This is a genomic window from Stenotrophomonas sp. TEPEL (assembly GCF_004348785.1).
In the GTDB taxonomy this organism is placed as follows: domain Bacteria; phylum Pseudomonadota; class Gammaproteobacteria; order Xanthomonadales; family Xanthomonadaceae; genus Stenotrophomonas; species Stenotrophomonas indicatrix.
Genome location: NZ_QQXJ01000001.1, coordinates 1,238,221 through 1,286,565 on the forward strand (window position 1 = coordinate 1,238,221; position 48,345 = coordinate 1,286,565).

Below are 48,345 nucleotides of genomic sequence, written 5' to 3' on the forward strand. Positions count from 1 at the left end.
AATGAATATGGAGTAAATGTTCGGATACTTAACAATCGAGATGTTCCAACGGTGATCGCCGCACATGCCTCGCCAAAAAAAAGGCCCCGCCGAAGCGGGGCCTGGTCCGGAATCAAACCCGGAAATCGACGGGATTACTTGCCGAAGTCGTACTTGGCCTGCACGTACACGGTGCGGCCGTAGACGTTGTACAGGTAGTTGTTGAACGGCGTGCCGGAGGTGCCCTGGTAGCTGTGAGCCTGCTGCTCGGGCATCTTGTTGAACACGTTGTTGACCATCAGCGACAGGGTCAGGTCATCCTGCACGCGATAGTTCACGCTCAGGTTGTAAGTGGTGTACGAAGCCCACTTGCCTGCCTTGTAACCCGACGCAGCATGGGTGTACTCGTAGCCGTTCAGGCCCGCCAGGTAGTTCGGGGTGTGGCCGATGTAGTTCGCGTACAGCGTGGTGGTCCACTTGTCCAGCGACCAGGCCACCGACGCGTCGGAACGGACCTTGGCGTAGCTGTCGTAGTTCCACATTGACTTCGGGTTGCCCAGCAGGTCCTGGAAGTCCTCGCCCGGCTGCGCCTGCACTTCACGCTTGAGCATGTTGGTGTAGTTGCCCGAGAACTGCAGCGAACCGAAGCGGCCGATGTCCTGCAGGTACTTGAAGCCGACGGTCACGGCCTGCAGGTTCTGACGGGCCACGTTCATCTTCGGGGTGTACAGCGAGCTCAGGTTGCCGGCCGAATCGCGCACGACCCAGTCAGCCACGTTCTGGCAGGTGGCCGAGGAGCCGTTCGGCAGGCCGTTGCGGCAGTAGTACTCGGCCAGCAGCAGCTGGTCGGTGCTGGCCGTATCGACCTCGTTCTCGATCTTCCAGTTGTAGTAGTCGGCCGAGATCGACAGGTTCGCCATCGGCGCCCAGACGATGCCCGCGTTCCAGACGTCGGCGGTGATCGGCTCCAGGTCCGGGTTGCCGGCACGCTCGGAGTAGACCGAGACGCTGTCCGCGTAGCGGCAGGCGTCGGTGTTGCCCGGCACGTAGCCCAGCTCGCCGCAACGGTAGTAGTCGGTGGAGTTGGCAGCGTAATAGCCGCTACGGCCCTGGAACGCGTCGGGCAGGGTCGGCGCGCGGAAGGCGGTGCCGTACTTGCCGCGGAACAGCAGGCTTTCGATCGGACGGAACTCGACACCCACGCTGTAGGTGGCCTTGTCGACGGTGTTGTCGGCGATCTTGAAGGCGTCATAGCGACCGGAAGCGGTCACCGTCAGCGACTCCAGCAGCGGCATGCGCAGCTCGCTGGTCACCGCGTAGTTGCTGCGATGACCGTTGCCGGCAACAGCCGACGAGCCCCACACGTCGCCGTCCAGCAGGCGCTGGTCGGGGCTGTAGTCCCAACCTTCGCTGCCGCCTTCGACGACCACGGCCAGGCCGGCATCACCGCCCGGCAGCGAGAACAGCGAGCCGTTGGTGACCTGCGCGCGTGCCAGGTTCTGCCAGGTGCGGCTGTGGTTGGTGGTGTAACCGGTGAAGCCAGCGAAGTCTTCCGGCGAGATCGGCGAGTAGAACGCGCCCCAGTTGGTGTTGTAGATGCCGAAACCATCCCGGGTGCCCAGCTGCGGGCCCAGCACCTTGTCGGCGAAGTAGCTGTTGATGGCATTGCCGAAGCGCTGGAACTTGCTCTCATCCAGGCGGTATTCGCCACGGGTGAAGCTCAGGCTGTAGTCCCAGTTGCCGACTGCCCCCTTGCCGCCCAGGGTGACCTGGTAGGCACGGCTCTTGTCGTTGTTCAGGATGCCCTTGTAGCCCTCGCCGCCGATGTCTTCCGGAGCGAACGCGCGCTGCAGGTTGACCAGCTTGCCGGACGCCTGGTCATAGAAGCCACCCATGGTGCTCTTGGTGCCCCACCAGAGGTAGTTCGAGCCCGAGGTGTATTCGGTCTTTTCCTTGCTGTACAGCACGTCGGCGAACAGCTGGAAGTTGTCGTTCACGTCGAAGGTCATCGACGAGTAGAACTGTCCGCTGTCCTTGCCGTTCTTCAGGGTCTTGTAGCCGGCGCCGAAGACCGAGCCGCAGGACTGGCCCGTCGGGCGGTTCGCCAGCACGGTGGTGCCGTCGAACTGGCCGGCAACGTTGGCGCAGTTGCTCGGGTCCATCATGTACAGCGCATTGGTCTTGGCGTCGATGACGGCGAAGTCGTTCGACGGCAGCTGCGCGGTGTAGCCGTTCGTGTTGTTCTGCTTGGTCAGGTCGCGCTGGTAGCCCCAGATCGGGTTGCTGCTTTCGATCTGCACGTTGACCAGTGCATTGAAGCGGTCGTCCAGCGCCGAGAAACCGTGTGCACCGCTGACGCGGAAGCTGCTGCCACCGCCTTCAGTGGAGGTGCCGCCACGCACGGACAGGCTGCCGCCTTCCATGTGGTCCTTCAGGATGATGTTGACCACGCCGGCGATCGCATCCGAACCGTACAGGGAGGACTGGCCACCCGGCAGGACTTCGATGCGCTCGACGATGTCGATCGGAATGCCGCTGATGTTGTTGAACGCGTCGCCGCCGTTGTACAGCGCCGGGTAGGACATCATCGGGCGGCCGTTGATCAGGTACTTGGTGTAACCCGGATTCAGGCCGAACATGCCAGCGGCTTCAGCGCCCTGGGTGAACGAAGCGGAGGTCTGGCCGCCCTGGATGCCGCCGGTGGTCAGCGAGGACTGCTGCAGCACCTCGGCAACGCTGTTGAAGCCGCGCGACTGGATGGCTTCAGCGCTGATGGTCATGACCGGGGTCTGGGTCTCGACCTGGGTCTGCGGGATCAGCGAGCCGGTGACGGTGATCTTGTCCAGATTGGTGGCCTTGTCCTGGGCCATTGCCGGCGAGGCGGCAACCAGGGCGGAGATCAAGGCGACAGCGAGGGTGTTGCGACGTGCGGAATTGCGAAGGTCTTTCATGTAGTTCCGTTCAGAGAGCAAATACGAGTACGGCACTGCGCATGCGCCATCGTGCGTGCCGTAGATCCAGCAACGCAGCCCAAAACCAGTGCTCAGCGAACGTAACATGAACTTAACAATCTGTGCACGAATCTGTAGCAATCCTGAATTTCAGTCAGCGTACGTCCAGCTTGTATGATGTTGGGTTATTCTTGTCGATTCACCCGGAGCCCGCAGTGAACAGTTCTTCCCGTCGTCCGCATGCCAGCCAGGTGCAGAAGGGACTGGCGCCGCATGCGCGCATCCGCAACGTGATCGCGGTGGGCTCGGGAAAGGGTGGAGTGGGCAAGTCGACCACGGCGGTCAACCTGGCCGTCGCACTGCGGCAGCTGGGGGCGCGCGTCGGCGTGCTTGATGCCGATATCTACGGCCCCAGCGTGCCGGCGATGCTTGGCTTGTCCGGTCGCCCGGAAAGCCCGGACAACAAGAGCATCGAGCCGATGCGGGCCTTCGGCGTGGACACCATGTCGATCGGTTATCTGGTCGAGGACGAAACGCCGCTGATCATGCGCGCGCCACGCGCGACGGCGGCGCTGACCCAGTTGTTCGAAGACACGTTGTGGGACGATCTGGACTATCTGCTGATCGATCTGCCGCCGGGCACCGGCGACATCCAGCTGACCCTGGTGCAGAAGATCCCGCTGGCCGGCGCGGTGATCGTCACCACGCCGCAGGACATCGCTACGCTGGATGCGAAGAAGGCGCTGAAGATGTTCGAGAAGGTCGAGGTGCCGGTGCTGGGCGTGATCGAGAACATGGCTGTGCATACCTGCAGCAACTGCGGGCATGTGGAGCACCTGTTCGGCGAGGGGGGGGGCGAGCGCATGGCGGCGCAGTACGGCGTGCCGCTGCTGGGGTCGCTGCCGCTGCAGATCGGCATCCGCGAGCAGGGCGATGCCGGTACCCCGATCACCGCCGCGCAGCCGGAATCGGCGGCGGCCCAGGCCTACCACCGTGCCGCCCAGCGTCTGGTCGAGGAGGTGGGCAAGCGCCCGCGCGCCTCGATCCCGATCCTGTCCTCGCTGCTGTAGGGCCCGCTGGCGGCTGCGGCGGCGACGCCCGGCCCCCTGCTAGAATCCTCGCGCCCCCTCGCACCCAGGACAGAGCATGAGCATCAAGAGTGACCGTTGGATCCGCCGGATGTCCGAACAGCACGGCATGATCGAGCCGTACGAGGCCGGGCAGGTCAAGCAGGCCAACGGTGAGCGCATCGTCAGCTACGGCACTTCCAGCTACGGCTACGACGTGCGCTGCTCGCGCGAGTTCAAGGTGTTCACCAACATCAACTCGACGATCGTGGACCCCAAGCATTTCGATCCGGGCAGCTTCGTCGATATCGTCGGTGACGAGTGCATCATTCCGCCGAACAGCTTCGCGCTGGCGCGCACGGTCGAGTACTTCCGCATTCCGCGCGACACCCTGGTGGTGTGCCTGGGCAAGAGCACCTATGCGCGCTGCGGCATCATTGTCAACGTGACCCCGCTGGAGCCGGAGTGGGAAGGCCACGTGACCCTGGAATTCAGCAACACCACGCCGCTGCCGGCGCGCATCTATGCCAACGAAGGCGTGGCGCAGATGCTGTTCTTCCAGTCCGATGAAGTGTGCGAGACCTCGTACAAGGATCGCGGCGGCAAGTACCAGGGCCAGACGGGTGTGACCCTGCCGCGCACCTGACAGCCTGCGTCAGCGCGTTTCGGTAGCGCCGGGCCATGCCGGTCACACCCGTCTGGCCCTGGTACTTGCCGCCGCGACCGAACAGGATCGCAATGCCTACGGCGACCAGGCCGAGCGGCCACCAGGTCAGCAGCAGGCGCGACAGGTTCAGGTTGGTCCAGCCAAGGTTGCTGGCCAGCATGAACAGGCCGATCAGGATCAGCAGGATGGCGGCAACGATATTGAATCGCATCGGATCGGCACTGGCTCAGGAATGGGCCGGATATCCTAGCCGTTCCTTCCAGTAGGCGACATGCTGGTCCAGTGCGGCCGGCTCATAGCGGTGCGCCGGGCCGCTGCCCCAGACCGGGCCGGGCCACGCCGGATCGCCGTCGTGGCGGCCGATGACGTGGAAATGCAGCTGGCGCACGATGTTGCCCAGCGCGCCGATGTTGATCTTCTCCACCCCGTCGGAGCCCTTCAATGCCTTGCAGGCGCGGTTGAGCTCGGTGCGCAGCTTGTCCTGCTGTTCACCGTCCAGCTCGATCCATTCGGTGACCCCGGCCAAGCGCGGGACCAGCACCAGCCAGGGGAATCGTTCGTCGTTCATCAGTCGCACTTGCGACAACGGGCCTTCGGCCACCAGCACGCTATCGGTGGCCAGACGTGAATCGAGTTCGAAATCGCTCATCCAAGATGCTCCGAGAAGAAGTCCAGGGTGCGTTGCAGCGCCAGGGCGGCGCTGTCTGGATCATACGCATGTCCGACCTCGCGGTTGAAGGCATGGTCGGCCGGATACACGTAGGTCGCCATCTGCGGCAGCTTCTCACGGTGCGCCTGGACAGCCTCCGGCGGGATGCTCTTGTCCTGCGCGCCGAAGTGGAACATCACCGGGGCCTTCGGCGCTTCATCCAGGAACTGCACGTTGCGCGCGCCGTAGTAGCTCACCGAGGGCAGGCCCAGGCGCAGCGCGGACAGCAGGGCGACGCTGCCGCCCCAGCAGTAGCCGACCGTGCCGACCTTGCCATGCGGTGCCAGCCGGGTTGCCGCAGCGCGGACCACTTCCAGTGCCTTTTCCATGCCCAGCGCGGTGACCCGTTCCAGTCCATCCTTCACGCCCTCGGGGCTGTAGGGCAGGGCATCGGGGTCTGCCTCGGGGCCGTCGACCAGGTCGAAGAACGACGGCGCCAACACGGCGTAGCCCTCGGCAGCAAACCGTTCGGCGACGCCGCGGATATGCGGGTTGGCGCCGAAGATCTCCTGCACCACCACCAGCGCGCCGCGGGGTTTGCCCTCGGGCAGTGCCTGCCAGGCACGGACCGGGCCGTAATGCGTATCCAGGGTGATCCATTCGGACATCGGGGTGTACCTCGTTGCAGGGGGGGCAGGCCCGCATTGTCGGTGCTGGGCGGGTTAGCGCGATGTCAGCGGTTGTGCGGGATCGGGCGGCTCGCGATTCAGAGGCCGCTACCCAACCCGGTATACTGGCGCCCTTTCAGGCCCCGGCCCCCAGGTCCCCCTGCCATGCCGGCAGGGGCCCAGGCCCCCAGAGTCCCGCGATTCCATGTCCCAGCTGAACCCCAAAGTCGGCTTCGTCAGCCTTGGCTGCCCGAAGGCCCTCGTCGATTCCGAGCGCATCCTCACCCAGCTGCGCTCGGAAGGCTACGACATCGTCCCGTCCTATGATTCGGCCGACGTGGTGGTGGTCAACACCTGTGGCTTCATCGATTCGGCGGTGACCGAATCGCTGGATGCCATCGGCGAGGCGATGAACCAGAACGGCAAGGTCATCGTCACCGGCTGCCTGGGCAAGCGCCCGGAGCAGATCCGCGAGGCGTACCCGAACGTGCTGGCGGTGTCCGGACCGCAGGATTACCAGAGCGTGATGGAAGCAGTGCATGCAGCGCTGCCGCCCAAGCACGACCCGTTCGTGGATCTGGTGCCGGACTACGGCATCAAGCTGACCCCGCGCCACTACGCATACCTCAAGATTTCCGAAGGCTGCAACCACCACTGCAGCTTCTGCATCATTCCGTCGATGCGCGGCAAGCTGGTCTCGCGTCCCGTGGACGAGGTGCTGCGCGAAGCCGAGCGCCTGGTGCGCGGCGGTGTGCGCGAACTGCTGGTGGTTTCGCAGGACACCTCTGCCTACGGCGTGGATGTGAAGTACGCCGAGAAGATGTGGCGCGACAAGGCCTACCAAACCCGCCTGAAGGCACTGTGCGAAGGCCTGTCCGAACTGGATGCGTGGGTGCGCATGCACTACGTCTATCCGTATCCGCACGTCGATGACGTGGTGCCGCTGATGGCCGAGAACCGGATCCTGCCGTACCTGGACATCCCGTTCCAGCACGCCAGCCCGCGCATCCTGCGCCTGATGAAGCGTCCCGGCGCCGTCGAGAAGACCCTGGAGCGGGTGCAGAACTGGCGCCGCATCGCGCCGGACATCACCGTGCGTTCGACCTTCATCGTCGGTTTCCCGGGCGAGACCGAGGCCGAGTTCGAAGAGCTGCTGTCCTTCCTGGACGAAGCGCAGCTGGACCGCGTCGGTGCGTTCGCCTACTCGCCGGTGGAGGGCGCTACGGCCAACACCCTGCCGGACCCGGTGCCGGAAGAAGTGAAGCAGGATCGACTGGCGCGTTTCATGGAGAAGCAGGCGCAGATTTCGGCTTCGCGTCTGGAAGCCAAGATCGGCACGGTGCAGCAATGCCTGGTCGATGCCATCGAAGGCGATATCGCGGTGGCCCGTTCCAAGGCCGATGCGCCGGAGATCGACGGCCTGGTGCATATCCAGAACGCAGACCAGGTGGCGTTGCGCGTGGGTGAGTTCGTCGACGTGGAAATCACCGAGAGCGACGAGCACGATCTCTACGGCGACGCACTGCCGCCGACCACGCGCCCGGCATTCGACCTCAAGGTGCTGTGACCGGGGCGGAAGCTGCTGATGGCGGCCCCCGCCGCTTCGTGCCACCGCTGCGTGCGGCGGTGGACAGGGCTGCGTTCGATCATCCGCTGTTTGCCGGTATCGCCGGGTTCGCTGATCTGCTGACGGCAGCTGACTGGCCACGCGTGATCGATCTGGACGCGCGCCTGGCGCTGCCGGACAAGCGCTTTGTTGAACAGGATGCGGCGTTGCTGGCCGACGGCCTGCACTACGAAACGCGCATTGCCGAAGGGCGCATCGCAACCCGCGCGGGCAACTGGCACGACTTGTTCAACGCCCTGGTCTGGGCACGCTACCTGCCGATCAAGTGCGCACTCAACGCGCAGCAATGCCGGCACATCGAGGGTAGGGCCGCAGGACAGCGCAACCGCGCGCAGGCCGCGCTTACCCAGTTCGATGAAACCGGCGTGGTGGGGCGTGTGCGTGACCCGGCATTGCTTGCAGCCTGGGATGCTCACCAGTGGCGCGTGCTGTTCGAGCCGATCCATTGGCAGTCAGGACGGATCGCCATCGCCGCGGTGTTCGGTCATGCCTTGATGGAACAGGCGCTGCTGCCGGGCCGGCTGCTGGTCGGTAAATGCGTGGTGCTGCAGGGCGATGAGGATGCGGGCTGCATCGACACGGTCGCGCGCGCCATCGAGGAGGGCAGGGTGCTGCTCGATCCATTGGAGCTGCGTCCGCTGCCATTGGCGGGTATTCCCGGCTGGCACACCGACCAGGCGCCAGCCTTTTACGCGAACGACGATTATTTCCGTCCGCTGCGCGAAGGGCGCCGCTATCCGCCGCCGCTACTCTAGAAGCTAGCCCATGGCCGGCTGAGCGCCGCTGCCCGCCACAGGCTCAGCCGTTGGCCGCAGCCTCGTACTCCACACCGATCACCGCAAAGGTGTGGTTGCCACTGGGCAGTTCTACTGAAAACTCATCATCCAGGCGTTTCTTCAACAAGGCCCGCGCCAAGGGCGAATCGATGCTGATCCAGCCCAGCCCCGCATCGGTCTCATCCGGCCCGACGATGCGGTAGCGGCTGGTCTGCCCGCTGTCCACGTTCTCCAGCTCAACCCACGCACCGAAGAACACCGCTTGCGGATCGGTTGGCGTGGTGTCGACCACGCGCAGTGATTCCAGGCGCTTGGTCAGGTAGCGCACGCGACGATCGATCTCGCCCAGCTGCTTCTTGCGGTAGGTGTATTCGGCATTCTCCGAGCGATCGCCTTCGGCCGCGGCGGCTGCCAGCGCCTTGACCACCTCGGGTCGACGCACCCGCCACAACTCATCCAGCTCGGCCTTCAAGCGTGCATGGCCGGCGGCGGTGATCAGCGCGGTGCTCTTTTCTGCGGGGGGACGCCAACGCGACATGTAATGCGGATTCTCGTGCGGAATGAAACAACCACGGCGCGCCGTCGCCGGCGCGCCGCAAATGAACTGCGGGGCTCTCAGCGCTTGCCGCCGAAAATGCCACCGAGGATGCCGCGCACGATCTGGTTGCCCAGCTTGGTGCCGACCGTACGCGTGGTCTGCTTGGCCATCGTTTCGATCATGCCCTGGCGGCGCTTGGTACCGAAAATGGCGTCCTTGATCGACTGCCCGAAGCCGCCTTCCTGTGCCTCGTCCTGTTCACGGCTGCGCGCGGCCGGCGCATCGGCCTTCTCGACGGCCTTCTGCGCGCGCTGGGCCAGCAGTTCGGCTGCCGATTCGCGGTTGACGGCAGTGTCGTAGCGCGTGCCGACCGGGCTGCCGGCACGCACCTGCACGCGCTCGGCCTCGGTGATCGGCCCCATGCGGCAGCGCGGCGGGGCGATCATCGTCTGCTGCACCGGCATCGGCACGCCCTTGTCCTGCAGTGTGGAGACCAGCGCTTCGCCGGTACCGAGCTGGCTCAGCACCTTCACCACTTCCAGCTTGGGGTTCGGCACGAAGGTCTCGGCGGCGGTCTTCACCGCCTTCTGGTCGCGCGGGGTGAATGCGCGCAGCGCGTGCTGTACACGGTTGCCGAGCTGGCCAAGGATGTTGGCCGGCACGTCGTCCGGGAACTGCGAGCAGAAGTACACGCCCACGCCCTTGGAACGGATCAGCCGCACCACTTGTTCGATGCGCTGTACCAGAGCGGGCGGCGCATCGTCGAACAGCAGATGCGCTTCGTCGAAAATGAAGACCAGCTTCGGCTTGTCGAGGTCGCCCACTTCCGGCAGCTGCTCGAACAGCTCCGACAACAGCCACAGCAGGAACGTGGAGTACAGCTTGGGCTTGAGCACCAGCTGGTCGGCGGCAAGGATGCCGATGACACCGCGGCCGTCATGGTTGACCCGCATGATGTCGGCCAGTTCCAGCGCCGGTTCGCCGAAGAAATGCTCGCCGCCGTCCTGCGCCAGCCGCAGCAGGGCGCGCTGGATGGCGGCCACCGACTGCGCGCTGACCAGGCCGTATTCGGTGGAGATGTCCTTGCGCTCCTCGGCGACCAGGCCGAGCAGGGCGCGCAGGTCGTCCATGTCCAGCAGCAGCAGGCCGCGGTCGTCGGCCAGCTTGAACACGATGTCGAGCACGCCGGCCTGGGTGTCGTTCAATTCCAGGATGCGGGCCAGCAGGGTCGGGCCCATCTCGCTCACGGTGGTGCGCACCGGGTGGCCGAGCTTGCCGTACAGGTCCCAGAACACGGTGGGGCTGGCGGCCGGGGCATAGTCGCTCACGCCGATCTCGGCCGCGCGCTTGAGCAGGTTCTCGGCGCCGGTACCCGGCACGGCCAGGCCGGAGACATCGCCCTTCACATCGGCCAGGAACACCGGTACCCCGATCCGCGAGAAGCCCTCGGCCAGGGTCATCAGGGTCACGGTCTTGCCCGTGCCGGTGGCGCCGGCGACCAGCCCATGGCGGTTGCCGAGTTTCGGCAGCAGGGTGACAGCCACATCGTCGGTGATGCCTTTGCCGAGCAGAATCGGATCCATGGTCCAGCCCTTGTGATGAATGTGCCAATGTTAACCGCCGACGGTGACGGGCCGAAGGTCGGCTTGCCCCGACGTTGGCAGCGCCGCTACTCTGCCTGCCTGTTTCATACACAGTGCCACCAATGCCCGTTCCTGTCCTGATTTCCCGCACCTGGCCGCTGCTGGCCCTGGCTGGCCTGGTTTCCCTGGCACCGGAGGCCCACGCACAGCGGGTTTCGGCCCGGGACAAGGTGAAGGTGGATGCCCTGCAGCAGCGCATGACTGCAGCCGAGAAGCGCTACAGCGATGCCGTTCTGCTGGTGGCCAACGCCGATCCGAAGGGGCGCAACGAGGCCGATGCCGCGCTGGAGGACATGGAAGATGTCATCAGCGAATGCGTGAAGCAGAAGGGCTGCCAGATGAGCAACATGCTGGCGACCTACAAGCGCCTGCTCAAGCACGATGCCGATGCCGCCGCCGATGATGACGTGGCCGATGAAGCCGGCGACCGCCTGGAAGCCGACCCGGACCATGTCGGCCCGCTGGCTGCCGACGTGCCCGAGGCGGCCCGCGCAGCCGCGCTGCTGAACGACAAGCGCCATGCCTTCGACAACATGGTCGAGTACAACCCCGCCGTGCAGGCCGGCATCCGCCGCTGGCTGACCGACATGCGCCCGGCGCTGATGACCACCTACGAGAACTACCAGAACCTGCGTGCGGTGATGTGGCCGGAATGGGAGAAGCGCGGCCTGCCCGAGGCGCTGCTGTTCGGCATCATGGCCAAGGAGTCCAATGGCCGCGTGCACGCATCCTCACGCGCCGGCGCCGCGGGCCTGATGCAGTTCATGCCGGCCACCGGCCGCCGCTTCGGCCTGGGCCCGGACGGTACCGGTTTCGATACCCGCTTTGATGCGCGCAGCGCCGCTGAAGCCAGCGCGACGTACCTCAACGAGCGGATGCGTGAGCTCAACAACAACGTCGAACTGTCTCTGGCCGGCTACAACGGCGGTGAGGGCCGCGCGGCGCGCGTCTACAAGCAGTACCCGGGCCAGAGCTTCTGGGTGGACAGCGTCTACAACCAGTTCCCGGGCGAAACCAAGGACTACGTGCCGATGGTGATCGCCGCGTCCTGGATCTTCCTGCACCCCCAGCAGTACGGCGTGGAGTTCCCGAAGATCAACGCGCAGCCGGCCACCATCCGCCTGGCGCGCTCGACCACGATCTACGAACTGACCATCTGCCTGGGCAGCCATGGCACCCGCGATGGCTACATGCGCGCATTGCGCAACCTCAACCCGCGCTATGAGGCCGATGGCTGGATTCCGGCAGGAACCCTCATCAACGCCACCAACCGCATTGCTGGCCTGTACGCGCGCAACTGCGTCAGCGGCCCGCGTGCGGATCTGGCCCGAACCCTGATCACCGCTGACCTCAATGCCGCGATCGTGCGCCCGAGCGCCGCCAGCTACACCGGCAGCGTGGCCGTGGGCGGGGTGGTGCCGGTGGTTGATCCCAATGCCGCCAGCAGCGTGCCGACCACGCCCGCCGCGCCGGTGGCTGCGCCGCGCCCGGCGCCGGCCCCGCGCGACAAGCCGGCCCGCAGCTACAAGGTCGGCAAGGGCGAGACCCTGGGCCGGATCGCCGCGAAGTTCCAGTGCGATGTGCCGGTGCTGGCCCGCGCCAATGGCCTCAAGGCCCCCGGCTACAGCCTGCGCCACGGCCAGGTGCTGAAGCTGCAGGGCTGCGACAAATAATCTCTCCGCACTCTGGATATCGCATGGACCTCGAAGAAACCCGCAACCTGTTCACCAACCTCCGCGAGAACACTGACTGGGACCTGGACGCCCCGCTGCTGTGGGGGTACTTCTTCGTGCACTCCACCGCCGAGCCGCTGCACGCACTGGCCACCCACCTGCAGGCACAGGGTTATGTGCTGGTGGAAGTGTTCGAGCAGGAGCCGGAGGACGGTGAGGCTGCATTCCACGTGCTGCATGTGGAGCGCGTGGAAGTGCACGACGAAACCTCGCTGGACAAGCGCAACCAGGAACTGAGCGCGCTGGCCACGCAGATGGGCGTGGAAGACTACGACGGCATGGACGTCGGCCCGGCGCCGACCCTGCAGTAACGCACCTGTCCGGTAGTGCCGGCCGCTGGCCGGCATCTGCGTTGATCCAACGCATCGAGCGTTGCCGGCCCCGAGCATCCGGTACAGCTGGGCCAGGCACTGGCCAAGCTGCGCTGATCCTGCGGTAGTGCCGGCCGCTGGCCGGCAACGCTCGATGCGTTGGATCAACGCAGATGCCAGCCAGCGGCCGGCACTACCGCAGGATCAGCGCAGCTTGGCCAGTGCCTGGCCCAGCTGTACCGGATGCTCGGCATCCAGGTGCGGGGCGAATTCGGCCACGCCCGGCGGCAGCAGCACGATCACGGTCGAGCCGTAATTGAAGCGCGCCATCTCTTCGAAGCGCTGCAGGGTGATGCCGCGGCCCCGGTAGTCCTTGCGGGTGATGCGGTCGCCGTAATGCGGAATCTCTTCGCCGCTCCACACCGTTTCCACGCCCGACACCAGCAGCGCACCGACCATCACGCTGACCATCGGGCCGAAGCTGGTATCGAAGTGGCAGACCAGGCGTTCGTTGCGTGCGAACAGGCCGGGCACGTTGTTCACCGCAGCCGGGCCGACGCTGAACAGACGGCCGGGCACATGCACGGTTTCGCGCAGGGTGCCGGTCCACGGCATGTGCACGCGGTGGTAGTCGCGCGGCGACAGGTACACCGTGGCATACAGGCCGTCGTTGAACGGCTTGGCGTCCTCGGCGCTGCCCAGCAGCTCGGCAGCGGTGAACGACTGGCCCTTGGCCTGGAAGATGCGTCCGGCGTCGATCTTTCCCAGCTGGCTGATGCGGCCATCGGCCGGCATCACCAGGCTGCGCGGATCGGTATCGGCCACGCGCGCGCCGGGTTTCAACGCGCGGGTGAAGAACTGGTTGAAGGTCGGGTAGCTGCGCGGGTCCGGATTGGCCGCTTCATCCAGGTTGACGTTGAACTTGCGGGTGACCGTGTCGATCAGCCAGCGCGATACGCGCGGGTTGTCCGAGTACGCCAGCGAACGCGCCATCGAGGACAGCAGGCGGTGGGGCAGGACGTACGTCAGGGCGGTGGTCAGACTCATGGGGCGGATTTCTCGGTCAGCTTCTGCAGGTCGCGGGCGATCGCCGGCGCGTTGAACGGGGGCCGCACCAGGCCGGCGAGCCGGCCCTGCGGATCGAGCACGGCCAGGCTGGCGGAGTGCTCGAGGGTGTAATCCTCGGGATTCTCGTCGAAGTGCTTGCCCGGCACCTTCTGGAACACGAAGCCCAGCGAGGTGGCAAAGCGCTCCAGCGAGGGGATGTCGGCAGTCGCCGCCAGGGTGTCCTTGTGGAAGCCATGGGCGTACTCGCCCAGGCGCGTGGCGGTGTCGCGCTCCGGGTCGACCGAGACGAACAGCACACGCGGGCGCAGGCCGTCGGGCAGGGCTTCCCACTGGTTCTGCGCGCCGGCCAGCTCCGCCAGGGTGGTCGGGCAGACGTCCGGGCAGAACGTGAAGCCGAGGAACACCAGGGTCCAGTGGCCTTTCAGTTCGCCGGGAATCAGGCGCGTGCCGTCGGACTGGGCCAGGTTGTAGTCGGGCAGGGCGCGCGGCTGCGGGTACAGGGTGATCGCTTCGGTGGCCGGCTGCCCGGCCGGCGGCTTCGGCGCGAACACCTGCTGGGCGGCGAGCAGGCCAAGGCCCGCCGCCAGGGCGATCAGCAGGATGATGCCGACGTTGCGATTGAACATGGGATTCCGCCGCAGGAAGTGGCCACCATCATACCGGCTGCGGCTGGATCGTTTCTGCGGCAACGGATGCCGGCGCAGGCAGCAACCCCTATAATCGGGGGCCACTTTGCCCGCAGTACCGCCATGACCGCTGAAACGGCCGCCGAACTCCATACGATCATCGATCTGATCCGCTACGGCACCAGCCGTTTCAATGCTGCGGGCCTGACCTTCGGGCACAGCTACGACAATGCCCTGGACGAGGCCACCCAGCTGGTGCTGCACGGCCTGCACCTGCCGCACGACCTCGGCCCGGCCTACGGCCAGGCGCGCCTGCTGCGCGAAGAGAAGCTGGCGGTGCTGGAGCTGTTCCAGCGCCGCATCGATGAGCGCATCCCGGCCGCCTACCTGACCGGTGAAGCCTGGTTCGCCGGCCTCAGCTTCAAGAGCGACGCGCGCGCCCTGGTGCCGCGTTCGCCGATCGCCGAACTGATCGAGTGCGGCTTCGAGCCGTGGCTGGCCGGCCGCGATGTCACCCGCGCGCTGGACCTGTGCACCGGTTCGGGCTGCATCGCCATCGCCATGGGCCACTACTACCCGAACTGGGAAGTGGACGGCGTGGACCTCAGCGATGAGGCGCTGTCACTGGCCGAAGAGAACAAGGAACGCCTGCAGGCGCACAACGTGACCCTGCTGAAGTCGGACCTGTTCAACGGCCTGACCGGTCGCCACTACGACCTGATCGTCACCAACCCGCCGTACGTCACCAACGACGAGACCGACGCTCTGCCGCAGGAATACTCCTACGAGCCGGAGATGGGCCTGCGTGCCGGCGAAGACGGCCTGGACCTGGTGCTGAAGATCCTGCGCGACGCGCCGCTGCACCTGAGCGAAGACGGCCTGCTGATCTGTGAAGTGGGCGAGTCCGAACAGCATCTGATCAAGCTGCTGCCGGAAGTCGACTTCGCCTGGATCGAGTTCAAGGTCGGCCAGATGGGCATCTTCGCGGTCGAATGCCGCGAGCTGATCGCCCACAGCGCCCGCATCACCGAACTGGCGGCGCAGCGCCCGTGAGCTCCAATTCGTTCGGCAAGCTGTTCACCGTCACCACGTTCGGCGAATCGCACGGGCCGGCCATCGGCTGCGTGATCGATGGCTGCCCGCCGGGGCTGGCGCTGGACGCGGCCGAATTCAACCATGACCTGCAGCGTCGCGCCACCGGCAAGAGCCGGCATACGTCGGCACGGCGCGAGGCCGACGAGGTCGAGATCCTGTCCGGGGTGTACGAGGGCCTGACCACCGGCACCCCGATCGCGCTGCTGATCCGCAACACCGACCAGCGCAGCAAGGACTACAGCAACATCGGCCAGCAGTTCCGTCCGGGGCATGCCGACTACAGCTACTGGCACAAGTACGGCATCCGCGACCCGCGCGGCGGTGGCCGTTCTTCGGCGCGCGAGACCACCATGCGCGTAGCTGCTGGCGTGGTCGCCAAGAAATGGCTGGCCGAGCGCTTCGGGGTCACCGTGCGTGGCTACCTGTCGCAGCTGGGCGAGATCCGTCCGGCCGGTTTCGACTGGTCGGCGGTGGAAGACAACCCGTTCTTCTGGCCGCACGCCGTGCAGGTGCCCGAGCTGGAGGCGTACATGGATGCGCTGCGCAAGTCCGGCGATTCGGTCGGTGCCCGCGTGGACGTGGTCGCCGACAATGTACCGCCGGGCTGGGGCGAGCCGATCTACGGCAAGCTTGATGGCGAGCTCGCGGCCGCACTGATGAGCATCAACGCGGTGAAGGGCGTGGAGATCGGTGACGGTTTCGCCAGCGCCATGCAGAAGGGCACCGAACACCGTGACCTGCTGACCCCGCAGGGTTTTGCCAGCAACCACGCCGGCGGCATTCTCGGTGGCATCTCCACCGGCCAGCCGGTGGTCGCCTCGATGGTGCTCAAGCCGACCTCCAGCCTGCGCCTGCCGGGTGAATCGCTGGATACGGCCGGCAATGTGGTGGAGGTAGTCACCACCGGCCGCCATGATCCCTGCGTCGGCATCCGCGCCACGCCCATCGCCGAGGCGATGATGGCCCTGGTGCTGATGGACCAGGCGCTGCGCCACCGCGCGCAGTGCGGCGATGTCGGCACGATCACCCCGCGCATTCCCGGGCAGATCGATGGCTGACACGCGGCCGACCGTGTGGGTGAGCCAGCCGCTGATCGACGCGGCCATCGCGCCGTTGCGCGATCGCGTGCAGCTGCGCAGCACCGATACCGTCACCGCCTGGTCGCCACAGCAGATCGCCGCGCAGCTGGCCGACGTTGACGGGGCGATCATCACCCTCAACGAGCGCATCGGTGCAACCCAGGTCGCCGATGCCGCGCAGTTGAAGGTGATCGCAAATGTCGGCGTCGGCTACAACAATCTGGATGTCGACGCGCTCAGCGCTGCCGGCATTCTTGCCAGCAACACCCCGGACGTTCTCACCGAGACCACCGCCGATCTCGGCTTTGCGCTGTTGATGGCCACTGCGCGCCGGATCACTGAATCCGAGCGCTGGCTGCGCGAGGGCCAGTGGGGGCAGTGGTCGTTCCAGACCATGCTGGGTGCCGACATCCATGGCAGCACGCTGGGCATCCTCGGCATGGGCCGCATCGGCCAGGGCATCGCCCGTCGCGGCGCACACGGCTTCGGCATGAAGGTGCTCTACCACAACCGTTCGCGGCTGGCGGCCGATACCGAAGCCGCGCTCGGTGCGACCTACGTGGATCTGGACACGCTGCTGGCGCAGTCCGACCATCTGGTGACCGTGTTGCCGTACACCGCCGCCTCGCACCACATCATCGACGCCGCCGCGCTGGCCAAGATGAAGCCGTCTGCCACCCTGGTGAACATCGCCCGCGGCGGCATCGTCGACGAACTGGCGTTGGCCGATGCACTGGCCAACGGTCGCCTGGCGGCGGCCGGCCTGGATGTCTACGAAGGCGAACCGAACGTGCGGCCGGAACTGCTGGCCCTGCGCAACATCGTGCTGACCCCGCATATCGGCAGCGCATCGCTGGCCACGCGTACGGCCATGGTGCAGCTGGCCGTGGACAATCTGCTGGCCGGGCTTGGCCTGGATGGCAGCCCGTCGCGCATGCCGAGCGCGATCAACGCCGACGCGGCCCTTGCCGCGCGCGCGACCTCGGACAAAAAAAGCGGGAAACGATAGGGAACCTCCGCGCATCCATCCGAGGAGGCTCCCCGAACCCAGCTGTCGTGCGTGAGTTTTCCCCCTTCCCGTTTTCGTGAGAGTTCCCCCATGAGCAATGCACAACGCAGCTTCCACGTCGCCATCGTCGGCGCCACCGGCGCGGTCGGCGAGACCATGCTGGCCATCCTGGCCGAGCGCGATTTCCCGGTCGGCACCCTGAGCCTGCTCGCTTCCGAGCGCTCGGCCGGCGGCGAAGTCGAATTCAACGGCAACAAGGTCAGGATCCAGGACCTGGCCACTTTCGACCCGAGTGGCGTGGACATCGCCCTGTTCTCGGCCGGTGGCAGCGTGTCCAAGGAATACGCCCCGAAGTTCGCTGCCGCTGGCGCGGTGGTGATCGACAACTCCTCGGCCTTCCGTTACGACGATGACGTGCCGCTGGTGGTGTCGGAGGTCAATCCGGACCAGGTCGCCAACCGTCCGCGCGGCATCATCGCCAACCCGAACTGCTCGACCATGCAGATGCTGGTCGCGCTGGCACCGCTGCACCGCAAGTACGGCATCGAGCGCATCAACGTGTCCACCTACCAGTCGGTATCCGGTGGTGGCCGTTCGGCACTGGAAGAACTGGGCAAGCAGACCGGCCAGCTGCTGAGCTTCCAGGAAATCGATCCGCAGCGTTTCCCGGTGCAGATCGCCTTCAACCTGATCCCGCATATCGACGACTTCCAGGACAACGGTTTCACCAAGGAAGAGATGAAGCTGATCTGGGAGACCCGCAAGATCCTGGGCGACGACAGCATCCTGGTGAACCCGACCGCTGTGCGCGTGCCGGTGTTCTATGGCCACTCCGAATCGGTGGCGATCGAAACCCGTGACAAGGTGACCGTGGCCGAAGCGCGCGCGCTGCTGGAACAGTCGCCGGGCATCGAGGTGGTGGATCGTCACGAGGCCGGTGGCTACCCGACGCCGGTCACCCATGCCTCGGGCACCGACGCGGTGTACGTCGGCCGCATCCGCGAGGACCTGTCGCATCCGCGCGGCCTGAACCTGTGGATCGTGTCGGACAACGTGCGCAAGGGCGCAGCCCTCAACGCGGTGCAGCTGGCCGAGCTGGTCGCCGCCGAGAAGCGCTGATCCGGCCTGTGCAGCCGGGCCCGCGCCCGGCTGTGACTGCGGTGGGTGCGGACCGTGGTCCGCACGCTTTATAGTGTCGCCCATGAATAAACGAGCCAAGGGCGCACGGCGTCCGCTCACCTGTCTTTCCGCCGCGCTGCTGGCCCTGGTCAGCAGTTCGGCCATGGCCCTGGGCCTGGGCGACATCCGGGTCCTGTCCAAGCCGGGACAGCCGTTGCTGGCCGAGATCCCGGTGATCTCGGCCGATCCGTCCGAACTTGAGAACCTGCGCGTCGCGCTCGCTTCGCCGGTCACCTTCGAGCGCGTTGGCCTGCAGCGCCCGGCGGGTCTGGTCAGCGAACTGCAGTTCGAGCTGACCCGCAATGCGCAGGGCAGGGCGGTGGTACGGGTGACCTCGCAGACGCCAGTGGAAACTCCCTCGTTGAGCTTCCTGGTCGAGGCCGACTGGGGCCAGGGCCGGCTGGTGCGTGAGTACTCGGCGCTGGTCGATGCACCGGCCAGTGCACTGGCCGTGGCCGAACCGGAAATCGTCGCGCCAGCCGGTGTGCTGTCGGACACCATCGTCCGGGATGCGCCTGCCACCGCTGCAACCGCACCCGAGCCGGCACCGGTCACGGCGGCCGCCGCACCTGCTGCACCGCGTCCACGGGCTGCGTCACCTGCACCTGCGCTGGTCGCAGACGGCAGTGTGACCGTGCAGCGCGGACAGACGCTTTCGCAGATCGCCGGCTCGCTGGCCCGAGGCAATCAGATCAGTCGCGACCGGGCGATGATCGCGCTGTTGCGTGCCAACCCCGAAGCCTTCATCCGTGGCAACGTCAACCTGCTCAAGCAGGGCGCGGTGCTGCGCATGCCGGGCGATGCCGCATTGGCCGCGGTGGATGCGGCCGAGGCCACCGCGCTGGTCCGCGAGCATGCCGCGCAGTGGCGGCAGGCACGCACTGTGCCACAGCCGGCTGGCGCCGCAATGCCGGTGGCCAAGGCCGATGGCGCCGCTTCTTCCCCGGCTGCGGCCACAGGGGCACGACTTGAAATTGCTCCGGCGCTGGCATCCGACGCCGCGCACGCGGGCACAACCACCGGCACCAGTGCCGGCAGCGAGGGTGACATGCTGGGCAACGAACAACTGCGCCAGGCCAAGGAGGACATCGCCACCCGCGATGCCGAAATCGGCGATCTGAAGCAGCGCGTGGCGGAGCTGGAGAAGCTCAAGGAGCAGCAGCAGTCACTGATCGCGATGAAGGACAACGACCTGGCCGCCGCGCAGCAGCGTTTGGCCCAGGCGCCCGGTGCCCCCGGCGCTGGCACGCCGTGGTACTGGCTGGGCCTGCCGCTGCTCGTGCTGGTTGCCCTGGGCGCCTGGCTGCTGCGTCGTCGCAAGCCCTCGCCGCTGCCGCCGCTGCGCGAGGAACACGATGCCGCCGGCCTGGCAGCAGCGCTGCCGGCAGGTGCCGCGCTGGATACCCTGACCGAACAGGACGCCGGGGTGAACGCCGATGGCGGACGCCAGGAACCGGCGATGCCGGCCTGGGCTGCCACTGCCGACCATGACGCGCCGGCTGCGGACATCCATGAGGATGCCTCGTCGGCCGAGTGGCGGGCGGGTGAGCTTGATGAGGACGAACGGGTTGAACTGCCTGCTGCGGTGAACGATCTGCCGCGCTGGGACGATCCTGCCGGCGCTGCTGCGGTTGCGCCCATCGCGCCAGCCGAGGTGGCCGTGCCCGAGTACGCGCTGCAGGCCGAACAGGAGCCGCAGTTCCGCGGTGTGTTCGATCTGCCGGCCGAACCGCATGAGCATGAGACGGCCGCACCGGTCGACCCGCACGACGACCGTGCGGCCGCCGAGGACGCCGTCGGGTCTGCGACAGGCAGTGCCCATGACTGGACCCCGCGTGTCGGCCAGGAGCGGCTGGAGCTGGCCATCGCCTATCTGGACCTGGGCGACGCGCAGACCGCGCGCACCCTGCTGCAGGAGGTTGCCGAAGGGGGTGACCTGCATTGCCAGGCGCAAGCGCGCGAACTGCTGGCCCGTCTGCCCTGACACCCCTTCGACAAGGACCTGCGATGACCCGCGAACGCCGTCTCGACTACGTTGAATTCGCCTCGAGCGACCCGGCCGCGAGCCGCGCGTTCTTCGAGGTCGTGTTCGGCTGGTCGTTTGTCGATTACGGCAGCGACTACACCGCTTTCGATGACGGCCGCCTGCAGGGAGGCTTCTTCCGTGGCCAACCGCAACGTGCCAGCGAAGGCGCGCCACTGCTGGTGCTGTATGCCGAGCAGCTGGCGCCGATGGAGGCGGCGGTGCGCGCGGCCGGTGGTCAGATCGTGCGGACCGTGTTCTCTTTCCCTGGCGGCAGCCGTTTCCAGTTCGTCGAGCCCGGTGGCAACGAACTGGCGGTCTGGTCCGAGCGCGACCCGGCCTGAGCGCCGCCCCACCCGCAACATCGAGGTAGCACATGCGTTACGCGCTCGGCGTCGAGTACGACGGCAGCGATTTCAGGGGATGGCAGAACCTGGGCGAGGGCGGACCCAGCGTCCAGGCCAGCCTGGAACAGGCCCTGTCATCGGTGGCCGATACCCCGTTGCAGGTGGTCTGCGCCGGCCGCACCGATGCCGGCGTGCACGGCCAGTGCCAGGTCGTGCACTTCGACACCGACGTGGTGCGTGATCCGCGCGCGTGGATGCTCGGCACCACTACCCGCCTGCCGCGTTCGATCGCCGTGCGCTGGTGCGTGCCGGTGGCCGACGATTTCCATGCCCGTTTCTCCGCCCGGGCACGACGTTATCGCTACCGCCTGCTCAATCGCGAAGTGCGCCCGGCGCTGGGCCGGCAGACCCTGAGCTGGGAGCGGCGCCCGCTCGATGCCGAGCGCATGCACCTTGCGGGGCAGGCCCTGCTGGGCGAGAACGATTTCAGCGCCTTCCGCTCGGTCCAGTGCCAGGCCCTGCATGCCCGGCGAGAGCTGCAGTCGCTGCAGGTCAGCCGCCACGACGACGTCATCGAAGTGGCGGTGCGCGGCAATGCATTCCTTCATCACATGGTCCGCAATATTGTCGGCTCGTTGATTCTGGTTGGCAGTGGGGAGAAACCGGTGGAGTGGATCGCCGAACTGCTGGCCGGGCGCGACCGAACCGTAGCCGGTCCCACCGCTCCTCCGCAGGGACTGGTGTTCCTGGGGCCGCTGTACCCCGACAACTGGCATCTGCCCGCCGAGGTAACGCTATGAGCCGCTCCTACTATCGTACCCGCATCAAGTTCTGTGGCATGACCCGTGCCGGCGACGTGCGCCTGGCCGGCGAGCTGGGCGTGGATGCGGTGGGCTTCATCTTCGCCCGCGAGAGCAGCCGCCGGGTCGCGCCGGCCGAAGCGCGCGCGATGCGCCAGGCGATCGCACCGATGGTCGACGTGGTGGCGCTGTTCCGCAACAACAGCCGGGAAGAAGTGCGCGAGGTGCTGCGTACCGTGCGGCCGACCCTGCTGCAGTTCCATGGCGAGGAAGACGAGAGCTTCTGCCGCAGCTTCAACATGCCCTACCTGAAGGCGATCGCCATGGGCGGGCGCGAGGAGATCAATGCGCGCACCCTGCAGCTGCGCTACCCCAGCGCCGCCGGTTTCCTGTTCGACAGCCATGCGCCGGGCGGCGGCGGCGGTACCGGCGTGGCCTTCGACTGGTCGCGTATCCCCACCGGCCTGCACCGGCCGTTCCTGCTGGCCGGAGGCCTGACGCCGGAGAACGTGCATGACGCCGTGCTGGCGACCCTGCCGTGGGGCGTGGATGTCTCCAGTGGCATCGAGTTGGAGCCGGGCATCAAGGACGGCTACAAGATGCGCACGTTCGTGGAAGAAGTCCGGCGCTCCGATTGCGCCGTGCTGGATTGAGACACGGTCACTTCCGGGGTGTCCGGTCTTCACATTTGAGCCTGCACACCCTCTTCACATAGGATGATCCCAAGCGTGCTGGCCATGAGGGCCCGCACGAGGATCGACGGAGCCGCTGGTGGCGTGCTCCGAACGGGCGCCTGGCGCCCCCGCCCAGGAAGGCAAGCGATGCAGGAATTCCTAACCGTCGTACTCGGTTATCCGACCCTCCCGTACAGCGTCGCGCTGGCGGTGGCGGTTCTGTATTGGGGGATTGCCGCCTTTGGCTTGGTCGATGACGGTTTCGGCGAGGCCGGTGCCGATGGTGCCCTCGAAGGCGACGCCCATCTCAGCGGTCTGTCAGCGCTGCTGGCGCGCTGGGGCCTGGGCGGCGTGCCGCTCATGGTGGTGGTGACGCTGCTGAGCCTGTTCGCCTGGACCCTCACCTACTTCATCCATCTGTACCTGCTGCTGCCGTTGCCCAACCTGCTGCGCTGGTCATTGGGCACCGTGGTGGCGGTGCTCGCACCACTGCCGGCGGTGCCGGTCACCGCGCTGCTGCTGCGTCCCATCCGCCGCTTCCTGCTGCGCCTGCGCCCGGTGCCGCAGGCCTCGCTGCTGGGCCGGGTCGGCGTGGTCGCCTCGCCCAAGGTCGATGCACGCAGTGGTCATGCCACCGTCGACGACGGCGGTGCCGGCCTGGTCCTGCAGATCCGCAGCGACATCGAACTGCAGCGCGGCGAGCGCATCGTGCTTGTCGAGCACGTGGCTGCACAACACCATTACCGGGTGGTCCGCGCCGACGCGGTCGCCCTCGACTTCCAGGACAACCTGCTTCCGGGCAACAAGGAGAAACATCAATGACGTTGGCATCCGCACTACCTTTCCTGGCCATCGTGGGCACCATCGTGGCCATCCTGCTCGGCTTGGCGGGCCTGTTCAAGGCGTTCTACCGCAAGGTCGACCAGGGCGTGGCCCTGATCGTCAACGACATGAGTTCCACCCCGAAGGTGCATTTCACCGGTGCGCTGATCATTCCCGTGCTGTACCGCGCCGAGCTGATGCGGATCAGCCTGATCACCCTGCAGATCGACCGCCGCGGCAAGGAAGGCCTGATCTGCCGCGACAACATGCGCGCCGACATCGCCGTGGCGTTCTACCTGCGCGTCAACGAGACCCAGGCCGACGTGCTGCGCGTGGCCAAGGCCATCGGTGCCGACCGTGCGTCGGACAAGCATGCCGTCGATGAGCTGTTCAACGCCAAGTTCTCCGAAGCGCTGAAGACGGTCGGCAAGAAGTTCGATTTCACCGAGCTGTTCGAGAAGCGCCAGGAATTCCGCGACGAGATCATCGCGGTGATCGGCAACGACCTCAATGGCTATGTGCTGGAAGACGTGGCCATCGACTACCTGGAGCAGACCCCGAAGTCGCTGCTGGACCAGTTCAACATCCTCGACGCGCAGGGCATCCGCAAGATCACCGAGCTGACCGCTGCGCAGAACGTGGTGACCAACGAGCTGGAGCAGAACGAGAAGCTGGCCATCACCAAGAAGAACGTCGAAGCCCGCGAAGCACTGCTGGCCCTTGAACGCCAGCAGGCCGAAGCCGAGGCACGGCAGAAGCGCGAGATCGAGACCATCCGTGCGCGCGAGGAAGCCGAGACCGCCAAGGTGCAGGAAGAGCAGCGCCAGTTGTCCGAGAACGCCCGTATCGAAGCGCAGCAGCTGATCGACATCCGCGAGCAGAACCGCATGCGCGAAGTTGAAGTGGCCGAGCAGAACCGCCAGCGCGCCGTGGCCATCGAAGCCGAGCGCGTGGAGCGCGCACGCCAGCTGGAGCAGGTCACCACCGACCGCGAAGTGCAGCTGCAGGGCGTGGAGCGCGACAAGGTGGTCGAGCAGGGCAAGATGGACGTGGCCAACATCACCCGCGAACGCATCTCCATCGACAAGACCGTGGCGCAGGAAGAAGAGCGCATCAAGGAAGTGCGCGAAGTCTCCGAGGCCGACCGCCAGAAGCAGGTGTTGATCCTGGAAGCCGAGGCCAAGGCGCAGGAAGCGCTGGTGCGCGAAGTGAAGGAAGCCCAGGCCCGCGAGACCGCCTCCAAGCATCGCGCGGTCGAGCTGACCACGCTGGCGCAGGCCGAGCACGAAGCCGCCGGCAAGCAGGCCGAGGCCAAGCGCCTGCTGGCCGACGCCTTCCGCGCCGAGCAGGCCGCACCGGGCCTGGCCGAAGCGCAGGTACGCGAAGCGTCGGCGCTGGCCATCGAGAAGGTCGGCATCGCCGAGGCGCGCGTGATCGAGGCCAAGGCCGAGGCCGCACTGAAGCAGGGCAGCAACGAGGCGCGCGTGCTGGCCGAGACGCTGCAGGCACAGGCGCAGGGCGAGGAGAAGATGGGCCTGGCCCGTGCCACCGCCACCGAATCGCTGGGCAACGCCGAAGCCAGCGTGGTGCAGAAGAAGCTGCTTGCCGAGGCCGAGGGCCTGGTCCGCAAGTTCGAAGCCATCGCTTCGCTGAGCGACCAGGCTCGCGGCCATGAAGAGTTCCGCATGATGCTGGACAACAGCCTGAAGCAGGCGCTGGCCTCGATCGAAGCCGGCAAGGAAGTCTCGCGCGAGAACGCCGGCGTCATCGCCAGCGCGCTGCGCAACGCCGACATCGACCTGGTTGGCGGCGACGGCGGCATGTTCGAGAACCTGATCAAGGCGGTTTCGCTGGGCAAGTCGATCGAAGGCTTCGCCGGCAAGAGTCCGATCGTGCAGGACCTGATGCAGCGCTACCTGGGCGTCAACGTGGCCGACAATGCACCGCGGCAGATCGCCGAGGACGCAGAGACCGTGCCCGTCGCGGCGACCGTCGTGGTCGACAGCGCGCGCTGATCCACCCGGCGATGGCCATCGCCATCGCCCACCCGTGCCGGCCGCATCGACGGCCGGCCGTCCGTGAGCCGGAAACCTGCTGATGTCCGAAACCAAACCGTCCACCGAGTCCGCCGCACCAGAGGCTGCCGGCGCTACCGTCGACCAGGCCGTAGCCCAGGGCGGCGCCTATGAAGTCCTGCGGCGCCGTCTCGGCGAACAGGGCCAGCGCCTGCAGGCCGTTGCCGAGCAGCTGAACCGCCAGCGCCTGGCCGAGTTCGGCGACAGCCGCCTGGAGGTGATTGGCCGCTTCCGCATCCGCAGCGAGAACAACTGTGTCGGCCGCGACATCGTCCAGGTCGGCCCGGATCGCCTGCTGTTCGGCTACAACGTGTTCATCGGGCTCAAGACCCAGACCCGCATCGAAGATGTGTTCGGTCTGTACCGGCTGGTACAGGGCGCTGATGGCTACGACGTCGCTGCCCTTGAACTGAAGGGCAGTTTCCTCGCCCAGCCCGGCTTCGTGCATGACTTCAACGAGCTGTACGCCTACTACAAGCATGCGCGCCTGCTGCAGCTGATCGTGGTGGGCGACAAGCTGCTGGCCTCGTTCCAGATCGGCGAGCGCAGCAGCGACGTGCGCGTGTTCCGCTGGGCGTTGTCACGCGAAGGTGAACTGACCTATCTCGATGCACGCGGCGAGCGTGACATCGCCTTGCCGCCGCCCTTCGATTTCGAATGGACCCGCGCCACGCGTGACCTTGCCGTCAACGGTCGCCACTCGCATCTGAACATCCTCGATACCCTGTTCGTGGAAACCACCGGTGGCGATCTGACCATCAAGGTGGAGAACAACACCGAAACCGGGCAGGGCATCTACAGCGAGCCGGTGGAGGACAGCACGCAGTCGCTGGACGATGCCCAGTTCGAGTTCGCCCGGGTCGGCTCGCTGGTGCTGCTGAAAGTGCTGCCCTACCGCGAAACCGAATGGCGCGGACTGATCTACAACACGCTTACCGGCGACATCGTGCGCAACGATGCCATCGTCCAGGCCTGCGTGCAGCTGCCCGAAGACCACGGCATCATCTTCCCCGGCGGCTATTACCTGCAGGGTGGCGAGCACAAGGCGTTCGACGCCTCGATGGATGGCATGCAGTTCAAGCGCAGCATCCGTTCGCCCAACGGCGAGGACGTGCTGTACATCTTCTACGAGCGCGAAGGCGGGCGTTCGGCGCTGTTCGTCTACAACACGATCCAGCGCGTGCTGCAGAACCCGGTCTTCGGCCACGGCTACGCCTTCATGCAGGACGGGCGAATGGTGCTGTTCCATGCCGAAGGCACCGAGCCGACCCGCATCCATCCGATGCAGGTCTGGCAGACGCCCTTCAGCAGCGATGAGTTCGCCGCCAGCCGTCCGCCCGGCAATACCTTCATGGGGCGCATCGGCAATGCCGAGCTGGTTCGCGGCATCTCCAACCTGTTCAACCTGGCGCGCGAGATCGACGGCCAGGATGTATCGGTGCAGCGCTACCAGCGCCTGGTAGCCGATACCCGGCGGCTTTTCGATGCGCATCATTGGCTGGGTGACGAGGCCTGCGATGGCGCCGAAGCCCTGCTGCGGCAGATCAGTGCCACCGGCGAATCGGTGCTGGACGAATACGAAAAGGTGCAGTCGATCCGCCAGCAGTCGGCGCAGGCGATGGCCGAGGCAGAGGCCACGCACAAGGCACTGCTGGGCCGGCTGCAGCCGGAAAACTGGAACGAGGTGCAGGCCTTCGTCGAAGCGCTCAACGCGATCACCGCACTGCGCGGTCGACTGCTGACCATCCGCGAACTGCGCTACATCGATACCGCGCGCATCGAGGCGATGGCCGCCGAACTTGTGCAGGCGCACGACCGTGTCGGCGCCGCCACCGGTACCTTCCTTGCCGGCGATGCAGCACTGGCCCCCTTGACCGCCCGCATGCAGGCGCTGGACGAAGCCGCACAGCAGGCCGCCAGTGCACGCCAGCTGGATGAGCAGCTGGACGGCCTGCGCGGCATGGCCGGCGACCTGGACATGCTGTCCGAGCTGATGGCCGGGCTGAAGGTCGACGATGCGACTGCGCGCACCCGCGTGGTCGAATCCATCTCGCTGCTGTACGGGCGCCTGAACCAGGCGCGCGCACGTGCCGAACAGCGCCGCAAGTCGCTGGGCTCGGCCGAAGCCGTGGCCCAGTTCGCTGCCCAGTTCGCCCTGTTCTCGCAGTCGATCACCAGCGCGCTGGCGATGGCCAGCGACCCTGAGCGGGCCGACGAGCAGTTGTCGCGCCTGCTGGTGCAGCTGGAAGAACTGGAAAGCCAGTTCGGCGAGCACGAGCAGTTCCTCGGCGACATCCTGAGCAAGCGCGAAGAGCTGGTCGAAGCCTTCGATACGCACAAGCAGGCCCTGCTGGATGATCGCCAGCGCAAGGCGCGCTCGGTGCTCGATGCCGCCAACCGCATCCTTGATGGCCTCGCAAAGCGTACCGAGCGGTTCGGCACGGCCGACGAGCTCAACGCGTTCTTCGCCGGCGATCCGCTGATCCTCAAACTGCGTGAACTGGCCGAGCGCCTGCGTGCGCTGCACGACAACGTCAAGGCTGACGATGTCGAGGCGCGCCTGAAGGGCGTGCGCGACCAGGCCGTGCGCCAGCTGCGCGACCGCAGCGACCTGTACGAGGCCGGCGGCAACGTGGTCCGCCTTGGTCCGCGCCATCGATTCAGCGTGAACACCCAGGCGCTGGACCTGACCCTGCTGCCACGGGGTGAAACCCTTGCCATCCACCTCACCGGCACCGATTTCCTGGAGAGCCTGCACGATCCCGAGCTTGATGCGCTCAAGCCGTTCTGGCCGGTGACCCTGGATTCGGAATCGGCAGCGATCTACCGTGGCGAATACCTGGCCGGGTGCCTGTTGCTGGCTGCGGAGGAGGGCCGCGATGGCCTGGACCTGGCCCAGCTGCAGCACGATGCAGCCGAACCGGAAGCGCTGGGCCAGCGGGTCCGCGCCTTTGCCGCGCCCCGTTACCGCGAGGGCTACGAGCGCGGTATCCATGACCATGACGCCGCCCTGATCCTGCGCGCGCTGTTGCCGCTGCAGCAGGCCGCCGGACCGCTGCGGCATTCGCCCCATGTGCGTGCGTTGGCACTGCTGTTCTGGGCCGCGCGGCAACGCGATGAAGCCGTGACGCAGTGGCCCGGCCGGCAGGCCGGTGCCGAGGCCATCGCGCGCCTGTTCGGCTCCGATGAGGGGCGCCACGCTCTGCGTGCGGAAATGGCCAAGGCGCTGCATGACCACGCACTCGCGCATGCACTGCCGTTCGACGCCGCTGCCGCCGATGCAGCAGCGGCATATCTGGGCGAAGAACTGGTGGCCGGCGAGCCGGTGTTCAGCACCAGCCGGCACGCGCGGGCATTGCTGGACGCGCTGTCGCAGCAACTGGAGCAGGCGGGCCAGCGTGATGCGCTTGAACGTGCGCTGCAGCGCTCGCAGGATCCGCTGGCCATGCGTTGGGCATTGGCCGGGCAATGGCTGCGAGCGCTCGCCGGGCTGCCGGCACAGTCGGCGCATGCCGGCTATGTCGAAGAAGCGGCGGCATTGCTGCTGGTGCAGCGACAGCTGCGCACCCGTGCCAGCGATGCACCGCTGCAGGCGGAGGTCAGCGGCCTGCTGGGCGAACATGCCCGCATCCACAACGGCAGCCTGACCGTGTCGCTGGACGATTTCCTGGCACGCCTGCAGCACCACCTGCAGTCGTTCGTGCCGGCCTTCCACGCCTATCAGGCGGTGCGCCAGGGCATCATCGGTCGCGAACGCGAAACCCTGCGGCTGTCGGAGTTCAAGGCCCGGCCGTTGTCGTCCTTCGTGCGCAACAAGCTGATCAACGACGTATATCTCGGCGTGATCGGCGACAACCTGGCCAAGCAGATGGGCACCGTTGGCGAGAACAAGCGCAGCGACCTGATGGGCCTGCTGATGATGATCTCGCCGCCGGGCTACGGCAAAACCACGTTGATGGAGTACGTGGCGCATCGCCTCGGCCTGGTCTTCATGAAGATCAACGGCCCGGCGCTGGGCCACGAAGTGCGGTCGCTGGATCCGCAGCAGGCACCGGATGCGACCTCGCGGCAGGAGCTGGAGAAGCTCAACCTGGCGCTGGAGATGGGCAACAACACCATGCTGTATGTCGATGACATCCAGCACACGCACCCCGAGTTCCTGCAGAAGTTCATCTCGCTGTGCGATGGCACGCGCCGCATCGAAGGCGTATGGCGCGGCCGTACGCGCACCTACGACATGCGTGGCAAGAAGTTCTGCGTGGTCATGGCCGGCAACCCGTACACCGAATCCGGCGAAGTGTTCAAGATTCCGGACATGCTGGCCAACCGTGCCGACATCTACAACCTGGGCGATGTGCTCGGTGGCATGGAAGCAGCCTTCACGCTCAGCTACATCGAGAACAGCCTGACCTCCAACCCGGTATTGGCGCCGCTGGCCACGCGCGAGATGGCCGACCTGTACCTGCTGGTCGACCGCGCGATGGGCAAGGATGTGTCCACCAACGGCTTGAGCCACGCCTACAGCGGCGCAGAGATCAACGAGATCACCGCCACCCTGCAGCGCATGCTGCAGGTCCGCGATGTGGTCTACAAGGTCAACCAGCAGTACATCGCCAGCGCTGCCCAGGATGACCGCTATCGCACCGAGCCGCCCTTCCGCCTGCAGGGCAGCTACCGCAACATGAACAAGCTGGCCGAGAAGATTTCGCCGGTGATGAATGACGACGAGCTGCAGCAGCTGATCTCCGACCACTACCTGGGCGAAGCGCAGCTGCTGACCACCGGTGCCGAAGAGAATCTGCTGAAGCTGGCCGAGCTGCGTGGCGTGCTCGATGAAGAACGCGCGCAACGCTGGGCGCAGATCAAGCGTGATTTCCTGCGCAACAAGGCAATGGGTGCCGGTGACAGTGATGTCGGTGGCCGCGTGGTCGCGCAGCTGGCCGACATCGCCAGTGCGTTGCAGCTGCCACGGCCGCCGCCGCCGGCAGAGGTGGCCGTCGTACCGGAGCCTGCGCCATGGCCGGCCCTGCTGGCAGCGCTGCAGCGCCTGGCCGATGCACGTCCGGCCAGCGCGCCGGCTGCCGCCGTACCGCAGGCCGCAGCCACGCCATTGGCCGAAGACCTGCAGGCTGGTCTGGCGCCGCTGTTGCAGCTGCTGGTCGCCTCGCAGGAACAGCAGGTGCAGTTGTCGCAGACGTTGGCGGCGTTTGCCGGGTGGGCCCGGCAGCAGGTAACGGCCGATGTGGCCACGACCGACACGCGTCGTCGCCCGCGGGTGCGTCGTGCAGCGACTCCGGAAGAACGTGCGCTGGACGAAGCGTTGATGCGCCACTTCTACGGTGAATCATTGCCGCCGGAAACGGTGGCCGATGACGGCCCACGGCCGCCGCCGCTGCCGTGACCTGCATGCGCTCCCTGCCCGAACCCGTGCTTCCGGCGCGCGCCGATGTGGCCGCGCTGGCTGCGTACGGCAGCCCCCTGCTGCAGGGGCTGGCCGAGCCGGCGTCGTTGCCGGCCGAGGCAGGTGGCGAAGGCCTGGTGGCTGCGCTGGCGCGGATCGCACTGGCGTTGCAGGCCAGCGATCCGGCGCGCCTGCGCCGGCGGGAGAGCTGGTGGGGGCGCCTGCTCGGCCGTGACGTTGAACGCCAGGCGCAGGCGCAGGGGCTGCAGGCGCAGCTGGGCGTGCTGGCGCTGCAGGCGCGCGAGCAGGCCCAAGGTCTCGCGCAGCGTGTGCAGCAGCGTGCCCGGGCCATCATCGACAACGACGCGGCTGCAGCCGCGTTGGAGAACTGGGCCACGTTCGGCGCCGCGCAGCTGGCAATGCTTGACGGAGCCGCGCAGGCCGCGCTGGCGCCACGCGTGGACCACCTGCAGCGGCTGGCCACGCTGCGACGCATCGAAAGCGGGCAGTGGCGGCTGCTGCAGGAGCAGGACGAAGCCCTGCTGCAGCGCTTCGTCCGCATCCACGATGTCCTGCTGCCGGCCTGGCGCCAGGCCGCATTGGCGCGTCAGGCACTGGCGCAGGCTGCACAGGCCGAGCAGGCAGCCACGCTGCAGGCCCAGATCGACGACGAAGTAGCTGCTGCTCAGGCTAGACTGCCCTGAGCCGCCCGCCGCTGCCGCTTATCCACCGCAAGGACACTGCCCGATGACCCAGGACAGCCAGAACTCCGGCACGATCGTGCCCGCCACCACGCCCGCCCCTGAACTTGATGACAGCACGTTGAAGGCCCTCGGCTTGGTCCGCGACGACCTGCCGCACATCGCCGAGATCGGCCGCGAGCTGGAAGACCTGCGTCCAGGCAACCTGCAGGTGTTCGGCCGTGAGGCCGCCGCACGCACAACGGCCTTCTCCAGCCAGCTGCTGGACCAGGTGCGCAACCGTGACCTCGACGCCAATGGCGAGAAACTCGGCGAAGTGGTGCGCATCGCGCGCGAGCTCAAGCTGGATGGCTTTTCCCAGCGCTCGAAGGTGCCGTTGATCGGTGGCCTCATCGATCGCCTGCGTTCTTCCAAGGGCGAACTGGTGCAGAAGTTCAGCGATACCAATTCGCAGATCGAACAGCTGCTCGGCGACGTGGGCGCGCAACAGGCACTGATGACCAAGCGGGTGGCCGATTTCGACCGCATGCATGACATCGTCCGCGAGGAGCGTCATGCGCTGGGCCTGTATGCCGCCGCCGGCAAGCAGCGCCTGGCCCAGCTGCAGTCCGAGCAGTTGCTGGGGCAGGGCAGCGATGACCCGCAGCAGCGCATCCGCCAGAGCGAGATCGACAATGCGATCCGCCTGATCGAGAAGCGCGTTTCCGACCTGCAGCTGATGCAGCACGCGGCTGACCAGTCGCTGCCGATGATCCGCCTGATCCAGGCCAATGCGCTGCAGCTGATCGAGAAGTTCAACACCGTCCGCGACATCACCATCCCCTCGTGGAAGCGTCAGTTCGCGATCCAGTTGTCGCTGGGCGAACAGAAGAACGCCGCCGAGCTGGCCAATGCCATCGACGATGCGACCAATGAGCTGATGCGGCGCAATGCCGATCTGATGCGCCAGGCGTCGGTGGACACCGCACGCAGCAACCAGCGCGGGGTGATCGACGTGGCCACGCTGCGCCACGTGCACGATCAGCTGATCGCTACCGTCGAGGAAGTGCGCAGCATCCATCGCGAGGGCATGCAGCAGCGTCAGCAGGCCGAAGTCGAGTTGTCGCGCCTGCGCGAGGATCTGCAGCAGCGCCTGGCGGCGCCGACGGCGTCGTAGCCGGCGTCTGCGGTGGACGTCCCAAGGGAAGGGGTAATGTGACGAAATGCGCATTTTTGCGTTGTATCGGGATGCCGACGACGAAGTCGACATCCACCGAACATTTGTTCGCACACAATGCGCCTGACCGCCTTGGCTGAGTGCCGGGTGGGCCGTGTTCAACCCTCTCGCCCCCTGTGGTGCGTCATGCCTTCAATGAGGTCGCAATGGATATGCCCCGTCTTTCTTCCCGCCGGTTCCGTGTGGCCCGCGTTGCGCTCGTTCCGGGCCTGCTGCTCGCCTTGGGAGCGTGTGCGGCGGGAGATTCATCAAATCCCGCTGCAGCGTCGCGCGCCGCCGTTCCTGCGCCTGCAGTGGCCCCGGTCTCTGCAGCTGGAGCGGCACCAGCGTCCACGCCGGCAGCGGCCAACAACGGGCTGGCCGCGCTGATCCGCGCCAGCGGGGTGACGTGCAGCAATGCCAGTGCCGGTACCGGCTGCACAGCAGGCGATGTCGACAGCGGTGACTTTTACGATGTCGAACTGTCGCCGGACTGCGGCGACCAGGGATTCTTCGCCGGCGTGGCCGAGGCCAAGGGCGTGGAGACGCTGGATGCGGTACCGAGCAGCGGCAGCAGGGCCACCGCCACCGCGAAGCTGTCGAAGGGGCAGCTGGTGTGCGTGCAAGGCATCGGCCGCACCGGACAGAATCCGCTGTTCTATTACGTTGTCGCCATTCCGGCCAACACGGTCGGCAAGTGCAAGGACAATGCATTGTGTGACACCTATGGTGACAGGCCGATCAACAATCGGGTCGCCACGGGAGGCGAGGCCTGCCATGCGGCAGCCCCAGGACACTACGCCGGGAACTGCGCACAGGGCTGGGTCAGTGCGGATGTGCTGGACGTGTTTTCCAACGGAATGTAATCGCCGCCGGGGGAGCGGTCCAATCAACCACTGGCAAAGGAACAGCGCATGTCGGATCCAAACATCACTCGGGTAGTCAGCAGCGTCGGTACGACGCGCACGCTGGAAATGGACGATGGCAGTGTCATCGAACGGTCAGGCGGCAGCGTCTCGTGGCGCAACAACAACCCTGGCAATCTCAAGTTCGAGTTCGCCGGCAGCGCGGACAAGACGGTAACCAACCCCCGTACCCGCGAGCAGGCGCTCGAGGCGGCGCAGGGACGTTACCAAGGCGTGGTCGGTCTGGACCAATGGGGCAACGCGGTCTTCGAAAGCTATGAAGCCGGGCGGGTGGCGAAGATCCAGCTGCTCGAGCGCCGTTTTGGTGACAAGACCGTCGAGGAAATGCTGCCGAGTTACTCCAAGAAGGACTACAGCGGCACGACCCACCACAAAGAGCAGGCCGCCACCATCTATGCGGAGGGTGACCGCAACGGCGTTGATCTGCGCTCGAAGACGGTCGGGGAAATGAGCGTGCGCGAGCGCGAGGTGCTGGCCGACGGTATACGGCGTTTCGAGGGCTGGCAGCCGGGCGATGTCGCTACCGTCCAGCAGCCGACGCGCACATCGGCTGCCGCGCCGGTGCAGACCCAGACCCCGACTCCAGCAACAACGCCTGCTACGACCGCACCCGCTGCAACCCAGACCGTGGCTGCGGCCGGTAGTGCCGCCGTCTACAACGAGGCCCACCAGCACTTCATGGGCTCCGGCCGCCAGTACGAGTATGGCCGGCCGGACCATCCACGGCCGGGTCGAGACAGCAGCCGGCTGGAGCGCGACCTGGACGGGGACGGGCGGCTCGGTGTGGATTGCTCTGCATTCGTCTGGCGCGGCCTGAAGAACGCGGGCTACGACGTGCGTGGCGAAAACGCCGCGGGCTTCACGACCTCGACCCTGTTCAACGGCGCAAATACAACCGCGTACGCGCGCGAGCATTTCGATGTGACCTCGGCGGCGGATGCGCGCAAGCCCAATGGCTCGCTGAAGCAGGGTGACATCCTGATGTTCTCCTCTTCGCAGGGTCAGCATGTCGGCATTTTCAAAGGCTACGACGCGCAGGGAAACATCCAGTTCATCGGTTCCCAGGGCAGTACCGGGCCGGCTGAAGTCACCATTCGCCCAGGTGGTTACTGGGACGGTGGTGGTACGCGCATCGTCGGTGCACTGACGCCCAAGCCGGAGTTCCAGGTCCGTGCGCCGCTGCACGGCAATGGCGAGCCGGCGCTTTCTCGCCCCGCCGCACCGGCGGGGGCATCGGCAGCGCAATCGGCGCCATCGCACGCAGCATCGGCCGAGGTGATCCGGCACGGCCAGCGCGGCAGTGATGTGCAATCCCTGCAGCAGACCCTCAATCAGCTTGGCGTGCGCGACGCGCACGGCAACCGGCTGGCCGAGGACGGTCGCTTCGGTGACCACACCCGCGAGGCGGTGCTCGCCTTCCAGAAGCAGCAGGGTCTGGTGCCCGATGGCATCGCCGGCCGCAACACCCACGCTGCGCTGGCCACAGGCCGTTTGCAGGGCCAGGAGCCGGCGGCTGCCGCGCCGAAGGGACCATCGCTGAACGATGCTTCGCATCCGGACAATGCCCTGCACAACGCAGTGCGCAGCAAGCTGCCAAGCGTGTTCTCCGAAGAAGCCGCGGCCAACATCACCCTGCATGCAAAAGAGAACGGCATCGACGCCGCCGACAAGCTGCAGAGCATCACGGTGCAGGATGGCAAGGCGTTCGTGATGGGAACCACGCCGGGATTCCGCGCCGCCGTTGACCTTGCCCAGGCGCCACCATCGCTGGAGCACACCAGCGCGAAGCTGCTGTCCGATCCTTCGCAGCACCAGCAGGTGCAGGAAGAGCAGCAGCGGGTCGCGATGGGCGGCCGCTGAGGCCTGCGCAGTGCTGGCACCGGGCGGATCAATCCGCCCGCGTTGCCGGCCATTGCGCACCCGCCGCGGGGGCCTCATCGCAGTTGGGCAGTCACCCAGTCCGCCAGCACGTCCACGCGCGCATCGACAGGGCCGTCCGGCCGCGCCAGCACCCAGAACCCGCCGGTCGCAGCAAATCCCCACGGTGCCACCAGCCGCCCGGCCGCCAGATCCTCGGCCACCAGTGGCTCCGGCGCGATCGCCGGGCCCAGCCCCGCTACCGCTGCTTCCAGCAGGTAGTACAGGTGTTCGAAGCCGGTGCCGAGCTGCAGCTGGGCTGGGTCCAGCCCGTGCGACTGCGCCCATGCAGGCCACGCCTGCGGGCGCGAACGGGTGTGCAGCAGCGTTTCCCGCAGCAAGGCCGACGGGGGGACATGGCGCAACCGCTGCGCCGCCGGGTGCGAGGGCGCCACCACCACACCCACCCGTTCCGGTGCCAGCTCGCGCACCTGCCAGCCGCGCGGCCATGGTCCCTGTGCCAGCAGCAGCACCGCATCCAGCGTGGCCTGCGCCTCGGTGAAACTGCCATCCAGGGCCGACCACTGCAGGCGCACGCCGGGCAGGGCAGCCTGCAGTGCCGGCAGCCGCGGAATCATCCAGCGCGCCAGCACGCTGCCGCTGCAGCCCAGCACCAGGGCCGGCTCCGCGCTTGGCCGCCGCAGTTCGCGCACGCAGTCTTCAATGCCGCCGAACGCCTCGCTGCAGGCCTGTTGAAGGCGGGTGCCGGCGGCGGTCAGGCGCAGTCCGCGACCGGCGCGCTGGAACAGGGCCAGGCCCAGATGGTCTTCCAGCAGCTTCAGCTGCCGGCTGATCGCGCCATGGGTCACATGCAGCGCCTGGGCAGCGCGGCCAACGCCACCCAGACGTGCGGTGGCCTCGAACGCTCGCAGGGCATTCAGGGGCGGCAGCAGTGACGCGCTCATGTGAGATTTCCTGACGGGATAGGCCAGATAATATCCATTTTTCCGGACACAATCCGTGCGCTAGAGTATCCACCTGTCTGAACGACCGGTCGTCTCCATGCCTGACTCCCCCATCGCCGATTTCCATGCCTTCCCTGACGCCCAGGGCCACTTCGGCCGTTACGGTGGCAGCTTCGTCGCCGAAACCCTGGTCGGCCCGCTGCAGGAACTGGCCCAGGCCTATGACCAGGCCCGCCAGGATCCGGCGTTCCAGCTGGCCTATGACCGCGACCTGGCCCATTACGTAGGCCGGCCGAGCCCGATCTACCATGCTGAACGCCTGAGCGACCACGTCGGTGGCGCGCAGATCCTGCTCAAGCGCGAGGACCTGAACCACACCGGCGCGCACAAGATCAACAACACCATCGGCCAGGCGCTGCTGGCGGCGCGGATGGGCAAGAAGCGCATCATCGCCGAGACCGGCGCCGGCCAGCATGGCGTGGCCAGTGCCACCGTCGCGGCGCGGCTGGGCCTGGAGTGCGTGGTGTACATGGGCGCCACCGACATCGAGCGGCAGAAGATCAACGTCTACCGCATGAAACTGCTCGGGGCGACGGTGGTGCCGGTGACCTCCGGCTCGGCCACCCTGAAGGACGCCCTCAACGAAGCGATGCGCGACTGGGTCACCAACGTGCAGGACACCTTCTACATCATCGGCACGGTGGCCGGCCCGGATCCGTACCCGCGCATGGTGCGCGATTTCAACGCGATCGTCGGCCGCGAGGCGCGCGAGCAGATGCTGGCCGAGTACGGTCGCCTGCCTGATGCGATCACCGCCTGCGTCGGCGGCGGCAGCAATGCGATCGGCCTGTTCCATGCCTTCCTCAACGACCGCCAGGTCGAGATCGTCGGCGCTGAAGCGGCCGGTGATGGCATCCACACCGGCCGCCACGCCGCCTCCATCGCCGCCGGCCGCCCGGGCGTGCTGCACGGCAACCGCACCTATGTGCTGTGCGACGACGATGGCCAGATCATCGAGACCCATTCGGTGTCGGCCGGCCTGGATTACCCGGGTGTCGGCCCCGAGCATGCGTTCCTGGCCGACAGCGGCCGTGCGCGCTACGTCGGCATCACCGACGAAGAGGCGCTGCAGGCCTTCCATCTGCTGGCCCACACCGAAGGCATCCTGCCGGCACTGGAGTCCAGCCACGCGCTTGCGCAGGCGATGAAGCTCGCGCGCGGGCGTCCGCGCGACCAGATCGTGCTGTGCAATCTGTCAGGACGTGGCGACAAGGACGTGCATACCATCGCGGCGCGCGAAGGGCTGGTGCTGTGAGCGCACTGATGCGCAGTACGGGCGTGCTGCTGGTGCTGGGCCTGGCCGCGTGCCAACCGCCGGAGCCGCCGGTACTGGCGCCGGCGCCCAAGGCCGCTGCGCAGCCGGCGCAGCCGATGGCGGCCAACGATGACGTCGACCCGATTGCGAGCACGCCCATCGATGATCCACCGGCCTCGGCCGCGGTCTCCAGCGATGACGCGCCCGCCGTGGCGTCGGTGGCGCTGGATCATGCCGGCGAGGTGCTGATCGGCCAGCACATGAGCGACCTGAAGGCCTTCGGGCCGTGGACGGCAATGGGCGCGGTCGAAGCCATCGGCGGCAGCTGCGAGTACTACGACGGCAAGGGGCTGCCGCCCGGCGTGTCGATGATGACCGACGAAGACCGCGTGGTCCGTTTCGATCTCGGCCCGGGCGAGGACGCCAAGGCGCCGGTTGACCAGCCGGGTCCATTCGGCCTGCGCATCGGCATGACGCGGGCGCAGGCGGTGGCGCAGTTCCCCGGCGCGCCGGTCTCCAGCCCGCATGCCTACGATGGCGATCAGGGCGAGTACCTGACCTGGCAGGACCCGGGCTCGGACCTTGGCATCCGCCTGGAAGTGTTTGAAGGGAAGGTCATCCTGATGTACTGGGGGACCAGCGAAGCGATTGAACTGATTGAAGGATGTGCCTGAGATGCCCGTTTCCCGACTCGATGACTGTTTCCAGCGCCTGCGCCAGCAGCAGCGCAAGGCCCTGATCCCCTTCATCACCGCCGGTGATCCTTCGCTGGACGCCACCGTGCCGGTCATGCACGCGCTGGTCCAGGCCGGTGCCGATGTGATCGAACTGGGCGTGCCGTTCTCCGATCCGATGGCCGACGGCCCGACCATCCAGCGCAGCTCCGAGCGAGCGCTGGCGCGCGGTGCCGGCAACCGTTACGTGCTGCAGGCGGTGGCGCAGTTCCGGCAACAGGACGCGCAGACGCCAGTGGTGCTGATGGGCTATCTCAACCCGGTCGAAATCCACGGTTACGTGGCGTTCGCCGAAGCGGCGGTGGCCGCTGGCGTGGACGGCGTGCTGCTGGTCGACCTGCCGCCGGAAGAGGCCGGCGAAGCCCAGCAGGCCTTCGACGCTGCAGGCCTTGCGCTGGTTCTGCTGGCATCGCCGACCACCAGCGAGGCGCGCGCCGACAAGCTGCTGGCGCTGGCCCGTGGCTATCTGTACTACGTCAGCTTTGCCGGGGTCACCGGTGCCTCGGAACGACTGGACAGCGACGCGGCCAGCGCACGCCTTCAGGCGCTGCGGGCCAGGGCCAGCGTGCCGGTGGTGGCCGGTTTCGGCATCAAGGACGCCGCCAGTGCGGCGGCCATGGCCCGCCAAGCCGATGGCGTGGTGGTCGGCAGCGCACTGGTGGCAGTGCTGGCCGAAGCAGGCTCGGCTGAAGAAGCCGCACAGCGCGCGGGCGCCTTCCTCGCGCCTCTACGGCAGGCGCTGGATCAGTAACGGTAGCGCCGGACCATGCCCGGCGGTGGGGCGCGCAGGAAGATCCGCCGGGCATGGCCCGGCGCTACCCAGCACCTAAACGTACGTCCCAGCATGGTTTTTTCCAGCGGGCCCAAGGCCGGGCAGGGGGTGCACGGGCAGGGAAAGCGGAGCTAGACTGTCCGCCTTTGCGGCCCCCGGGCCGCCCTGAACGGAAGTGTCCTCCCGCATGAGTTGGCTCAGCAAGTTGATGCCGTCTGGCATCCGCACCGACAACACCCCCAGCAAGAAGCGCAGCGTCCCCGAGGGCCTGTGGGAAAAGTGCAGCAACTGCGGCAGTGCGTTGTACCGTCCGGAGCTGGAAGAGAATCTGGAGGTCTGCCCGAAGTGCGGCCACCATATGGCCATCCGCGCGCGCGCCCGTCTGGCTGCGCTGTTCGACGCCGACAGCACCACCGAGATCGCTGCCCGCCTGGGGCCGACCGACCTGCTGAAGTTCAAGGACCAGAAGAAGTACAGCGAGCGCATCAAGATCGCGCAGAAGAACACCGGTGAGTACGACGCGCTGATCGCCATGCGCGGCCTGCTCAAGGGCCGTCCGCTGGTGGCCTCGTCCTTCGACTTCGCCTTCATGGGGGGCTCGATGGGCTCGGTGGTCGGCGAGCGCTTCGCCCTTGCTGCCGAGACTGCCGCCGAGATCGGCGCACCCTATGTGTGCTTCTCCGCCAGTGGCGGCGCGCGCATGCAGGAGGGCCTGTTCTCGCTGATGCAGATGGCCAAGACCTCGGCCGCGCTGGGCAAACTGCGTGAAGCCGGGCAGCCGTACATTTCGGTGCTGACCCACCCGACCACCGGCGGTGTGTCGGCATCGTTCGCGATGCTGGGTGACATCAACATCGCCGAACCGCATGCACTGATCGGCTTCGCCGGCCCGCGCGTGATCGAGCAGACCGTGCGCGAGAAGCTGCCGGAAGGGTTCCAGCGTTCGGAGTTCCTGCTCGAGCACGGCGCCATCGACCAGATCTGTGACCGTCGTGAACTGCGCGACCGCCTGGCCGACCTGCTGGCGATGCTGCGGCGCGAGCCGGCACCGGAGGAGGTTTGATGGGGGGCCGCAAGTACTTCGGTACCGACGGCATCCGCGGTCGGGTCGGTCAAGGGCCGATCTCGGCTGATTTCGTGCTGCGCCTGGGCAACGCCCTGGGCCGTGTGCTGGTTGCCCAGCGTGGCCAGGAGGGGCGCCGCCCGATCGTGGTGATCGGCAAGGACACGCGGATCTCCGGTTACATGTTCGAAGCCGCGCTGGAAGCGGGGCTGGTCGCTGCCGGCGCTGACGTGCAGCTGCTCGGCCCGATGCCGACCCCGGCCGTTGCCTTCCTGACCCGTACCCTGGGCGTGGATGCGGGCATCGTCATCAGTGCGTCGCACAATCCGCATTACGACAACGGCATCAAGTTCTTCTCCGCCCAGGGCGAGAAGCTCGACGATGCCACCGAGCTGGCGCTGGAAGCCGCATTGGACGTGCCGTTCACCACGGCCGTTTCGGAAAAGCTCGGCAAGGCCTCGCGTGCACGCGAGGCCGTCGGCCGCTACATCGAGTTCTGCAAGTCCAGCGTGCCGCGCGCGTTCGATCTGCGCGGTGTACGCCTGGTGCTCGACTGCGCGCATGGCGCCACCTACCAGATCGCGCCGCTGCTGTTCCGCGAACTGGGGGCGGAGGTCATCGGCATCGGTGCCGAACCCAATGGCGTCAACATCAACGACGGCGTCGGGTCGACCCACATCGACAACCTCGCTGCAAAGGTCCGTGAGACCCGCGCCGACCTGGGAATCGCCTTCGATGGTGATGGTGACCGGGTATTGATGGCTGATGACCGCGGCAACCCGGTCGATGGCGATGACCTGGTGTACATCCTGGCGCGCGCATGGCAGGCCGACGGTCGCCTGCGCGGTCCGGTGGTCGGCACCCTGATGAGCAATTTCGGCCTGGAAAAAGCCCTGGCCGAACTGCAGATTCCGTTCCAACGCAGCAACGTCGGCGACCGCTACGTGCATCAGGCACTGGTGGAGGGAGGCGGCGTACTCGGTGGCGAAGCGTCCGGCCATCTGCTGTGCCTGGACCGGGCCACCACCGGCGACGGCATCGTCAGTGCCCTGCAGGTACTGGTGGCGCTGAAGCAGCAGGGAAAGAGCCTGCGCGAAGCGCTGCAGCCGTTGTCCAAGGTGCCGCAGAAGACGGTCAACGTGCGCCTTGGCGATGTCTCGGCCAAGGCCACCGTGCAGGCCGAGAGCGTGCAGGCTGCGCTGATCGAAGCGCAGGAGGCGGTATCCGGTCGCGGGCGTGCCTTCCTGCGTCCTTCCGGCACCGAACCGGTGGTGCGGGTCACGGTCGAGGCCGATGACGCGACGCTGATGCAGGACACCTTGGACCGGCTTTCGGCGGCGGTTAGGACGGCGGCCGCGGCTTGAGCCCTGCTGCTGGATCGAACCAACACCATGGCCGCCTGTGCGGCCATGGTGCTGTCTGGTGCAAGCAAGGCATCAGGCCCTGCCCGTCATCTCCGTCTGCCATTTCCAGGTGTCGCGGCACATGTCCGCCAGGCCATGGCGCGCGGTCCAGCCCAGCTCGCGCAGGGCCAGGGACGGATCGGCAAAACTCACTGCGATGTCGCCGGTACGGCGACCGGTGATGCGGAACGGAATCGGCCGGCCGACGGTCTGCTCGAAGGCCTTGATCAGTTCCAGCACGCTGTGGCCCTGGCCGGTGCCCAGGTTCAAGGTGATGCTGCGGCGCTTGTCGCGCAGGTACTGCAGCGCCAGCACATGGGCCCGCGCCACGTCCTGCACATGGATGTAGTCGCGTACGCCGGTACCGTCGCAGGTCGGGTAGTCATCGCCGAATACCTGCACTTCGGGCAGCAGGCCGGCGGCCACCTGGGCGATGTAGGGCATCAGGTTGCTGGGCGTTCCGTGCGGCAGCTCGCCGATCAGGGCGCTTGAATGCGCTCCCACCGGGTTGAAGTAGCGCAGCGTTGCCACGTGCAGCGCCGTGTCGGCGCCGACCAGGTCGGACAGCAGCTGCTCTACCACCAGCTTCGAACGGCCATAGGGCGTCATCGCGCAGGTCGGGGCCGTTTCTGCCACTGGGCAATGGTCCTGGTCGCCGTACACGGTTGCCGACGAGCTGAACACGAACGTGCCCACGCCGGCATCGCGCATGGCGCCGAGCAGGGCGAGGGTGCCGTTGATGTTGTTGTCGAAGTAGTCCAGCGGCATCTGCCGCGATTCGCCCACCGACTTCAGCGCGGCAAAATGCAGTACCGCATCGATCGAATGCTCGCGCAGCACCGTGGTGATCCGCGCACGGTCGCGCACGTCGGCCTGTACGAACAGCGGCGCGAAGCCGGTGATGTCGCCGATCCGGCCGATTACCCCGGCGTTGCTGTTGCACAGCGAATCGACGATGACCACCACATGGCCCTGCTGCTGCAGCTCCACACAGGTGTGGGAGCCGATGAATCCAGCGCCGCCGGTAACCAGAACGTTCATTTCCTGTAGTCCTTCCACTCTGCTGGAGCTTCCTTGCCGAAGCGGTGTCAGCCCAGGGCTGACGGCGCCATTACGGGCCCGGCACCATCTTCTTCTGCCGTGCCTTGAAGCCGTTGAACAGCGGTGCGATCAGCGGGTTGTAGCTCCACGCGATGCGCTTGCGCAGCCAGCTTGCCGGCCGGTTGCGGATGGCGAAGCGGTAGATGCGCTCGGGATCGCCGCCGACCACGTTGCGTCCGAACGGATGGGTGGTATGCAGGTAACGGAACCCCTGCTCACGCGCCACTTCGATGTAGTCCTGGTCGAAATCGCCGTACGGCCAGCACAGGGTGTCGGACACTTCGCCCAGCTTCTCCAGCAGCACTTCCTTTGCCATCGACAGGTCGCCACTGATGCCGGCGCGACGCTGCGCCCGATCCAGATCCTGGCGGCGCAGCCAGCGCGTATGGGTGTGGGTGTGGCAGTGGATCTCGAAGGTGCCCGCCTCGATGGCTGCACGTGCTTCGCTCCAACGCATCATCACCTCGTCACTGCGGCCCTGCTTGTAGATCAGGTCTTCGCAGGCGCGATGCTCGGGCGTTTCCGGCAGCGCGGCGCCGGCGATGCCGGCATGCGGGCGTACCGGGCCCTCGTGCATCCAGCCGGTCACCACGAACACCACCGCGTGCATGCCGTACTTCTGCAGGATCGGATGGGCGTAGACCCAGTTGTCCAGATAGCCATCATCGAAGGTGATCACGATCGACTTGCGCGGCACCGGTTTGCCGGCCAGGAAGCCGGCGTACTGGTCCAGCGTCAACGAGGTCCAGCCGGTGCGCGCCAGCCAGGCGATCTGGCTCTCGAAATTCTCCGGCGACACCGTGATCATGCCGGGCGAGTTGCTGACGTGATGATGCATCAGCACCGGTACGGTTCTGGCATTAGCCATGACCCAGCTCCTTCATCCATTGGTGGTAATAGTGTTCGGTCGCTTCAGCGTGGCCCTCGGGGCTGAAACGCGTGGCACTGCGGATCCAGTCCCAGCCGGAACGTCCCATCTGCCGGCGGCGCTCGGGATCATCCACCAGCAGCCGCAGCGCGCCGGTGAGGGCGGCATTGTCGCCAAGCCGGGTGAGGATGGCATTGCTGCCTTCCACCAGCATTTCAGGCACGCCGCCGACCCGATGCGACACGATCGGCAGGCCCGCCTGTGCCGCTTCCAGGAAGACCGTGCCCGACGCTTCCTTGTGGGTGGCCAGGGCGAAGATGTCGAAGCCGGGCATCAGCTGGCAGGCATCGCTGCGGAAGCCCAGCAGATGGACCTGGCGCTGCAGATCGTGTTCGGCGCAGGTGGCCTGCAGGCGCTGCATCACGGCCTGGCCATCGCCGACCACCACCAGATGCAGGTGCGGGTTGGCTTTGCACAGCGGCACCATGGCCTGCAGCAGTTCGGCGTGGCCCTTGGGTTCGCGCAGCACTGCCACGCAGCCTACGACGATGTCCTGTTCCTCGAATCCGAGCTCGGCGCGCACGCGTACGCGCGCCTCCTGCAACGCCTGCCAGGAGGGCTCATGCGTGGCGTCGGTTGGCGCAACCGCCATCGGCGGCACGATGCCGATGTGCTCGGCGGGAACGCCACGGTCGGCCAGCAGTTGTTTGACGAAGTTGCTTACCGTGATGACCCGGTGGGGCAGGCCGGTATAGGTCAGCAATGAATTCACCGGGCTCATCAGGTGGCGTGAGCGCACCACCAGCGGCGTACCGCCCAGTCGTGCACCCGCCGCGGCGATCAACGCATCGCGGCGGCTGGTGGTGTTGACCACGTCGTAGCGCTCGCGGCGGACCAGCCGTGACACCGACCAGATGCCGCGCAGCAGCCGGGCCATGCCGCCCATGCGCAGCGTATGCACGGTGAAGCCATCGTCGCGCGCGCGCGTGGCCAGGCGCGCATCCGGCTGGCACAGCAGGGCGACATGATGGCCGCGCGCGCGCATCACCTGCATGTGGCGGAAAATGTAGATCTCCTGCCCACCCATGCCTTTGGCGGCTTCGGTATGCAGGATGCGCAGCGGACGGTTCATGCGTGGATCGGTCCTTGGATTCAGCGGTTGCGGAAGCGGGTCAGCGCTTCCCATGCCGCGCGGATGCTGGCGGCGTCGGGGGTCTGTTGCGGCAACGGGCGGTAGGCCGCATCAAGCGCGGTGGCGTTGCCGAATTTGTCGAACACGTAGATCGCCTCGCCATTGCGTACTGCGCGCTGCGACCAGCTTTCCACCACCAGCGCACGCTTGCCGGTCGGTGCCGCCAGCAGGTCGTGGCCGGTGCTGTAGTCGGTCAAGGCGTTCTCGCAGCCCAGGCCGTGGCGCATCAGCGTCGGCACCCAGTCTTCATGCGAGCTGACGCGTGCGTCGCGGCCGCCTCCCTGGCCGGGCCAATGCAGCACGAAGGGCACCTGCAGCTGGTAGTTGGAGAAATTGCCGTTGTGGCCCCAGTAGTTGAGTTTGAGGTCGTTGAATTCCTCGGCGTGGTCACCGGTCACCAGCACGATCGTGTCCTGGTCCAGTCCCTGGGCACGCAGGTCATCCAGCAGCGAACCAATCAGGCTGTCGGCGTAATGCACCGCGGTGTGATAACGGTTCAATTCCGGCGTTGGATCGTGCTCGGGGCCGAACTTGAGGAAATCGATGGCATCGGCCATCGGCGTGGCGAGCGGCGGATAGCCGGCCGGCATGTGGTAGGGCGCGTGGGTGGAATCGAGGAACACGAACCCGAACCACGGGCGCTGCGCAGCCTGGCTGGCGCGGATGTCCTTCCGCAGTCCAGCGACGATGGCGGCATCACGGCCGTCGGAGGTCAGTTCGGACGGCCCCTGGTGCAACTGGTCGCGGACATCGGCGAACGCGGTGCGATCGAACTCCGGGCTGTACAGCGGCGCGCTGCCATACAGATGCAGGTCATAGCCCTGCTGTCCCAGCACCTTGAACAACTGCGAGCCGCGCTGCTCGTCGAGCATGCTCGGCCAGTAGCCACCCGGCAGGCCGTACAGCAGCCCGAACAGGCCATAACGGGTGGCGTTGCCGGTGCTGAAATGGTGCTCGTACACCAGCGAGGACCGGGCCAGCGCCGAGGCGTTGGGCATGAACTGCGGGGTGAGCACGTCATGGCGCAACGACTCCAGTACCACCATCAGCACGTTCGGCCGCTGGTGGCTCTGGCAGCGCAGAGGCTGCAACGGATAGTTGAGCTGGGCATGGCGTGGATCGGGCAGGCCGGCCGGGTGCTGGCTGACCACGCCTAAGCGACGCATCGTGCTCTTGGCAGTGATCGGCTGCGCCCATGGCAGGTAGTTCCATTGGCTGATCACTGCGCGCTCGCCGAGCGCGTCGTAGTAGGCAGTGGCGACCTGGCCGCCGCCCATCAGCAGGGCAACCACCGCCCAGGCCTGCAGTACCCGCCGCCGCGGCGGCGCTGCGGGCAGCAGCTTCCAGCACGCCCACGCCAGCAGGCCCTGCGCGGCGAAGATCGCCGACACCAGAGCCGCCACCTGCAGCCAGGTCTTCCAGGACAGGCTGACCTGATCCTGCAGGGCGCCGCCGAACACCATGTTGGCGACCATCGCGTTGAGATGGAAGCGATACAGCGCGAAGACCTTGGCATCCACCAGCAGCAGGCAAAGCCACAGGCCCTGGCAGATCACCGCCGAGACGCTCAACGCGCGCGCGCTGCGCGGCCACAGGCCGATGGCCAGCGGCAGCAGGCCGGCCAGGGCACCGAACGCGAGCAGGTGGCCGGGCAGGGCGAACGCCAGGTACGCCAGGCCGAGTGTGCCGCCCGGATTGTCGCGCAGCGGCACGTTGCCCAGCGCGATGAGCGCGGCAAGCACGGCATTGGCCGCGATGAACAGCGACCACCACGCCAGCCTGCGCCAGCGTCGGGCGGGCCCGGGAAGAGCGGCGGCGGTGGCGTCGGGCAGGGCGGCGTCCATGGAGGGGCAGGGCGGCGTCCATGGAGGGGGCGGGTTCAAGTGGGCAGCAAGGGCGTTTCCCGGCGTGACGAAGTCGTTAAACCGCGCGGGTGGCGCATTGTATCGGTTTGTTTCAGTGTGTCGGTGGCGTGCCCCGATCTATCTGTCACAATGTTCAGATCGGTCGCCATGACATGGCGGGCCCGTACCGACTCAACGACAAGCCAGGAACCGCTGTGAGCCAGATCCCCACCCTCGACATCACCCGTTTCGACAGTGACCGCGACGCCTTCGTGGCCGAGCTGGGGGCGGCGTACCGCCAATGGGGATTCGCGGGCATCCGCAACCACGGCATCCCGCAGGCCGACATCGACGCGGCCTACGACGTCTTCAAGGCCTTCTTCGCACTGCCGGATGAGACCAAGCGCAAGTACCACGTGCCAGGCAGCGGCGGCGCCCGCGGCTATACCCCGTTCGGGGTGGAGACCGCCAAGGGCTCCAAGCACTTCGACCTGAAGGAGTTCTGGCACATCGGTCGCGAGATCGCCGACGACTCCAAGTACCGGGACGTGATGGCGCCGAACCTGTGGCCCTCCGAGGTCGAGGGATTCCGCGAGCGTGGTTACGGCCTGTACCAGGCGTTGGACAACCTCGGTTCGCGCGTGCTTTCGGCCCTGGCCCTGCACATCGGCCTGCCGGAGCACTTCTTCGCCGACAAGACCAATTTCGGCAATTCGATCCTGCGCCCGATCCATTACCCACCGATCACCACCGACGACATCCCCAACGTGCGCGCCGGTGCCCATGGCGACATCAACTTCATCACGCTGCTGGTCGGTGCCAGCGCGGCGGGCCTGGAAGTGCAGTCGCATGATGGCCAGTGGGTGCCGTTCACCTCGGACGCGGACACCATCGTGGTCAACATCGGCGACATGCTGCAGCGCCTGACCAACCATGTGTATCCGTCGACCATCCACCGCGTGGTCAATCCCCCGGGCGAGTTGGCCCGCCAGCCGCGCTACTCGGTGCCGTTCTTCCTGCACCCGAACCCGGATTTCCTGATTGACGTGCTGCCCTCGTGCATCACCGAGGAGAACCCAAGCCGGTACCCGGAACCGATCACCGCGCACGGCTTCCTCGAAGAGCGCCTGCGCGAGATCAAGCTGAAGTAACAAGAAGGCCGCCGAAAGGCGGCCTTCTTGTTACGGGCAGCGCCGGGCCATGCCCGGCGAGCGCAGCGGAGGGGTTTCGGCAGGGTTGCACCCTGCCCCCGACAATTTCCCGCGGCTGTTGGTAGGTGTCGACCTTGGTCGACACGATCTATCCATTTATCCACGCCATGCGTGGATGAGATCTGTCAGGTCTCGAGGCAGGAAAGAGTTGAAGCTCTGCTTTCGCTTTTGGGGGGGCAGATCCCGGCGGCCGCCCGGGATGCTGCCTTTGCCTTTGCTCTTCTTTTTTCTTTCCGTGGCGGGCGGAACCGCCGGAATGTGTCAGGGGCCGGCCGGGTGGGCTGCGCAGGGGCGCCCGGCGCCATGGATGGCGCCTACGAGCTTACAGGGGTGAGGGCGCTTTGCTTGCGAAGCACTGCTTCGCAAGCGCCCGAACGCACAGCCGCCAGCG

The 48,345-nt window shown here is 66.8% G+C and carries 39 protein-coding genes and 1 pseudogene; 27 read left to right on the plus strand and 13 right to left on the minus strand.

Features of this window, described 5'->3' with window-relative positions; translation table 11 throughout:
* Positions 1–134: 134 nt before the first annotated feature.
* Positions 135–2,930, minus strand: a complete 2,796-nt coding sequence (locus tag TEP_RS05430) for a TonB-dependent receptor (protein ID WP_132824552.1) — start codon at positions 2,928–2,930, stop codon at positions 135–137.
* A 215-nt stretch (positions 2,931–3,145) separates the two neighbouring features.
* On the opposite strand from TEP_RS05430, the gene apbC reads away from it, so the two are divergent.
* Both apbC and dcd read left to right on the plus strand, forming a co-directional pair.
* A complete protein-coding gene (gene apbC / locus TEP_RS05435; RefSeq protein WP_132824553.1) occupies positions 3,146–4,000 on the plus strand; it encodes an iron-sulfur cluster carrier protein ApbC in 855 nt (284 codons plus the stop codon).
* A 76-nt stretch (positions 4,001–4,076) separates the two neighbouring features.
* The gene (dcd, locus tag TEP_RS05440) at positions 4,077–4,643 is read left to right on the plus strand and encodes a dCTP deaminase (protein WP_025876117.1); all 567 of its coding nucleotides are present in this window, start codon (positions 4,077–4,079) and stop codon (positions 4,641–4,643) included.
* Positions 4,644–4,713: 70 nt separating this feature from the next.
* Here the strand turns inward: dcd and TEP_RS19890 are convergent.
* The 3 genes and pseudogenes from TEP_RS19890 to TEP_RS05450 all read right to left on the minus strand — a co-directional run.
* Positions 4,714–4,875, minus strand: a pseudogene (locus TEP_RS19890) (DUF5668 domain-containing protein); the annotation flags it as partial.
* Between the two features lie 15 nt (positions 4,876–4,890).
* Positions 4,891–5,313, minus strand: coding sequence for an HIT family protein (locus tag TEP_RS05445; RefSeq protein WP_049447711.1), 423 nt, complete (start codon positions 5,311–5,313; stop codon positions 4,891–4,893).
* A complete protein-coding gene (locus tag TEP_RS05450) occupies positions 5,310–5,981 on the minus strand; it encodes a dienelactone hydrolase family protein (RefSeq protein ID WP_132824554.1) in 672 nt (223 codons plus the stop codon). The genes TEP_RS05445 and TEP_RS05450 overlap by 4 nt, the downstream gene beginning before the upstream one ends.
* Positions 5,982–6,186: 205 nt before the next feature.
* Here TEP_RS05450 and rimO point away from each other — a divergent pair, with 205 nt between their 5' ends.
* Both rimO and TEP_RS05460 read left to right on the plus strand, forming a co-directional pair.
* Entirely contained in the window at positions 6,187–7,548 is a 1,362-nt protein-coding gene (gene rimO, locus TEP_RS05455; protein ID WP_132824555.1) for a 30S ribosomal protein S12 methylthiotransferase RimO, read from the plus strand.
* Positions 7,545–8,363, plus strand: a complete 819-nt coding sequence (locus TEP_RS05460; RefSeq protein ID WP_132824556.1) for a DUF3025 domain-containing protein — start codon at positions 7,545–7,547, stop codon at positions 8,361–8,363. Before rimO ends, TEP_RS05460 begins: the two co-directional genes overlap by 4 nt.
* 43 nt (positions 8,364–8,406) lie before the next feature.
* Here TEP_RS05460 and greB read toward each other — a convergent pair whose 3' ends face one another.
* Both greB and TEP_RS05470 read right to left on the minus strand, forming a co-directional pair.
* Positions 8,407–8,922, minus strand: coding sequence for a transcription elongation factor GreB (gene greB / locus TEP_RS05465; RefSeq protein WP_117310940.1), 516 nt, complete (start codon positions 8,920–8,922; stop codon positions 8,407–8,409).
* 77 nt (positions 8,923–8,999) lie between these two features.
* Positions 9,000–10,505, minus strand: coding sequence for a helicase HerA-like domain-containing protein (locus tag TEP_RS05470; protein ID WP_132824557.1), 1,506 nt, complete (start codon positions 10,503–10,505; stop codon positions 9,000–9,002).
* 122 nt (positions 10,506–10,627) lie between these two features.
* On the opposite strand from TEP_RS05470, the gene TEP_RS05475 reads away from it, so the two are divergent.
* On the plus strand, positions 10,628–12,238 hold the full coding sequence (locus TEP_RS05475; RefSeq protein WP_132824558.1) for a transglycosylase SLT domain-containing protein: 1,611 nt from the start codon (positions 10,628–10,630) through the stop codon (positions 12,236–12,238).
* A gap of 23 nt (positions 12,239–12,261) precedes the next feature.
* Entirely contained in the window at positions 12,262–12,609 is a 348-nt protein-coding gene (locus TEP_RS05480) for a ribonuclease E inhibitor RraB (protein ID WP_132824559.1), read from the plus strand.
* Positions 12,610–12,813: 204 nt separating this feature from the next.
* Here TEP_RS05480 and asd read toward each other — a convergent pair whose 3' ends face one another.
* Together asd and TEP_RS05490 are read right to left on the minus strand one after the other, a co-directional pair.
* Positions 12,814–13,656, minus strand: coding sequence for an archaetidylserine decarboxylase (gene asd / locus TEP_RS05485; RefSeq protein WP_132824560.1), 843 nt, complete (start codon positions 13,654–13,656; stop codon positions 12,814–12,816).
* Positions 13,653–14,303: an SCO family protein gene (locus TEP_RS05490; RefSeq protein ID WP_025876141.1), complete on the minus strand. Its 651-nt coding sequence runs from the start codon at positions 14,301–14,303 to the stop codon at positions 13,653–13,655. Before TEP_RS05490 ends, asd begins: the two co-directional genes overlap by 4 nt.
* Positions 14,304–14,426: 123 nt before the next feature.
* On the opposite strand from TEP_RS05490, the gene prmB reads away from it, so the two are divergent.
* The 15 genes from prmB to TEP_RS05565 all read left to right on the plus strand — a co-directional run bounded on the left by prmB (position 14,427) and on the right by TEP_RS05565 (position 35,489).
* On the plus strand, positions 14,427–15,356 hold the full coding sequence (gene prmB, locus TEP_RS05495) for a 50S ribosomal protein L3 N(5)-glutamine methyltransferase (RefSeq protein ID WP_132824561.1): 930 nt from the start codon (positions 14,427–14,429) through the stop codon (positions 15,354–15,356).
* Positions 15,353–16,456 (plus strand): chorismate synthase, encoded by a 1,104-nt coding sequence (gene aroC, locus TEP_RS05500; RefSeq protein ID WP_132824562.1) that lies wholly within the window; start codon positions 15,353–15,355, stop codon positions 16,454–16,456. Before prmB ends, aroC begins: the two co-directional genes overlap by 4 nt.
* On the plus strand, positions 16,449–17,486 hold the full coding sequence (locus TEP_RS05505) for a D-glycerate dehydrogenase (protein ID WP_132824563.1): 1,038 nt from the start codon (positions 16,449–16,451) through the stop codon (positions 17,484–17,486). Before aroC ends, TEP_RS05505 begins: the two co-directional genes overlap by 8 nt.
* 90 nt (positions 17,487–17,576) lie before the next feature.
* Positions 17,577–18,605, plus strand: a complete 1,029-nt coding sequence (locus tag TEP_RS05510; RefSeq protein ID WP_132824564.1) for an aspartate-semialdehyde dehydrogenase — start codon at positions 17,577–17,579, stop codon at positions 18,603–18,605.
* A gap of 82 nt (positions 18,606–18,687) precedes the next feature.
* Positions 18,688–20,649: a FimV/HubP family polar landmark protein gene (locus TEP_RS05515; RefSeq protein WP_132824565.1), complete on the plus strand. Its 1,962-nt coding sequence runs from the start codon at positions 18,688–18,690 to the stop codon at positions 20,647–20,649.
* Between the two features lie 23 nt (positions 20,650–20,672).
* Positions 20,673–21,032 (plus strand): VOC family protein, encoded by a 360-nt coding sequence (locus TEP_RS05520; RefSeq protein WP_132824566.1) that lies wholly within the window; start codon positions 20,673–20,675, stop codon positions 21,030–21,032.
* Between the two features lie 32 nt (positions 21,033–21,064).
* Positions 21,065–21,835: a tRNA pseudouridine(38-40) synthase TruA gene (truA, locus tag TEP_RS05525; RefSeq protein ID WP_033831657.1), complete on the plus strand. Its 771-nt coding sequence runs from the start codon at positions 21,065–21,067 to the stop codon at positions 21,833–21,835.
* The gene (locus TEP_RS05530) at positions 21,832–22,488 is read left to right on the plus strand and encodes a phosphoribosylanthranilate isomerase (protein WP_025876155.1); all 657 of its coding nucleotides are present in this window, start codon (positions 21,832–21,834) and stop codon (positions 22,486–22,488) included. Before truA ends, TEP_RS05530 begins: the two co-directional genes overlap by 4 nt.
* Positions 22,489–22,656: 168 nt before the next feature.
* A complete protein-coding gene (locus tag TEP_RS05535) occupies positions 22,657–23,331 on the plus strand; it encodes a DUF1449 family protein (protein ID WP_132824567.1) in 675 nt (224 codons plus the stop codon).
* Complete coding sequence (locus TEP_RS05540; RefSeq protein ID WP_132824568.1) at positions 23,328–25,346, plus strand: hypothetical protein; 2,019 nt, start codon at positions 23,328–23,330, stop codon at positions 25,344–25,346. The genes TEP_RS05535 and TEP_RS05540 overlap by 4 nt, the downstream gene beginning before the upstream one ends.
* A gap of 82 nt (positions 25,347–25,428) precedes the next feature.
* The gene (locus TEP_RS05545; RefSeq protein ID WP_132824569.1) at positions 25,429–30,807 is read left to right on the plus strand and encodes a DNA repair ATPase; all 5,379 of its coding nucleotides are present in this window, start codon (positions 25,429–25,431) and stop codon (positions 30,805–30,807) included.
* Between the two features lie 5 nt (positions 30,808–30,812).
* A complete protein-coding gene (locus TEP_RS05550; RefSeq protein ID WP_132824570.1) occupies positions 30,813–31,511 on the plus strand; it encodes a hypothetical protein in 699 nt (232 codons plus the stop codon).
* A 43-nt stretch (positions 31,512–31,554) separates the two neighbouring features.
* Complete coding sequence (locus TEP_RS05555; protein ID WP_132824571.1) at positions 31,555–32,664, plus strand: toxic anion resistance protein; 1,110 nt, start codon at positions 31,555–31,557, stop codon at positions 32,662–32,664.
* A 206-nt stretch (positions 32,665–32,870) separates the two neighbouring features.
* A complete protein-coding gene (locus tag TEP_RS05560; protein WP_132824572.1) occupies positions 32,871–33,569 on the plus strand; it encodes a hypothetical protein in 699 nt (232 codons plus the stop codon).
* A 48-nt stretch (positions 33,570–33,617) separates the two neighbouring features.
* A complete protein-coding gene (locus TEP_RS05565) occupies positions 33,618–35,489 on the plus strand; it encodes a peptidoglycan-binding protein (protein ID WP_132824573.1) in 1,872 nt (623 codons plus the stop codon).
* Positions 35,490–35,563: 74 nt separating this feature from the next.
* On the opposite strand, the gene TEP_RS05570 is transcribed toward TEP_RS05565, so the two are convergent.
* Complete coding sequence (locus tag TEP_RS05570) at positions 35,564–36,451, minus strand: LysR family transcriptional regulator (RefSeq protein ID WP_132824574.1); 888 nt, start codon at positions 36,449–36,451, stop codon at positions 35,564–35,566.
* Positions 36,452–36,548: 97 nt separating this feature from the next.
* Between TEP_RS05570 and trpB the strand changes: the two genes are divergently transcribed.
* From trpB to glmM, 5 genes are all read left to right on the plus strand, one after another.
* Entirely contained in the window at positions 36,549–37,766 is a 1,218-nt protein-coding gene (trpB, locus tag TEP_RS05575; protein WP_032975005.1) for a tryptophan synthase subunit beta, read from the plus strand.
* Positions 37,763–38,440, plus strand: a complete 678-nt coding sequence (locus tag TEP_RS05580) for a hypothetical protein (protein ID WP_132824575.1) — start codon at positions 37,763–37,765, stop codon at positions 38,438–38,440. Before trpB ends, TEP_RS05580 begins: the two co-directional genes overlap by 4 nt.
* A gap of 1 nt (position 38,441) precedes the next feature.
* Entirely contained in the window at positions 38,442–39,251 is an 810-nt protein-coding gene (gene trpA, locus TEP_RS05585; protein WP_132824576.1) for a tryptophan synthase subunit alpha, read from the plus strand.
* Positions 39,252–39,459: 208 nt separating this feature from the next.
* Complete coding sequence (accD, locus tag TEP_RS05590; protein ID WP_132824577.1) at positions 39,460–40,335, plus strand: acetyl-CoA carboxylase, carboxyltransferase subunit beta; 876 nt, start codon at positions 39,460–39,462, stop codon at positions 40,333–40,335.
* Entirely contained in the window at positions 40,335–41,699 is a 1,365-nt protein-coding gene (glmM, locus tag TEP_RS05595) for a phosphoglucosamine mutase (RefSeq protein WP_132824578.1), read from the plus strand. The genes accD and glmM overlap by 1 nt, the downstream gene beginning before the upstream one ends.
* Before the next feature lie 72 nt (positions 41,700–41,771).
* On the opposite strand, the gene galE is transcribed toward glmM, so the two are convergent.
* The 4 genes from galE to TEP_RS05615 form a co-directional block, all read right to left on the minus strand.
* Complete coding sequence (galE, locus tag TEP_RS05600) at positions 41,772–42,779, minus strand: UDP-glucose 4-epimerase GalE (RefSeq protein ID WP_132824579.1); 1,008 nt, start codon at positions 42,777–42,779, stop codon at positions 41,772–41,774.
* A 70-nt stretch (positions 42,780–42,849) separates the two neighbouring features.
* Positions 42,850–43,707, minus strand: coding sequence for a polysaccharide deacetylase family protein (locus TEP_RS05605; RefSeq protein ID WP_132824580.1), 858 nt, complete (start codon positions 43,705–43,707; stop codon positions 42,850–42,852).
* The gene (locus TEP_RS05610) at positions 43,700–44,839 is read right to left on the minus strand and encodes a glycosyltransferase family 4 protein (RefSeq protein WP_132824581.1); all 1,140 of its coding nucleotides are present in this window, start codon (positions 44,837–44,839) and stop codon (positions 43,700–43,702) included. Before TEP_RS05610 ends, TEP_RS05605 begins: the two co-directional genes overlap by 8 nt.
* A 20-nt stretch (positions 44,840–44,859) precedes the next feature.
* Positions 44,860–46,743, minus strand: coding sequence for a sulfatase-like hydrolase/transferase (locus TEP_RS05615; RefSeq protein ID WP_240790635.1), 1,884 nt, complete (start codon positions 46,741–46,743; stop codon positions 44,860–44,862).
* A gap of 173 nt (positions 46,744–46,916) precedes the next feature.
* On the opposite strand from TEP_RS05615, the gene TEP_RS05620 reads away from it, so the two are divergent.
* Entirely contained in the window at positions 46,917–47,894 is a 978-nt protein-coding gene (locus tag TEP_RS05620; RefSeq protein WP_132824582.1) for a 2-oxoglutarate and iron-dependent oxygenase domain-containing protein, read from the plus strand.
* Positions 47,895–48,345: the final 451 nt, after the last annotated feature.

Coding starts and splice junctions, on each gene's coding strand:
- TEP_RS05430 (WP_132824552.1), bottom strand. CDS start 2,930: ATGAAAGACCTTCGCAATTCCGCACGTCGCAACACCCTCGCTGTCGCC.
- dcd (WP_025876117.1), top strand. CDS start 4,077: ATGAGCATCAAGAGTGACCGTTGGATCCGCCGGATGTCCGAACAGCAC.
- TEP_RS05445 (WP_049447711.1), bottom strand. CDS start 5,313: ATGAGCGATTTCGAACTCGATTCACGTCTGGCCACCGATAGCGTGCTG.
- TEP_RS05450 (WP_132824554.1), bottom strand. CDS start 5,981: ATGTCCGAATGGATCACCCTGGATACGCATTACGGCCCGGTCCGTGCC.
- rimO (WP_132824555.1), top strand. CDS start 6,187: ATGTCCCAGCTGAACCCCAAAGTCGGCTTCGTCAGCCTTGGCTGCCCG.
- greB (WP_117310940.1), bottom strand. CDS start 8,922: ATGTCGCGTTGGCGTCCCCCCGCAGAAAAGAGCACCGCGCTGATCACC.
- TEP_RS05470 (WP_132824557.1), bottom strand. CDS start 10,505: ATGGATCCGATTCTGCTCGGCAAAGGCATCACCGACGATGTGGCTGTC.
- TEP_RS05475 (WP_132824558.1), top strand. CDS start 10,628: ATGCCCGTTCCTGTCCTGATTTCCCGCACCTGGCCGCTGCTGGCCCTG.
- TEP_RS05480 (WP_132824559.1), top strand. CDS start 12,262: ATGGACCTCGAAGAAACCCGCAACCTGTTCACCAACCTCCGCGAGAAC.
- asd (WP_132824560.1), bottom strand. CDS start 13,656: ATGAGTCTGACCACCGCCCTGACGTACGTCCTGCCCCACCGCCTGCTG.
- TEP_RS05490 (WP_025876141.1), bottom strand. CDS start 14,303: ATGTTCAATCGCAACGTCGGCATCATCCTGCTGATCGCCCTGGCGGCG.
- prmB (WP_132824561.1), top strand. CDS start 14,427: ATGACCGCTGAAACGGCCGCCGAACTCCATACGATCATCGATCTGATC.
- TEP_RS05505 (WP_132824563.1), top strand. CDS start 16,449: ATGGCTGACACGCGGCCGACCGTGTGGGTGAGCCAGCCGCTGATCGAC.
- TEP_RS05510 (WP_132824564.1), top strand. CDS start 17,577: ATGAGCAATGCACAACGCAGCTTCCACGTCGCCATCGTCGGCGCCACC.
- TEP_RS05515 (WP_132824565.1), top strand. CDS start 18,688: ATGAATAAACGAGCCAAGGGCGCACGGCGTCCGCTCACCTGTCTTTCC.
- TEP_RS05520 (WP_132824566.1), top strand. CDS start 20,673: ATGACCCGCGAACGCCGTCTCGACTACGTTGAATTCGCCTCGAGCGAC.
- truA (WP_033831657.1), top strand. CDS start 21,065: ATGCGTTACGCGCTCGGCGTCGAGTACGACGGCAGCGATTTCAGGGGA.
- TEP_RS05530 (WP_025876155.1), top strand. CDS start 21,832: ATGAGCCGCTCCTACTATCGTACCCGCATCAAGTTCTGTGGCATGACC.
- TEP_RS05535 (WP_132824567.1), top strand. CDS start 22,657: ATGCAGGAATTCCTAACCGTCGTACTCGGTTATCCGACCCTCCCGTAC.
- TEP_RS05540 (WP_132824568.1), top strand. CDS start 23,328: ATGACGTTGGCATCCGCACTACCTTTCCTGGCCATCGTGGGCACCATC.
- TEP_RS05545 (WP_132824569.1), top strand. CDS start 25,429: ATGTCCGAAACCAAACCGTCCACCGAGTCCGCCGCACCAGAGGCTGCC.
- TEP_RS05550 (WP_132824570.1), top strand. CDS start 30,813: ATGCGCTCCCTGCCCGAACCCGTGCTTCCGGCGCGCGCCGATGTGGCC.
- TEP_RS05555 (WP_132824571.1), top strand. CDS start 31,555: ATGACCCAGGACAGCCAGAACTCCGGCACGATCGTGCCCGCCACCACG.
- TEP_RS05560 (WP_132824572.1), top strand. CDS start 32,871: ATGGATATGCCCCGTCTTTCTTCCCGCCGGTTCCGTGTGGCCCGCGTT.
- TEP_RS05565 (WP_132824573.1), top strand. CDS start 33,618: ATGTCGGATCCAAACATCACTCGGGTAGTCAGCAGCGTCGGTACGACG.
- TEP_RS05570 (WP_132824574.1), bottom strand. CDS start 36,451: ATGAGCGCGTCACTGCTGCCGCCCCTGAATGCCCTGCGAGCGTTCGAG.
- trpB (WP_032975005.1), top strand. CDS start 36,549: ATGCCTGACTCCCCCATCGCCGATTTCCATGCCTTCCCTGACGCCCAG.
- trpA (WP_132824576.1), top strand. CDS start 38,442: ATGCCCGTTTCCCGACTCGATGACTGTTTCCAGCGCCTGCGCCAGCAG.
- accD (WP_132824577.1), top strand. CDS start 39,460: ATGAGTTGGCTCAGCAAGTTGATGCCGTCTGGCATCCGCACCGACAAC.
- glmM (WP_132824578.1), top strand. CDS start 40,335: ATGGGGGGCCGCAAGTACTTCGGTACCGACGGCATCCGCGGTCGGGTC.
- galE (WP_132824579.1), bottom strand. CDS start 42,779: ATGAACGTTCTGGTTACCGGCGGCGCTGGATTCATCGGCTCCCACACC.
- TEP_RS05605 (WP_132824580.1), bottom strand. CDS start 43,707: ATGGCTAATGCCAGAACCGTACCGGTGCTGATGCATCATCACGTCAGC.
- TEP_RS05610 (WP_132824581.1), bottom strand. CDS start 44,839: ATGAACCGTCCGCTGCGCATCCTGCATACCGAAGCCGCCAAAGGCATG.
- TEP_RS05615 (WP_240790635.1), bottom strand. CDS start 46,743: ATGGACGCCGCCCTGCCCGACGCCACCGCCGCCGCTCTTCCCGGGCCC.
- TEP_RS05620 (WP_132824582.1), top strand. CDS start 46,917: ATGGCGGGCCCGTACCGACTCAACGACAAGCCAGGAACCGCTGTGAGC.